The 57671-nt window shown below is 29.0% G+C and carries 50 protein-coding genes (2 of these 50 cut by a window edge); 33 read left to right on the top strand and 17 right to left on the bottom strand.

The window, feature by feature from the left end:
* From flgA to XO10_RS04790, 3 genes are all read right to left on the bottom strand, one after another.
* Positions 1-51: the 5' portion of a flagellar basal body P-ring formation chaperone FlgA gene (gene flgA, locus XO10_RS04780; protein WP_014296474.1), read on the bottom strand. It extends 891 nt beyond the left edge of the window; 51 of the gene's 942 nt are visible here — the first part of the coding sequence; the start codon lies at positions 49-51; its stop codon lies beyond the left edge, outside the window.
* 112 nt (positions 52-163) lie between these two features.
* Complete coding sequence (locus XO10_RS04785) at positions 164-2641, bottom strand: ATP-dependent Clp protease ATP-binding subunit (protein ID WP_175421190.1); 2478 nt, start codon at positions 2639-2641, stop codon at positions 164-166.
* Between the two features lie 218 nt (positions 2642-2859).
* A complete protein-coding gene (locus XO10_RS04790) occupies positions 2860-4098 on the bottom strand; it encodes a hypothetical protein (RefSeq protein WP_175421191.1) in 1239 nt (412 codons plus the stop codon).
* Positions 4099-4287: 189 nt separating this feature from the next.
* On the opposite strand from XO10_RS04790, the gene recJ reads away from it, so the two are divergent.
* The 14 genes from recJ (at position 4288) to XO10_RS04860 (ending at position 17154) form a co-directional block, all read left to right on the top strand.
* Positions 4288-7416: a single-stranded-DNA-specific exonuclease RecJ gene (recJ, locus tag XO10_RS04795; protein ID WP_175418241.1), complete on the top strand. Its 3129-nt coding sequence runs from the start codon at positions 4288-4290 to the stop codon at positions 7414-7416.
* Between the two features lie 2 nt (positions 7417-7418).
* The gene (locus tag XO10_RS04800; protein ID WP_014296470.1) at positions 7419-7664 is read left to right on the top strand and encodes a hypothetical protein; all 246 of its coding nucleotides are present in this window, start codon (positions 7419-7421) and stop codon (positions 7662-7664) included.
* Positions 7661-8299: a Holliday junction resolvase RuvX gene (gene ruvX, locus XO10_RS04805; protein ID WP_075780451.1), complete on the top strand. Its 639-nt coding sequence runs from the start codon at positions 7661-7663 to the stop codon at positions 8297-8299. The genes XO10_RS04800 and ruvX overlap by 4 nt, the downstream gene beginning before the upstream one ends.
* Positions 8299-9279, top strand: a complete 981-nt coding sequence (locus tag XO10_RS04810) for an AI-2E family transporter (RefSeq protein WP_175418240.1) — start codon at positions 8299-8301, stop codon at positions 9277-9279. The genes ruvX and XO10_RS04810 overlap by 1 nt, the downstream gene beginning before the upstream one ends.
* A gap of 185 nt (positions 9280-9464) precedes the next feature.
* Entirely contained in the window at positions 9465-10274 is an 810-nt protein-coding gene (gene rsmA, locus XO10_RS04815; RefSeq protein WP_014296467.1) for a 16S rRNA (adenine(1518)-N(6)/adenine(1519)-N(6))-dimethyltransferase RsmA, read from the top strand.
* Positions 10275-10424: 150 nt separating this feature from the next.
* The gene (locus XO10_RS04820) at positions 10425-11678 is read left to right on the top strand and encodes an adenylosuccinate synthase (RefSeq protein WP_175421192.1); all 1254 of its coding nucleotides are present in this window, start codon (positions 10425-10427) and stop codon (positions 11676-11678) included.
* A gap of 192 nt (positions 11679-11870) precedes the next feature.
* Entirely contained in the window at positions 11871-12149 is a 279-nt protein-coding gene (locus XO10_RS04825; protein WP_014296465.1) for a DUF5320 family protein, read from the top strand.
* Complete coding sequence (locus XO10_RS04830; protein ID WP_014296464.1) at positions 12146-12409, top strand: hypothetical protein; 264 nt, start codon at positions 12146-12148, stop codon at positions 12407-12409. Before XO10_RS04825 ends, XO10_RS04830 begins: the two co-directional genes overlap by 4 nt.
* A 121-nt stretch (positions 12410-12530) precedes the next feature.
* A complete protein-coding gene (locus XO10_RS04835) occupies positions 12531-13379 on the top strand; it encodes an ATP-binding protein (protein WP_014296463.1) in 849 nt (282 codons plus the stop codon).
* Positions 13376-14248: an ATP-binding protein gene (locus XO10_RS04840; RefSeq protein ID WP_014296462.1), complete on the top strand. Its 873-nt coding sequence runs from the start codon at positions 13376-13378 to the stop codon at positions 14246-14248. Before XO10_RS04835 ends, XO10_RS04840 begins: the two co-directional genes overlap by 4 nt.
* Before the next feature lie 15 nt (positions 14249-14263).
* Positions 14264-14608 (top strand): NifB/NifX family molybdenum-iron cluster-binding protein, encoded by a 345-nt coding sequence (locus XO10_RS04845; RefSeq protein WP_014296461.1) that lies wholly within the window; start codon positions 14264-14266, stop codon positions 14606-14608.
* Between the two features lie 14 nt (positions 14609-14622).
* A complete protein-coding gene (locus XO10_RS04850; RefSeq protein WP_050899158.1) occupies positions 14623-14958 on the top strand; it encodes a NifB/NifX family molybdenum-iron cluster-binding protein in 336 nt (111 codons plus the stop codon).
* 15 nt (positions 14959-14973) lie between these two features.
* Entirely contained in the window at positions 14974-15264 is a 291-nt protein-coding gene (locus tag XO10_RS04855) for a 4Fe-4S binding protein (RefSeq protein ID WP_014296459.1), read from the top strand.
* 12 nt (positions 15265-15276) lie between these two features.
* A complete protein-coding gene (locus XO10_RS04860; RefSeq protein ID WP_368494258.1) occupies positions 15277-17154 on the top strand; it encodes an FAD-dependent oxidoreductase in 1878 nt (625 codons plus the stop codon).
* A gap of 24 nt (positions 17155-17178) precedes the next feature.
* On the opposite strand, the gene XO10_RS04865 is transcribed toward XO10_RS04860, so the two are convergent.
* Positions 17179-18765 (bottom strand): NFACT family protein, encoded by a 1587-nt coding sequence (locus tag XO10_RS04865; RefSeq protein ID WP_014296457.1) that lies wholly within the window; start codon positions 18763-18765, stop codon positions 17179-17181.
* Positions 18766-18894: 129 nt separating this feature from the next.
* On the opposite strand from XO10_RS04865, the gene XO10_RS04870 reads away from it, so the two are divergent.
* The 5 genes from XO10_RS04870 (at position 18895) to XO10_RS04890 (ending at position 24399) form a co-directional block, all read left to right on the top strand.
* A complete protein-coding gene (locus XO10_RS04870) occupies positions 18895-19926 on the top strand; it encodes an Rpn family recombination-promoting nuclease/putative transposase (protein ID WP_175421193.1) in 1032 nt (343 codons plus the stop codon).
* A 19-nt stretch (positions 19927-19945) separates the two neighbouring features.
* Positions 19946-22246 (top strand): DNA polymerase III subunit alpha, encoded by a 2301-nt coding sequence (dnaE, locus tag XO10_RS04875; protein ID WP_175421194.1) that lies wholly within the window; start codon positions 19946-19948, stop codon positions 22244-22246.
* 114 nt (positions 22247-22360) lie between these two features.
* The gene (rimP, locus tag XO10_RS04880; RefSeq protein ID WP_175421195.1) at positions 22361-22825 is read left to right on the top strand and encodes a ribosome maturation factor RimP; all 465 of its coding nucleotides are present in this window, start codon (positions 22361-22363) and stop codon (positions 22823-22825) included.
* Positions 22826-22840: 15 nt separating this feature from the next.
* Positions 22841-23866: a transcription termination factor NusA gene (gene nusA / locus XO10_RS04885; protein ID WP_014296453.1), complete on the top strand. Its 1026-nt coding sequence runs from the start codon at positions 22841-22843 to the stop codon at positions 23864-23866.
* Positions 23867-23970: 104 nt separating this feature from the next.
* Positions 23971-24399, top strand: a complete 429-nt coding sequence (locus XO10_RS04890) for a Fur family transcriptional regulator (protein ID WP_014296452.1) — start codon at positions 23971-23973, stop codon at positions 24397-24399.
* Positions 24400-24444: 45 nt separating this feature from the next.
* On the opposite strand, the gene XO10_RS04895 is transcribed toward XO10_RS04890, so the two are convergent.
* The 4 genes from XO10_RS04895 to XO10_RS04910 form a co-directional block, all read right to left on the bottom strand.
* Positions 24445-25140 carry a permease gene (locus tag XO10_RS04895; RefSeq protein ID WP_014296451.1) on the bottom strand — a complete coding sequence of 232 codons (696 nt, stop codon included), beginning with the start codon at positions 25138-25140 and terminating at the stop codon, positions 24445-24447.
* Positions 25137-25613, bottom strand: coding sequence for a permease (locus XO10_RS04900; RefSeq protein ID WP_014296450.1), 477 nt, complete (start codon positions 25611-25613; stop codon positions 25137-25139). The genes XO10_RS04895 and XO10_RS04900 overlap by 4 nt, the downstream gene beginning before the upstream one ends.
* A gap of 88 nt (positions 25614-25701) precedes the next feature.
* On the bottom strand, positions 25702-26334 hold the full coding sequence (locus XO10_RS10775) for a Crp/Fnr family transcriptional regulator (RefSeq protein ID WP_014296449.1): 633 nt from the start codon (positions 26332-26334) through the stop codon (positions 25702-25704).
* Positions 26335-26357: 23 nt separating this feature from the next.
* Positions 26358-26939 (bottom strand): hypothetical protein, encoded by a 582-nt coding sequence (locus XO10_RS04910; protein WP_014296448.1) that lies wholly within the window; start codon positions 26937-26939, stop codon positions 26358-26360.
* A gap of 159 nt (positions 26940-27098) precedes the next feature.
* On the opposite strand from XO10_RS04910, the gene XO10_RS04915 reads away from it, so the two are divergent.
* Positions 27099-28484: a pyruvate carboxylase subunit B gene (locus tag XO10_RS04915; RefSeq protein WP_014296447.1), complete on the top strand. Its 1386-nt coding sequence runs from the start codon at positions 27099-27101 to the stop codon at positions 28482-28484.
* 35 nt (positions 28485-28519) lie between these two features.
* Here the strand turns inward: XO10_RS04915 and XO10_RS04920 are convergent, their stop codons facing one another.
* From XO10_RS04920 to XO10_RS04930, 3 genes are all read right to left on the bottom strand, one after another.
* Positions 28520-30811, bottom strand: coding sequence for a hypothetical protein (locus XO10_RS04920; RefSeq protein ID WP_175421196.1), 2292 nt, complete (start codon positions 30809-30811; stop codon positions 28520-28522).
* Positions 30812-30832: 21 nt separating this feature from the next.
* Positions 30833-32563: a hypothetical protein gene (locus XO10_RS04925; protein WP_175418235.1), complete on the bottom strand. Its 1731-nt coding sequence runs from the start codon at positions 32561-32563 to the stop codon at positions 30833-30835.
* Between the two features lie 234 nt (positions 32564-32797).
* Positions 32798-33643 carry a GNAT family N-acetyltransferase gene (locus XO10_RS04930; protein ID WP_175421197.1) on the bottom strand — a complete coding sequence of 282 codons (846 nt, stop codon included), beginning with the start codon at positions 33641-33643 and terminating at the stop codon, positions 32798-32800.
* A gap of 146 nt (positions 33644-33789) precedes the next feature.
* On the opposite strand from XO10_RS04930, the gene XO10_RS04935 reads away from it, so the two are divergent.
* The 4 genes from XO10_RS04935 to XO10_RS04950 all read left to right on the top strand — a co-directional run bounded on the left by XO10_RS04935 (position 33790) and on the right by XO10_RS04950 (position 40832).
* The gene (locus tag XO10_RS04935) at positions 33790-35514 is read left to right on the top strand and encodes a CehA/McbA family metallohydrolase (RefSeq protein ID WP_175421198.1); all 1725 of its coding nucleotides are present in this window, start codon (positions 33790-33792) and stop codon (positions 35512-35514) included.
* A gap of 275 nt (positions 35515-35789) precedes the next feature.
* Entirely contained in the window at positions 35790-38045 is a 2256-nt protein-coding gene (locus XO10_RS04940) for a xanthine dehydrogenase family protein molybdopterin-binding subunit (RefSeq protein ID WP_075780445.1), read from the top strand.
* A gap of 19 nt (positions 38046-38064) precedes the next feature.
* Positions 38065-39480, top strand: coding sequence for a pyridoxal-phosphate dependent enzyme (locus XO10_RS04945; protein ID WP_014296443.1), 1416 nt, complete (start codon positions 38065-38067; stop codon positions 39478-39480).
* Positions 39477-40832 (top strand): 8-oxoguanine deaminase, encoded by a 1356-nt coding sequence (locus tag XO10_RS04950; RefSeq protein WP_014296442.1) that lies wholly within the window; start codon positions 39477-39479, stop codon positions 40830-40832. Before XO10_RS04945 ends, XO10_RS04950 begins: the two co-directional genes overlap by 4 nt.
* Positions 40833-40862: 30 nt before the next feature.
* On the opposite strand, the gene XO10_RS04955 is transcribed toward XO10_RS04950, so the two are convergent.
* The 4 genes from XO10_RS04955 to XO10_RS04970 form a co-directional block, all read right to left on the bottom strand.
* Entirely contained in the window at positions 40863-42314 is a 1452-nt protein-coding gene (locus XO10_RS04955; protein WP_075780444.1) for an aminoacyl-histidine dipeptidase, read from the bottom strand.
* Between the two features lie 16 nt (positions 42315-42330).
* Complete coding sequence (locus tag XO10_RS04960; protein ID WP_175421199.1) at positions 42331-43554, bottom strand: M20 family metallo-hydrolase; 1224 nt, start codon at positions 43552-43554, stop codon at positions 42331-42333.
* A gap of 79 nt (positions 43555-43633) precedes the next feature.
* Positions 43634-43996 carry an HsmA family protein gene (locus XO10_RS04965; protein WP_075780443.1) on the bottom strand — a complete coding sequence of 121 codons (363 nt, stop codon included), beginning with the start codon at positions 43994-43996 and terminating at the stop codon, positions 43634-43636.
* Between the two features lie 2 nt (positions 43997-43998).
* The gene (locus tag XO10_RS04970) at positions 43999-44487 is read right to left on the bottom strand and encodes a TetR/AcrR family transcriptional regulator (protein WP_075780442.1); all 489 of its coding nucleotides are present in this window, start codon (positions 44485-44487) and stop codon (positions 43999-44001) included.
* Between the two features lie 376 nt (positions 44488-44863).
* On the opposite strand from XO10_RS04970, the gene XO10_RS04975 reads away from it, so the two are divergent.
* Positions 44864-46075 (top strand): GGDEF domain-containing protein, encoded by a 1212-nt coding sequence (locus XO10_RS04975; protein WP_050899157.1) that lies wholly within the window; start codon positions 44864-44866, stop codon positions 46073-46075.
* On the opposite strand, the gene ispG is transcribed toward XO10_RS04975, so the two are convergent.
* The gene (ispG, locus tag XO10_RS04980; protein WP_014296438.1) at positions 46072-47118 is read right to left on the bottom strand and encodes a flavodoxin-dependent (E)-4-hydroxy-3-methylbut-2-enyl-diphosphate synthase; all 1047 of its coding nucleotides are present in this window, start codon (positions 47116-47118) and stop codon (positions 46072-46074) included. The genes XO10_RS04975 and ispG overlap by 4 nt on opposite strands.
* A gap of 72 nt (positions 47119-47190) precedes the next feature.
* Positions 47191-48708, bottom strand: coding sequence for a site-2 protease family protein (locus tag XO10_RS04985; RefSeq protein ID WP_175421200.1), 1518 nt, complete (start codon positions 48706-48708; stop codon positions 47191-47193).
* A gap of 182 nt (positions 48709-48890) precedes the next feature.
* On the opposite strand from XO10_RS04985, the gene ruvB reads away from it, so the two are divergent.
* The 8 genes in view from ruvB to XO10_RS05025 are tightly spaced (at most 16 nt apart) and all read left to right on the top strand, a layout consistent with a single transcriptional unit that may run on beyond the window.
* Entirely contained in the window at positions 48891-49913 is a 1023-nt protein-coding gene (gene ruvB, locus XO10_RS04990; protein WP_014296436.1) for a Holliday junction branch migration DNA helicase RuvB, read from the top strand.
* Position 49914: 1 nt separating this feature from the next.
* Entirely contained in the window at positions 49915-50613 is a 699-nt protein-coding gene (locus XO10_RS04995; RefSeq protein WP_175418230.1) for a YggS family pyridoxal phosphate-dependent enzyme, read from the top strand.
* A gap of 4 nt (positions 50614-50617) precedes the next feature.
* Entirely contained in the window at positions 50618-50923 is a 306-nt protein-coding gene (locus tag XO10_RS05000) for a YggT family protein (protein ID WP_014296434.1), read from the top strand.
* A gap of 5 nt (positions 50924-50928) precedes the next feature.
* On the top strand, positions 50929-51756 hold the full coding sequence (locus XO10_RS05005; RefSeq protein ID WP_014296433.1) for an NAD(+)/NADH kinase: 828 nt from the start codon (positions 50929-50931) through the stop codon (positions 51754-51756).
* Positions 51753-52472: a DUF47 family protein gene (locus tag XO10_RS05010; RefSeq protein ID WP_014296432.1), complete on the top strand. Its 720-nt coding sequence runs from the start codon at positions 51753-51755 to the stop codon at positions 52470-52472. Before XO10_RS05005 ends, XO10_RS05010 begins: the two co-directional genes overlap by 4 nt.
* A gap of 4 nt (positions 52473-52476) precedes the next feature.
* On the top strand, positions 52477-55941 hold the full coding sequence (locus XO10_RS05015) for an LptF/LptG family permease (RefSeq protein ID WP_175421201.1): 3465 nt from the start codon (positions 52477-52479) through the stop codon (positions 55939-55941).
* Positions 55942-55957: 16 nt separating this feature from the next.
* Positions 55958-56626, top strand: a complete 669-nt coding sequence (locus tag XO10_RS05020) for a uracil-DNA glycosylase family protein (protein ID WP_175418229.1) — start codon at positions 55958-55960, stop codon at positions 56624-56626.
* A gap of 4 nt (positions 56627-56630) precedes the next feature.
* Positions 56631-57671, top strand: partial view of a class I SAM-dependent methyltransferase gene (locus XO10_RS05025; RefSeq protein WP_175418228.1) — the 5' portion only. The gene runs 474 nt beyond the window's last position; the window shows 1041 of its 1515 coding nt (coding positions 1-1041); it begins with the start codon at positions 56631-56633; the stop codon falls past the right edge of the window.

Below are 57671 nucleotides of genomic sequence, written 5' to 3' on the forward strand. Positions count from 1 at the left end.
AGTAGATAAATATATTAAAAATACTATTGAAAGAAATTTTAGATGTTTCATCCAATCACCACGCTTTTTAATCTAATTAATTTTTCAATAGACGGATAGGAAAATCCTTAAAGAATAAATAATAAAAAGGCAGGTTTTGCACCTGCCTTTAAATATGAATTATTTAATTTTTCTTTTCTTCTTTTGGTTTTATTTCACCGTTGCTGGTTCTGATTAATAATTTATCATCTTTTAAGTCAATAATTACTTTACTTTTTGGAGGAATTTCGCCAGCAATTATTTTATTTGCCAATTCCATTTCGATTTCTCTTTCTATAACTCTTCTTAATGGACGAGCACCAAAGATTCTATCATAACCTTTTTTAGCAATATATTCTTTTGCGTCTTCTGTAATCATTAATTCTATATCTTTTTCTTTTAATCTTTCTTCTGTGCGTTTTAATAATATTCCAACAATTTCTTTTACTTCTTCTATGGTTAATGGTTTAAATACCACTATTTCATCTAAACGGTTAAGGAATTCCGGTCTAAAGAATTTCTTTAATTCTTCTTTTATCAATTTTTCCAGTTCTTCTTCTGTAGAAGCCTTTTCTTCTTCGCTTACAAATCCAAGGTGCCCTTTGTGTTCTAATGTTTTTAAAATCCCTTCAGAACCGATGTTGCTTGTCATTATAATAATGGTATTTCTGAAGTCTACGGTATTACCTTTTCCGTCGGTTAATCTTCCGTCGTCTAATACCTGTAATAATACATTGAATACATCTGGATGTGCTTTTTCTACTTCATCGATTAGTATTACTGAATACGGTTTTCTTCTAACAGCTTCTGTTAATTGACCTCCTCTTTCATATCCTACATATCCTGGAGGTGAACCAATTAATCTTGAAACTGCATGCTTTTCCATGTATTCAGACATGTCAATTCTGATTAGTGCGTCTTCTGTATCAAATAATACTTCAGCTAATGCTTTTGCTAATTCTGTTTTACCAACTCCAGTTGGACCAAGGAATAAGAATGAACCTATAGGTCTTGTTGGATCTTTTAAACCAGCCCTTGCTTTTCTTATATGTTGAGCAACTTTAACAATAGCATCTTCCTGCCCTACAACTCTTTTGTGTATTTCTTTTTCAAGGTTAAGTAATTTTTCTCTTTCTTCTTCGAGCATTTTTTTAGCTGGAATTCCTGTCCATTTTTCAATAATTTCTGCAATTTTGTCTTCATCTACAATTACTTCTTCCTCTTCTTTGTTTTTTTCCTTTTCGTATTCTTCTTTTAGTCTCTCAATTTCTTTTTCCAATTCAAATAATTTTTGTTTCTTTAAAGCAGCTTCTTCATATTTTCCTTTTACTGTTAAGTCGTTAATTTCTTCTTCTAATTCCTTTGCTTCGTATTCCAATTTCTTAATATTGGATAATTTAGAGCTCTTTTCAAGTCTTGCTTTTGCTGCAGCTTCGTCGATTAAATCTATAGCTTTATCTGGTAAGAATCTATCTGTTATATATCTATGTGATAACTTCACTGCTGCAACTACTGCTTCATCTGAAATTTTAACATTGTGATGTTTTTCAAATGTTTCTTTTATACCTCTCAAGATTTCTATTGCGTCTTCTAATGAAGGTTCATCAACCTGAACAGGTTGGAATCTTCTTGCAAGAGCTTTATCTTTTTCAATATACTGTCTATATTCATCAAGTGTTGTTGCACCTATAACTCTTAATTCTCCTCGTGCAAGATCAGGTTTTAACATATTTGCAGCATCCATCGAATTTCCTTCTGCTTTTCCTGCGCCGATAATTGTATGCAATTCATCAATGAATAATATAATTTTATCACCCTGTTTTTTTACTTCATCGATTACATTTTTTAGACGTTCTTCAAATTCTCCTCTGAATTTTGCGCCTGCCAGTAATCTACCCATATCTAGCTGTAAAATTCTTTTGTCTATTAATGCATCTGGAACAGCACCTTTTACTATTCTCTGTGCTAATCCTTCTACTATAGCTGTTTTACCTACACCTGGATCACCAACGAGAACAGGATTGTTTTTTGTTTTTCTGCTTAATATCTCAATAGTTCTTTGGATTTCAATATCTCTTCCAATAACAGGCATTAATTTCTTTTCTTCTGCCATTTTTGTCAAATCAATGGTAAACTGTTCTAAAACATCTCCAACTTTTTCTTCTGTTCCTTCTTTGGTTACTTTTATGTTTTTTAATTCTTCATAAACTTCTGTGGTTGTTAATCCGTATTTTGAGAATAATTTTGCTGAATAAGATGTTCCATCGAGCATTATTCCAAGTAATAAATGCAATGTTGTAATAAGTTTATGTTTGGTTTTTCTTGCTTCTGTTTTTGCAATTTCAAAGATTCTTTCTAATGTGCTGGAAATATATACCCTATTATCAGTAAGGTTTCCGTATGAATATTGTGCGTTTTCTGCCAATTCACTTTCTATATTATCCTTTATAGCGTCTACGTTTATTGTTTCAAATAATTTTTTTACATGTTCATCATCGCTATCAAGAATGGCAAGTGTAATATGTTCAGGTGTTAACACATTGGTGCCATATCCATTGGCAATTGTTCTGGCGTTTTCTATTATTTCCAGCGATTTTTCTGTAAAGTTTTTTGGGTTTAGCATACCCATCACCTCCTGAGACATCTATTTTTAATTTTTATTTTTAGCAATCGTAATAATTATTTGCTAATAATATTTCAAAAAATAAAGGATAGATTTGCTATCCGACATATTAGACTGTTTTTTGAATAGAATGTTCAAAAAAATAATTTCTTTTTGGTAACATAATAATTAAAATTAAATAAACCCGGGATTTTATTGCATCCCGGGTTTGAATTAATTTAGAATATTAAATCAATCCCAGCTTTTATATAAGGTGCATTGTTAGCTGGATAATTACCACCTATTGAGCTTTCAAAAGTATAACCGCTTTCTATGATAATTCCAAAATTCTTATGTGGTTTTAGTTCTAATCCTATTATAGGAGTTATACCAATACCAACATCAGCAATATAGTCTTCATTGTAATCAATTTCGGTATTGTAATAACTTGAGATATACAAATCGGCCCCCAGATTTAAATTTCCAAATGTATATTCAGGTGTGTATCTTATATTTAATCCTGTAGAAGTGTAAAATGTATTTATATCATCTGAAAATTCTACAAAAACACCATATGTGAAGTTTTTATAATTGTCAATAAGAAAATCCATTCTTAATGAATAAATATCCGGGAGTTTTGTTGTCATTGATAAAGAAAAATGTGCTCTAAATGGAGAAATATCCGGATTTTCTATTACACTGACTGTATTATCTAGAGCGAATTCAGGTTCTTCTAAAATCTCTAAGATTGCGGAATTGGAGGAAACTTCTTTTGTGACTAATTTTCCGCTTGTTTTTCTATATACATCACCATTTATTTCGTAATTTTTTGCGAATGAGAACATCATTCCTTTATATACTCCATTATTTCTTCCAATATTTACTAAAACACGTAAATTTCCTTCAATACCTATAATTTTACCGCTAATTAAAAATAATTTATTCATTCTATATACAAGGGTATTTACCAGACTTGATATCGCTTCCTCTCTTGCCATTTCTTTTGCTTCGTATTCTGAAACATATTGTGAAACGTAATGAGTTCCAACAGCATCTATAGTTTTTATTTCCAGAATCTGACTTGTTTCAATATCTATTAATCTATATGCCCCTTCAATGTGGTATTCATACCAGATATTATCATATTCATCGGTTTTTCTATATGATTCTGCATCTATAACTTCTATATAAACAATATAATCTGCTGCTAATTGATTTAAATTAAAATTATCTTTTGATGTGAGACCGTGTAAGATTCTTTCTATTTCATTCATTACGTTTATATCTCTTTCTACAAGTCTATACTTTCCCTGGTTAATTAATGCTTCTTTAAGTTTGTGTTCTACTTTTGTTGATAAAAATGAATAACCTCTTGAATAAATTAAAAGGGTTTTTCTTGAATCTTTGTTGTTTACAGCGAAAATAGAAATAAATAAAGAAAACATTAATAAAATTAATAGAATCTTTTTATTATTCATATAAATTCACCTCCAATAAGATTTCTTTTTTATTATATCACAATATACAAAATTTGAAATAAATATGAAATAAGAAATGAATTAACGTTAAATTAAAATTAATGGAATATATCTCTAATGATTTTGGTACTATAAATTTTGTATAATTATAACAAAATAAAAAAAATAAATAAGAGAGGAGAGAATATTTTGAAAAAGAATTGGAGGGTCTTTTGGGACTCGGCTAATCCTTTATTTGAGGAGAATTTAAAGCTTGCAAGGCATATCTCCTCAGAATTAGGATTATCCGAATTTCTGGTTAAACTGCTTATTGCACGTGGAATTACCGATATAGAGCAGATAAAAGAATTTTTATATCCCGATGAATCAACGGTTATAGATCCATATCTTTTGAAGGATATGGATAAAACTGTTGATATTTTATTTGATATAAGGGATAAAGGAGAAAAATTAGTTGTATATGGAGATTATGATGCAGATGGGGTTACAGCGGCTGCTGTAATTTACCAGGGATTTAAAGCATTGGGATGGGATATAGAAGCATATATTCCAAATAGAATAGATGAAGGATATAGTTTAAATATTGAAGCTATAGATGAGCTATATAATAAGGGATATAAAAATATTATTACTGTAGATTGTGGAACAACGTCACTTAAAGAAATAGCTCATGCAAAAGAAAAAGGAATGAGAATTATAATTACTGATCATCATGAAATGCAGGAGGTTTTACCGGAAGCAGATGCTATTGTAAACCCTAAAAGGCATGATGATGAATATCCGTTTAAAGGATTATCGGGAGTAGGTGTTGCTTTTAAGGTATTACTTGCAGTTTATGAGAAAATAAATGATATAAAATTTGATCCGTTTTCTCTTGTGGATCTTGTTGCTCTTGGAACTATTGCTGATATAGTTCCTTTAAGATCCGAGAATAGGTATTTTGTAAAGAGAGGGCTTGAAAAGTTAAGAACTGATCCCAGTCCTGCATTAAGGCATTTGATGAGGGAAATTGGTGTGATGCCAGAAGATGTAAAATCTTATGTTATAGCATATAAAATTGCACCTAAAATAAATGCAGCTGGAAGAATGGCTGATGCCATGAAAGCATTTGAGTTATTGCTTACGGAAGAAGAAAAAAATATAGAAAAGAAAGTTAAACAATTATTAGACTTAAATACCGAAAGGCAAAAACATGAAAGGCGTATATATAAATCAGCATTAAGTTTAATGGATATTAATCCGGATTTTCATGATAAAAAGGTTCTTGTTTTAAGCGGCCAGGATTGGCATCTAGGGGTTCTTGGAATTGTGGCTTCTAAGCTTTCAAATAAATTTAACAAGCCTGTTCTTCTTGTCTCAACTACTTCTGAAGATAATCTTGGAAAAGGGTCTGCCCGAAGTCCGCAGGGAGTTAGTCTTATTGAATTAATGAAAAATATTACTAAAGAAAATGAAGATTTCTTTAAGGAATATGGTGGTCATGAATTGGCTGCAGGATTTACAATTGATTCTGAAAAGATAGAAATGCTTAGAGAAAAGATTAATGAAGTATATTCAAATATTTATGGCGATAAAGAACCGGAATCTGAAATAGAAATAGACATGGAAATTGAGAATTTATGGGGTAATTTTTTTGACGATATAGCTCTTTTAGAACCATTTGGTTATCAAAATCCAGAGCCGACATTTTTAATAAAGGATGTAGTACTTGAAAAAGTAAAACTTTTTGGTGCTGAAGAAGAGAATATAGCAGCAATAGCAAAAACACCTAAGGGTATGATATTTGAAATTGTTGGTTATGGTGTATTAGCAAATAAAAGGGAAAATATTACGGGGAATATAAAATGTAATATAGTTGGTAATTTCAGAGTTGAGAGAACATTTTATAACAATCAAAAGGTATTGAAATTTTATGTAAAAGATATAGAATTTGTCGGTGATTCTTTAACTGAAAAAGAAAATCATGGAAATTTATTAATATCATTACATGCTAAAGATAATGTTCATCATCTTACAAATTATAAGTATAAAATATTGCTCGATATTATAGAACAAAATAGAACTGCAATATTTGCACCTCTTAAGATAAAAAATACATTATTAATTGAAAAGATTAAAAATACTGTATCAAAGGGAGAAAAACTCATTATCATAGGTGCATCGCACTTGTTGCTTGAATATACTTATAAAATTATTAATCAATATATTTCTTCCGATAAAATTTATTATAATAAAAAATCTCATATAGAAAATAGTGTATTAAAAAGTAAAAGAGTTATTCTTTTAACAGTACCGGCGTATATGCAAAATATACACAAGCTCAATGAGTTTTCTAAAAACCTTTTAATTGATGAACCAATCTATTCATTCTCGCATCAGGCTATAGCAAATATTCCAGAGTATATTCAGTTTAGAAAAGTAGTTAGAACTAAAATATATAATATAAACATTTTAGGGACATTTTATGATGAAACCATAAAAGAATTTTTGAAACTTAGTGGATATAGAGTTGCAAATGTTAACTCCAATGTTCCTTCTTTTGAAGTTGTAAAGGAAATAAATTCCAACAAGCTAAAACTTATAAAGGATTATTTATATAATTCCAAAAATCTCAATATTATAGTTGATAATGTCACACCATATAAAAATTTAAAGAATTATATTTCTCAAACATATGAATATTCCGAAGATTATATATTGTATTATTCGCACATGCATACATTTTTTGAAAAAATAAATATTAGAGAGATTAATAAAAAAGGACCTTCGAGAATATTAATTTCAGAATTTGCAAATGATGGGTTAGCTTTAGAACAGAAGGATAGAAATTCTATAATTATGTTATATGATGTTCCTAAGACGCGTATTGAATTATTGGATCTTGTATCATCATGGCCACATAATAAAAAAGAAAATATAATATTTGTTATGGCATATAATACAGATTTTTCAACAAAATTAATGTATGATTTTTCAAGAAATTATCCTTCACCAGAAGTATTAAAGAAAGTATATGAAATGATAGAAGAAAATACAAACATTACCATAAATGCATTATCGGAAAAATACTTTAATAATGACACAGAACTTGTAAAGACTATAACAGACGAACTGATAAATTCCGGTATAGTTGTAAATACATCAAATGGACTTAAAGCAGTAGACGACTTTAAGCTTGATTTAATACATAAAAATGTAAAAGCTAAAGAAAGTATTCTTGATAAATGGTTATTAAAGAGTTCTATAAATTTCTTTATGAATTTCAAATCAAGACAGTTTATTTCTCTGTTAAATAACCAATTTGCGGAGGTTAAGTAAAAATGTTCAAAACTACAAGGGATTTAAATATGTATATAAAATTAGAGCAAAAACATATAATACATATTTTAGATAAATTAAGAGAAAATAATGTTTTTTCAAAATTATTTGCACTTGGTGCTAATCCTGTAATTGCATTTTCCGAAGAAGATAAGGAAAAAGTTGTAAAGATATTGAAAAATGAAGAAATTGAATATAATATTATAAAAACTCAAAAGGATATTATAGAGGAGATGTTAACGTTTTGAAATTTATAGCGCTTGACTATGGATTAAAAAAAACAGGTATAGCTACTGCAGAGGCTGCTTTGAAAATTCCAACAATAAAAAACAGTGTTGGAAGCGATAAATTATTAAAGGTGCTTGAAAATGAAATTTTTAAAGATGGAGATATATTTATAGTAGGTCTTCCAATATCAATGTCCGGGAGATATTCCACACAAACATTTAAAACAATAGATTTTGCAATAAAACTAAAAAATAAATTTAATTCTGAAGTGTATTTGGTAGATGAAAGACTTACAACACAAAATAGCTATTTAATGACAAAGGATTTTTTAAATTCTAAAAAGGCAAAAAAGAAAAAAGATGAAAATAGTGCATTGATTATATTACAACGTTATCTGGCTAATCCAGCTAATTCTATAAAATTAGCATCTCAAAAAGAATATAAAATAGAATATGATGAATCATATAATGATAAAAAAATATTAATAGATAATGTAATAATAAAAAATTCAAAGATATATTCGATAGCAGATGTCTATGCAACAGACCCATATATCTTCTGGTGGTATTTTAAAAGAAATGTTCATTCCACAACTCTGGAATCAGATCTTGAACCTCCATATGATATAATATTTAATTCTAAGGAGGTAGAATAATGAAAAAAAGCTTTTGGTTTATAATGATGTATTTAATAGTGTTTATGATATCATTAAAAATTTTCTCTACAATAGTTGGAAGTTTAGTAATAGCCATGTTCTTTACTATTTTAATAGATGTAATTGCATCATATCTTGAAAAAATAAAAATACCGAGAAAACTTACTGTTCCTATAGCTTCATTGATATTTTATGGAGCAATAGTATATGCTTTTTATAGTATAATTCCTATTACAATAGAAGAGAGTAAAAAGGTTTTTGATTCAATAGCTGAATTTGATTTCCAGGGGATTCCCGGGACAACTGGTGAAGTTGTAAATACATTATTGGATACTGCAGGAGATTATTTAAGAAATATGATAGTTCAATTTGCAAGTTATTTAGCTTCTAATATATCCAATTTTCTAACTATTGCATTATTATTAATAGTGGCATCAGGATATATGGCAATAGCAAGTAAAAGAATGTGGAATCTTATTGATATGTTTTTTCCAAATTCCGAAATAGATAGCACAAAGGATTTTTTAATAAAAACATATAGTGATTTGAGAAAATTTGTTTCAGGGCAGATAATAACAGCATTATCAGTTGGTGTGATAACCTGGATAATGGCATTGATATTTGGTTTTCCTTATGCTTTATTTTTAGGAATACTTGCAGGTATTACAGATTTTATACCATATTTAGGAATATTTATTACAGCAATTCCAATATTACTATTAGGATTTACTAACTTTGGTTTAATGGGATTATTAAAGGGAGTAATAATAATAACCTTTGCCAATCAACTTGAAATGTGGGTGCTTGCACCAAGAATTTCAGGAGGTCAGGTAAATATAAACTGGTTTTTAATATTAACTTCAATGTTGATTTTTGCCCAATTATACGGTGTAGTTGGTGTATTAATAACAATTCCTTTGCTGATAATATTTAAAAATATCTGGAAAATGTATGTTGTTGATTATTTAAAGAAAATATAATGTATAAAAAAAAGCAGCCCGATTTTCGGGCTGCTAAAGAGTTAAACAGGGGGAATTACTACAAGTTGTTTAACTTTGATATTGGCATTTATTTGGGTTTATTGGCAGTTATTTTCTTTTTTTGATATTATACAACAAAAACTATACTTTGTCAAGTATATATATTTACATGCGAGGCGAGAAGAATGAAGACATCAGACTGGTTAAAAAAATATAATATACAACTAAAAAAAAGTCTTGGACAGAATTTTTTGTCTACATCTGAATATGCTAAAAAAATAGTAAAAAAAGGTTCTGTAACAGAGGAGGATACAGTTATAGAAATAGGACCTGGTGCAGGCACACTAACAGAGGAAATTGCTAAAACCGGGGCAAAACTATATGCATTTGAAATAGATGAACGACTTAAACCATTATTATTAGAACGATTTAAAGAATATCAAAATGTAGAAATTCAATTTATAGATTTTTTAAAAGCGAATATATCAGAAATTCAGAAACCAAAGTATATCGCCAATATTCCGTATTATATAACCTCACCAATACTAGAAAAGATTTTTTTTGAGACGCCAGATTTTCAATTAGCGTTATTAATGGTTCAAAAAGAATATGGCGAAAGAATGATGGCAAAAAGCGGGAAAAATTATAGCCCTTTGAGTATATTTGTCCAATTTTTTTGTAAGGTGGAAAAAGTATTAAATGTTCCACCTCATGCATTTATTCCAAATCCAAAAGTTGATTCTGTTGTATTAAAATTAACTCCAAAAGAAGATATTCCTGATATTAACAAAAAAGGATTTTTCAAATTTGTTCATGTTGCGTTTTCGCAGAGGAGAAAAACAATACGGAATAATTTAAAGGGATTAATAAAGGATAGGCTTGATGAATTACTTGAAAAATCAGATATAGATCCAAAAACAAGGCCGGAAAATATTTCTATAGAAAAATTTATAATCTTATACAATAATTATATGAAATTAAAAAATGATTATTGAAATCACAGGATAATTATGATATAATACATGTGTATTTTTGTATGGAGGAAAAGAAAATGCGGAAATATACAATATTACAATTACATAAAAATACTAAAAGAAGCCCTTTATAGGGCTTCTTTTACTTTATTGGAAGGAGGAAGCAAAAGTATGGAAAGAGTTGCTATTGTTGGTGCTCAATGGGGTGATGAAGGAAAAGGAAAGGTGGTAAATTATTTTTCTGGAAATTACGAATGGATAGTAAGGTTTTCTGGTGGTGCCAATGCCGGTCATACAATATACTATAAAGGGAAAAAATATGTAAATCATTTGCTTCCGTCTATAATTCCTGAGGGGGATTCAAAGGCATTTTTAGGTGCTGGAATGGTTATAGATATTGAACAATTAATAAAAGAACTGGAAATATTAGAAGCAGATTTTCCAGGAGTTTCATCAAAAATATACATAGATTTAGAAGCCTTTCTTGTTCTTCCGTATCATAAAGAAGAGGATGGAATCCTTGAAGAATTAAGAAAAAATCCAATAGGTACAACAAGAAAAGGAATAGGTCCAGCATATACAGATAAAGTATCAAGAGAAGGATTTAAAATATATCATTTATTTGATGAAAAACTTTTAAGAGAACGATTAGAAGAAGTAATGTATTTAAAGAAAAATATATACAAAGAAAGATTTAATTTTACATCTGAAGAAATTTTTAATTATTTAATGGAACAAAAAAGAAAGCTTGAAAAATTAAATGTCAAATTCACATCAGCAATAGATATGGCGCAGGTATTCAGAAATACTTCTGTTCTCTTTGAAGGTGCTCAGGGTGTATTGCTTGACCTTGATTTTGGGACATATCCATTTGTAACCTCTGGTGCAACAATGGCTCATGGTGTATCTTCTGTAGGGTTTTCAACATTTGAATTAGATGAGGTATTGGGAGTATTGAAAGCGTATACCACAAGGGTTGGTGAAGGGCCATTTCCAACAGAGGAATTTAGTGAAATTGGAGAAAAAATAAGAAAATTTGGGAATGAGTTTGGTGCAACAACTGGAAGACCGAGGAGGGTTGGCTGGCTTGATTTACCAGCTTTAAGATATGCAAAATTGAGATCAGGTTTGACAAAATTTGTTATTACGAAAGCCGATGTTTTAAATGGTTTTGATGAAATTAAAGTGTGTGTTGCATATGATGTAAATGGTGAAATAAAAGAAATTCCATCTTCTTCATATGATTTTTTTGTTGGAAAACCTGTATATGAGACATTAAAAGGCTGGCCAGATACAAATCATGTTAATTTCTTAAAGTATATGGCGTTTATTGAAGAAAAAACAGGAATAGAAATATCTCATATTTCATATGGCCCTAAAACAGAGGAAATGTGCACAAAAAATGATTTAATAAAAAATATTTAATTAAATGAAATAACCGATCACCGTCTGAAGTAATGCTATTCAGACGGTGATATTTTTTATATGTTTATTGAGGAATTTTCATTGATGTGCAAAAATTTTTTTACAATGTTTACTTGACATATATATGTATTAGGTATATAATAAAAATGGATATATGCAAAAAACATATATAATTTATCCGGAGGTGAGGATATGAGATACGGAAATGGTGGATATGGTTTTGGAAGAGGCATGGGTAGAGGATATGGAAGAGGATTCGGTAGAGGAGCAGGATTTGGACGTGGTTATGGAAGAGGTTTTGGTGGATACGGAAGATATTACGATGAACCATATGATGATTACTATGGATATTCAGTAGAAGAAGAAAAAGCTATGCTTTTGGATTATAAAAGATATCTTGAAGAGGAGTTGCATTTTGTAGAAGAAAGATTAAGAGAACTCGATAGATATAATCAGGGAGGTGAAAGATGATGCCAGGATTTGATGGTACAGGCCCAATGGGTACAGGTCCAATAGGTTTAAGAAGGGGACCATGCAGCAATCCAGGGTATTATACAACACCAGTAAGGAGAGGTTGGTTTGGAGGATTTGCAGGATTCTTTGGATATGGTAGAGGATACGGAAGAGGATTCGGTAGGGGATATGGTTACGGTAGAGGAACATACGGAGCAGGTTATGGATATGGAAGAGGATTTGGCAGAGGCCGTGGGTTTGGTAGAGGCTGGTGGTAAAAAATAATTGTTTAAAAAGGGGGTTGCCATAATGACAACCCTCTTTGAAATTTAAAAATAAAGTGGTATGATATATATGAATTGTATATATAGTCCTAATATATAGAATGGAGGTTATGAAATGAGAATAACCGTTTTAAGTGGTAAAGGTGGAACAGGAAAAACTACAGTTTCAACAAATTTAGCTTATGCATTATCAAAAAAATATAAAATTCAATTATTAGATGTTGATGTTGAAGAACCAAATGATCATCTTTTTTTCAATATAGACTTTTATAAAGAAGAAAGTGTAGATATGTTATTACCAGTAGTTGATAATAATGCATGTATTAGATGTGGTGAATGTGCAAAAGCCTGTCAATTCGGAGCAATTTCAGTATTTCCAACGGGAACGTTGGTTTTTGAAAGTTTATGTCATGGTTGTGGGGCATGTGCAATGGTATGTCCTGTTGATGCAATTACAGAGAAACCAAAAAGCCTCGGTAAAATCAAGTTAGGTAAAATCAATGAAAATCTCGAATTTGGAATGGGATTATTAAATATTGGAGAACCTTCAGGAGTAAGGATTATAAGGGAATTAAAAAAACATATAGATGATAATGCCGATGTTGTTTTAATAGATTCACAACCAGGAACTTCTTGTCCTGTTGTTGAAAGTTTGAGAAATGCAGATTTTGCTATTCTTGTAACTGAACCAACTACATTTGGATTGCATGATTTAAGCCTTGCTGTAGATCTGGTGAAAGAAATGGGAATCCCGTCAGGTATTATTGTAAATAGAGATAGTGATGATACAACAATTATAGATGATTATGCCAGAGAAGCAAATGTACCAATATTATTGAAGATACCTTTTGATAGAGAAATTGCTAAATTATATTCAGAAGGAAAAATCTTTTCTGAGTATTTACCAGAATGGGAAGAAAAATTCTTAAATGTGTTTGATGAAATAAAGGGGTTGGTTAAATGAGACAACTTGCAATAGTTAGTGGAAAAGGTGGAACAGGAAAAACCACATTGAGTTCATCATTTGGTGCTTTGTTGAAAAATGCAGTATTAGCAGATTGTGATGTTGATGCAGCAAATTTAAACTTAATGTTTAATGGTGATTTAAAAGAAAAATATGAATATTATGGTGGAAAAAAGGCTATAATAGATCAAAATAAATGCGATAAATGCGGTATTTGTAAAAATGTTTGTAGATTTGAAGCTATTACATTTGAAAATGGAATATATGATGTTGATCCATATGCATGTGAAGGATGTAATGCCTGTGTTATTGCATGTCCTCAAAATGCAATAAGATTAGAAACAGCTTTATCGGGAGAATATTATTATTCTGTAGTATCTGATGGAAAAGAAATTGTTCATGCTAATCTAAATCCTGGTGAAGAAACATCAGGAGGTTTAGTAGCAGAAGTTAGAAAACTCGCTTTGAAAAAGGCAGAAGAAAATAACAAAGATATTGTTTTAATTGATGGAGCACCTGGTATAGGTTGTCCTGCAACATCTTCAATTACAGCAACAGATTATGTTGTAATTGTAACAGAACCAACCTCATCAGGACTTCATGATTTAAAGAGAATAGTAGAAACAGTAAGATACTTTAAAAGAGATTTTGGTGTAGTTATTAATAAATACGACTTAAATCCAGATGTAAGTAAAGAAATAATCAATTATTGTATAAGCGATGGCATAGAAGTATTGGGAGAAATACCTTTTGATGAAACAGTATTAAAAGCAGTATTAGAAATTAATCCTGTAGTGAATTATGAAAACAGTAAAGCGGCAGAAGCAATAAAAGAAATCTTTGAAAAAGTAATGGAAAAATTAAAATAAACGGAGGTGTTAGTGATGAAATTAGCTATACCATCACAGGGAAGAGACTTAGAATCATTAAGTAATGACAGATTTGCGAGGGCAGAGTTATTTGTAATTTATGACCTCGATAATGATGAAATTGTAGAAGTTGTTGAAAATAATGCAAGCGAAGCACATGGAATGGGACCAAAGGTTTCACAAATGCTTGCTGAAAAAGGCGTTAATGTATTAATACTTGAAAGTGTTGGTAAAAATGCATTTGAAGTGTTAAATGCTGCAGGTATTGAAGTATATTTAACAAAAAAGGATAAACTTTCAAATATCATAGAAAATTATAAGAATGGAAAATTAGAAAAAGTAGAACACGCTACACATTAATTAGGGGTGAAATGATGAAAATAGCATTTGGTACAAAAGACGGAGTACACTTGAACGATGAACATTTTGGTCACTCAGAATTATATGTAGTATATGAATATGATGGAGAAAATTTTAAAAAAGTAGAAGAGATAAAAAATCCATATGCAGAAACGCATATGCACGCAAAAGTTGAAGAAATATTGGAGTTTTTGGGTCACTGTAAGGTATGGGTAGGATTAAGCATGGGAAAAGGTTCAATGATAAAACTTGATAAACTTGGTTATAAACCTATTATAGTGGAAAGTGAAACAGTTGAAGACGCTATGGAAGAATTGAGATTTATTCTTGCAGGAGAAGTGGAAGAGTAAAGGAGGGGATATTATATGCCCTGGGTAAAAGAAAGCGAATGTATAAAATGTAAGATATGTGTAAATGTATGTCCTGTGGAAGGCGCAATTGAATTAAAAGATGATGGATATCCATATATACATAATGATATATGTACAAGATGTGGTATTTGTATGGAAAAATGTCCTAAAGATGCTATAAGACCAAATTCTGAAAATCCAGCAATGAGAGGTATGGGTAGAGGTGCTGGAATGGGAAGAGGAATGGGTCGCGGCATGGGACATGGAATGGGAAGAGGTGCAGGATTAGGTAGAAGGGGATATTAAAATATAAAAGGGGTGATTTCTTTGAAATTCAGGGATTTTGAAGCAAAAAACCATATTTTTATGTCACCTGTAAAAACAGCATTAGCTACACCAAAGACAGGTTTTATTACAGAAGAATTGATTAAATATTATGAAAGAAAAGCAAAAGGTGGAGTCGGAGCAATTATTCTTGAGCCTATATCAGTGTTAAAATCAGGAAAAGAACATCCAAAACAGGTAATGTTGGATACTGATGAACACATTGAAGGATTAAAGAAACTTGTTGACACATTACACAAATACGACACCAAATTAATTGTACATCTTAATCATGCTGGAAGGGCAGCAAATCCAAAAGCATCTGAAGTTGTAAAATCATCTTCTGCTGTAAAATGCCCATCTACAGGAGTAACTCCTGAAGAATTAACTCTTGATGAAATAAAGGAATTAATACAGGCATTTAAAGAAAATGCTGAAAGAGCACAAAAAGCAGGTGCTGATGGAATAGAAATCCAGTTTGGTCATGGTTATATTGTTCATCAATTCTATTCTGAAAGATTGAATAAAAGAGATGACGAATATGGAAAAGATAAATTTAAATTTGCCAGGGAAGTTTTATCAGCTGTAAAGGAAGTTACAAATATACCTTTAATTTTAAGAATCTCAGGAAGCGAATTTGTTGAAGGTGGAATTACAGATGAACATTTAACAAAGATATTTGCTTTAGCAGAAGAGTTTGGTGTATCAATTATTCACGTTGGTTGGGGTAACGCATGTGATTCAGCACCATGGTATTATAATCACATGTCATTACCAACAGATATAATGGATAATAGATTGAAAGAAATTAGAAAATTAACAAAAATTCCTATTATTGCAGTAGGAAGAATGCAAATTGATGAAAGATATAAGAAACTTGTAGATGACGGAACAATTGATGGAGTTGTATTTGGAAGACAATTAATAATAGATCCAGATTTTCCTAATAAAATTTTATCTAACTCAGATGATTTTGTAAGATGTGGAGGTTGTTTGCAGGGCTGTCTTGCAAATGTTAAAGCAGGAAAACCAATTAATTGTATTGCGAATCCAGAAGTTCATAGTGAATTTGTTGTTGAAAAGATTCCTGAAAAGAAAAAGGTTGCTATTATTGGTGCAGGACCTGCAGGTTTATTTGCAGGAACATATTTATCTAAGAAAGGTTATGAAGTAACTATTTACGAAAAGAATGATTATGCTGGTGGTCAATGGGTATTAGCTTACAGAGCTCCAGGAAAGATTTATATGAAAGATACACTTGAAGATATTATAAGAAAAACAGAAAAATCAGTTGAAATAAAATATAATACAGAAGTAACGCCAGAAATGCTCAAAAAAGAAAATTATGATATTATAATCGTTGCTACTGGTGCAAAGCCATTTGTTCCACCAATTCCTGGTTTAACAGATTACATTACAGGATTTGACTTCTTTGACGGTAAAAAGGTTGAAGGTAAAAATGTATTGGTAATTGGCGGTGGATTAATTGGGTTAGAAGCAGCAGAAGCACTTGTTAATGAAGGTAAAAATGTAACTGTTGTTGAATTAATGGAAGAAGTTGGAAGAGGAATGGAAGTAGTTGCAAGTAAATTGTTCCAGAAAAATTATGCTCCAAAGATAAATATTTATACTAAAACAATGGTAAAAGAAATAAAAGGTAAAGAAGTTATTGTTGAAAAAATAGGAGAAGGAATAACTTCTTTAGGCGAATTTGATGATATTGTAGTTACAGCAGGAACAAAACCTGTAAATGAATTATATGAAAAACTCAAAGAAGAATTTAATAATGTATATGTAATAGGTGATGCAAACAAAGTTGGCCAAATAGTAGATGCAATATCTTCAGCGAAAGAACTTGCAGAACAATTGTAATTTTTAAACAATCCCCATCCTGATTCAGGATGGGGATTTTGGTTCTATGTATATGGTTTTGAAGTTTTTATATAAGACCATTCCTGGTTTTGCCCCTTTTGGTTTCCATACATGCTTTTTTTGAGTATAATCTACAGAAACCTTTGAAGACATTCGCCCTTTTGAATAATATGCAGCAAGAGATGCAGCATATTCAATAACTTCTTGTGGAATATCTTTTTTTCTTTCTGTTTTTATAATTACATGAGCTCCGGGAATCCCCTGTACATGAAGCCATATGTCTTCCTTATCAGCTTCTCTTGTAATCTGGTCATTTTGAATATTATTTTTTCCAACGAGAATTTTAAAGCCGTTATAATTAAATTCAAGTGGTTTTGAAATGATTTTTTTTCTTTTCTTCTTTTTATTATTTTCATTAATAAATCTTTCTTGAATCATTTCTTCCCTGATTTCCATTAATGTTTCAATATCTTCTGCCATTTCTATGCTCTGCCATAGTTGATACAAATAGTCAATCATTTCAGATGTGATTTTTAGTCTTTCTTTTAAGTGAATTTCCTTTGATTTAAGTTTATGAACCTTTTTAAATATGGTTTGTAAATTTTCATTTGGTGTTTTTAATGGATTAAGCTTGATTCTCATTTTTTCACCAGTTTCCCAATCTTCTACTTCAACAAAATCAGTTTTCTGATTAAACATATACAGATAAGCCTGCAATAATCGTCCCTGTTTTTCAAGTTCGGGAATTTTTTGTATTTCTTTTTCTTCTAATTTTAGCTTTTTATGAAGTTTTTCATATTTTTCGATTTCTTTTATTACTATCTTTTCCAATCTTCTCTTCAATTCAGAAAACCTTGAATTTATACTTTGCTTTTCAAAGAAATTTAATAAGCCTTCTGAAGGCGATTTAAATTCATTATATTCATAATTTACAGGTCTAAAAGCGAGGATCTCCTTTTTATTTTCATAATCAAAGGTATAAACATTTAAATTATCCATGAATTCAGAAACAAAGGATATATAATCATATTTTTCAATATACTCAAAAAAGAATTTTTTGCTTAACTTTGAAAAACCCATTAATTGCCTGTCTATATCAAAATCAATTTTATCGTGTTTTAATATGTTGATATATTCTTCTTTATAAAATGGAATATATTCTGCGCCAGGCATTATACTTCTTGAAGGTGTAATCCCTTTTTTTAATGCATCTAAGATTTTATTATTTTCATCTACCAATAATATATTTGAATTTCTTCCCATTAATTCAAAATACAATTTGTAATTTCTCATTTCAAAGGTTTCATCTATTACTGAAAGTTCAATATATCCAACTCTATCAAGTCCAAGTTGCTCTATTTTCATAATTTTAGCATTCTTAATTCTTTTTCTTAGGAACATTGAAAAATTTTGTGGTGTATCAGGCATATTTGGTTTTGTTTCAAGTGAGATTATATACGAGGGATTCTTTAATACAAACAACAAAAAACCGTTTTGAAGTTGCAAAAGCACTTCATCATTTACCGGTTGATATATATTTCGGATTTTTTGACCTTCAAATTTTTTGGCTTCCCTTATTAATTTATTTAACAAAAGTCCATCTATGGGCATATTAACATTCCTCCATTGTTATGTAGAAATTTTCTAAACCAATTATATCATAGTTTTAAAGAGATTGATGATGTGAAAATAAAAATTATGATATAATAAAATATGAAAAAGTTAACAAGGGGTGAAACAATGGGGATATATGATCAACTATTTAAAGAGATATTATCCGATAAGGAAATGATCGTTGAGTTTATAGATATCTTTATTCCTAAATTAAAAAGTTATGGGATTTCAGCAGAAGATATAACAATAGAACATACAAAATTTACAGATATAAAATATGGAGATAAGGAAAGTGACTTACTATTTAAAGTAAAATATTTTGAAAATGAGGTATATCTATATTTATTGATAGAACATCAATCAACTGTAGATTATTTAATGCAATTTAGAATACTCGAATATATGGTGCGAATATGGAAAAATTATATAAATGAACATAAAAAAGAATCGAGAACAAAAGGATTTAAATTAATACCAATAATGCCAATAGTGTTTTATACAGGAAAAAGAAAATGGACGGCTGAAAATTGGTTTATGAAAAAAGTAGAAAATTGGGAAATGTTTGATGAATATACACCAAAGTTCAAATATAAGGTGATTGATTTAACTCAAATACCTGAAGAACAATTAATAAAAATAAAAAAGGCATTAGGGTTATTACTGGCATTAAATAAGGCAGAAAACAAAACAGTAACCAGAATAATAGAGGAAATAAAAATAGAATTAGAAAAATTACCTGAAAAAGAAAAGGAAAAATTTGGAAATTACGTGAACGGAGTGATAAAAACTCTCGTCAAAAGAAATAGAGATTTGAATTTAGATGAAGAGATATTTGAAGAGGAGGAGGTGGAAGAAATGTTTGAAAATTTTGTAAAAGCTGTAAATGGTGCATATAAAGATGCTATAGAGCAAGGAATGAAACAAGGGATAGAGCAGGGAATAGAACAGGGAATAGAACAGGGATTTAAAAGTGGAATGTTAGCTGGAGAAAGAAAACTAACGCGTTCATTATTAAGAAAAAAATTTGGTGAAAAAATAGAACCATATATTGATGCTCTTGATTATATGACTTTAAAAGAATTAACTGAAATTGCTGAAAATATATTAGATCTTTCTTTTGAAGAAACGATAGAGTTGTTAAAAAAGGTATCCAATTAATATAATGAGGTGAAGCTATTTGAAAAAATTTTTAGGACCTGTAGTCACATCAAAAAGTATAGGTAAATCTCTAATACAAATAAATGACCTTTTTCCTATGGCCAAGAGATTTGGATATGATTCAATTATTTTATGCGAATCACATCCGAAATCCTGGCCAACATTTATTAATTTAGCTAAAAAATATAAAATAGTACCATATATTTTATTTGAAATGAAGGGAAAAATTTATTTTCCTGTAAATTCAAAAGAGTTGTTGGAAATTATACAATTTTACAACGGAAAAAAAGAAAATATAAATGTAAGATATTTTGAAAAAAATGAGATAAAAGAGAAGATACTTTTCCCCACACAGACGGTTAAAGAATTATTGGATTCTGAAAATATTTCTGGTGGATGTTTAAAAGGAAATCTTAAAATAGAAGATTATTTGGGAAGTAATATATTAAAATATATAAACTCAACAACTCCCTCTTATAATGTAAAAGATTTTTATGTAAATTTGCCTCAAATGGGAGGATTTAAAAGATTATATGAATCGCTATTGCCCTATATGGCAAAATTGCCAGATGAATATATGCAAAGATTAAAAAAAGAATTATTGGTTATAAAGGATATGGAAGTTTCAGATTATATATTAACTGTAAAAAAAATAGTTGAAACAGCTAGAAATACAGGGGCATATGTTGGTCCAGGAAGAGGTTCTGCTGTTGGTTCGCTAATAGTTTATATGTTGGGAATAACGCTAATAGACCCTATAAAATATAATTTATATTTTGAAAGATTTCTTAATCCGTCTAGAAAAGAATTGCCAGATATAGATCTGGATATAGATTCTGAAAATAGAGATAATGTCATAAAAAAATTAAATGAAATTTTTAGTATTGCTCAGGTTAGAACATATGTAAGAATGAAAGAAAAAAGCGCTGTAAAAAAAGCAAAAGAAATTTTAGGATATGATATGTCTCAAAAGTTAAAATTTCCAATTAGGTCTTTAGAAAATATGAAAAGATATCCTAATATGGATGAAAAATTAAAAAAGTTTTATACTCTTGCATTTTATTTTGAAGGATTGGAAATAGCTGAATCTGTACATGCGGCTGGTGTGATATTATCAAAAGAAGATATGGGATTAAAAATCCCTCTTGATTATAGGCAAAACAATATTCCAATTACATTATGGGAAATGGATGAATTAAAGCTTTCAGGTATAGAAAAATTTGATATATTGTCTTTAGATACACTTGCCCTGTTAAAACGTTTTAATTTTAAATATGCTAAAGATAAATTTGTAAATTTAGAAGATAAAGAAGTATATAAGTTAATTTCTGCTGGTTTAACAGAAGGGATATTCCAGCTTGAATCCAGATTGGGTAAAAAACTATCCAGAAAATTAGCGCCTAAAAATTTTATGGAGTTAACAATTTTACTTGCAATGAATAGACCGGGACCTTTGAATTCTGGAATGTTTGATGAGTATCTTGAGGGTAGTTCCAGGGAATATCTAAAAAAACTCTTGCCTGAGACTAAGGGAGTTATTATTTTTCAGGAACAGGTGATGTATATTGCACAAAAATTGGGAGGATTATCCCCAGAAGAGTCAGACGATTTTAGAAAAGCAATGTCAAAAAAGGATATAGAAAAATTAAAAAAGTTGAAAGAAAAGTTTATTTTTAATGCAGCTAAAAAGATTGGAAATAAAGAATCACAGGAGCTCTACTCTAAAATAGAAAAATTTGCAGAATATGCGTTTAATAAATCACATAGTGTTGCATATGCTCATCTTAGTTATTGGCTGGCTGAAATAAAAACAAGAGAAAGATGTAAATTCTTTTTGGAATATATAAAGTTTAAAGGGTTGTCAGAAACTCTTTTTGAAGAAAGTAAGTATATGAATATTCAAATTAAAAATGCAAGTATTCTTTATCCACAAGGTATGTGCAAAGATAATGCATTATATTTACCTTTAAGGGTTATAAAAGGAGTAGGTATATTTGCAGAAGAGGTTTTAGCTAAAGATATAAAAGAAAAAGGGAATTATAAGGATTTTGAAGATTTTATAAAGCGAACAAAGGAAAAACGCATAACAAGAAATATAATTGAACAGATGATAAAAGGTGGAGTTTTTGATATTTTTACAAAAAATCGAAGACAATTATTGAGAATGATTTCTGAAATTGAACATAATACAAGTAGAAAAGCAAAAAAAATATTAAGTGATGTTTTTGGAGAAAATATATCAACTGACAAAGAGGTTATTACAGATAAAGAAGATATAATTAAATTTGAAAAAGAAGTATACGGATTTAAAATCAACTAATTTAAACTACTTGATTTTACCTATATTTTATGGTATAATCAATTGCAGATATAGAAATAATCGTTCGAGGGCAGTAGCCCTCGAATTCTGTTTTATTATAAAAGGAGGTGCAAAATGAAAGATTTAAAAGACCTGATTTTAAAAGAATCGCAAGAAATTGCCAGGAATATGGATTTAGAAATTTTCGACGTATCGATTAAAAAAATTAGAAAAAAAGTAAAGCTTGAAATTATTATTGATAAAGAAGATGGATATGTTGGAATTGATGATTGTGAAAGATTTTCAAGAACAATAGAATCATATCTTGACGAAAAAGATCTTATAGATACATCATATGATTTAATAGTAAGTTCTCCGGGATTAGATAGACCTTTAAGAAGTTTAAAGGATTTTATTAGATTTAAAGGGAAGTTAGTAAAAGTAATTCTAAAAGAAAGGGTACAAAACAGAACAGCTATAAAGGGATATATTGAAGATATAAATGACAAAACTATTTATATAAAAGAAAAAGATGGTGGTAAAATAATAGAATTCCCGTATGATATAGTATTAAAAGCAAACTTAGAAATAGATTTGTAAATGGAGGTGATTATAATGAATCTTGCATTAAGAGAAGCATTAACAGAATTAGAAAGAGAAAAGGGAATAAAAAAAGAAGTATTACTTGAAATAATTGAAAAGGCTATAGAAAAGGCATATAAAAACAATTATGAAATGGAAAACGTGGAGGTTATTGTTGATAAAAATCATGGGGAAATCACAATATATCAGCTGTTGAAGGTTGTTGAAGAAGTAGAAAATGAAGGAGAAGAAATTACATTAGAAGAAGCTAAAAAGATATCTTCTAAAGCCCAAATTGGAGATATTATCAAGAAAAAAATAAACCCTAAAAAAGAATTTAAAAGAATAGCTGCACAAACCGCTAAACAGGTAATTAAACAAAGTATAAGGGAAATAGAAAAAGAAAAGTTATATCAGACATATTCTACATTAGAGGGAAAAATAACAACAGCTGAGGTGTTAAAAGTAACTCCAGAATATGCAGATATTAGAATAGGAAAACTTGAAACAAAGTTACCAGCAAAAGAATGGATTCCGGGAGAAAAAATGTACAATGGAGACATAATAAAAGTTTATATAAAAAGTGTTCAAAAAACAACTAAAGGTCCAAAAATTCTTGTTTCAAGAAGTGTTCCTGAATTTGTAGAAGAGTTATTTAAAATGAATATCCCAGAGATAGAAGATGGAATAGTAAAAATAAAAAAAATATATAGAGAACCAGGAGTTAGAAGTAAGGTTGCAGTATATTCAGAAGATCCTAAAGTTGATGCTATTGGGGCATGTATTGGAGAAAATGGCATGAGAATTGCGCAAATATTGGAAGATTTAAAAAATCTTGAAAAAATAGACGTAATAAAATGGTCTGATGATATTGAAGAACTAATAAGAAATGCACTTGCACCAGCTCAGGTAGTAGAAATAAAATTAGACAAAAAAGAAAAATTTGCATTAGTGCATGTTCCGGAAAATCAATTATCTCTTGCTATAGGTAAGGGTGGGCAAAATGCTCGTGCTGCCGCTAAAATAACAGGCTGGAAAATAGATATACATACTGTATAATTTAATTAAAAATGCACACAATTTTAATAGTGTTTAAATGAAATATTTTTCTTTCTGATGTAAAATTTAGTCGAACTAAAGAATGAGGAGGCGGATTTAATACTATGTCCCAACAAATGCTTAAAAAAGTTCTCAGAGAAAAAAAACAAAGAATGACAGCCCAAAGGGAATTAATTCTTAAGGTTTTTCTCGAATCCAATGGAAAATTAATGAGTCTTGATGATGTGTATATGCAAATTAGAAGAAGAAAAAATCACAAAACCAGTAAAATGACTATAAAACGTGGAATAGAACTTTTGGAAGAACTTGGAATAATAAGAAAAATAGATTTTGATGATGGTGTTGTTAGGTATGAATTAATTGATGATGTAACAGATGAAGTAAATGCAATTTTCATATGTGAAAATTGTGGGAAAGCAGTAAAAATGGAAGTAAGTAAAGAAGCAATAAAAAATCTTTTACCTAAAAAAGATATTGAAATCAAAGATTTTGAATTAAAGATTTATGGTATTTGTACAGAATGTCAGGTATAAAATAAAAGGAGGCCCGCGAAGGGCCTTTTATTTTTATGTTATTAATTAAGCGGATTTACGCATTTTTGCTCTAATTACACAATCATCTATTGTAACTTCGCCTTTTATAACTCCCTCTGCAAATAACTTACAATTTGCATAACCACAAGCACCACAATTCATATTTGGTAAATCATTTAATACTTCTTTTTCATTCCTATATACAATTTCTGTATTTTCAATTTCATTTAATATATCTTCACGTTTTACAAGTTTTTCCATTATATATCCCATAATAAATATTGCAGGAATTGTTAAAGCATATCTTGTTAAAGCGAAAGGCAATCCAAGGAAGCTTGATTCAACCATGAACATAACAACCTTAACTACTGCCCATGAACTAATAATTATAACTAAATTAGCAATACTTGCTCCTTTTAAGAATAAAGCCTGTGCAACTGGAAATGCTGCATATATAGGACCGGCTGAAATTGCACCTGTAAACATTGATAACAACTTTCCTTTAAATCCAGATTCTTCACCGAAATGTCTCATTATAACTTCTGATGGTACCCATACAGTAATCAATGAGGAGATTATAAGAATAGGTGGCATAACCTCAACCATTTCAATTAGAAATCCTTTTGTCATTTCTAACCCTTTAAAGAAAATTTCTGGTTTTACAAAAAATGCAATTCCATACAAAACGATACTTACAAAGATTAATTTATTATTTTTAATTAAATCCAATATCTTCTTCATAATATCACCGCCATTCCTGTAGCAATTAATATAGCAGCAACAAAACTAAGCCATAATCTATGCAATGTAAATTTCTTTCCAAAATATTTAATTTCAATTGGCATAGTAGCGAATCCAACCATAGTTAATGTTGTGATAAATGCTGCAATTGCTGTTAAATTTGCTCCACTTTGGTAGAGAGATTTAGAAAGCGGGAATGCAATAAATGCTGGTATTATAGTTAAAGCACCTATAACTGCACCGTATATTGTGCTTAAAAACTCGTTTGAATTTCCCAATAACTGTTTAATTAATTCCGGTGGCAATATAGCCAATACTAAACCTACTAAAGCCATAACTCCAATAATTTCAATAAAAGTTTTTACCAACAAATTTTTTGATAATACTAAACTTTCCTTTGTTTTATCTTTACTCTTAAAAATAGACCAACCTAAAAATGAAACGGCTATTCCATATAATACAATGGTATTCACTGTATCAACCTCCTACTTCTTTGTTTTTTTTATTCATACCCTATTATAGACAATATAAAAAAATAAAACCGTGATTTTAAACACGGTTTTATTTTAGAGATTTAATATTCAACAACTTGACATGATTTCTATCAATAATTTTAATATAACCTTCATTTTCTAATTCTTTTATCTTTTTTGATACCACTTCACGAACACTGCCGATATCATTTGCTATTTGCTGCTTTGATTTAAAATAAATAATATCAGATTTTTGCTGTTTATGTAATAATAGGAAATATCGAATTAAACGCTCCTTTATTGATTTTATAATTAGAATATCCACAATATTAGAAAGATTTAATAATTTCTTGGAGATTTCATTTAAATACAATATAAGAAAAGTCTCATTTTCTTTAAATAACTTCAAAACACCTTCTTTTGATATTTCAAAGACTTCAGAATCCTTTTCCGCAACAATATATGAAGGATAATTTTCATCAGAAAAAATTAGTCCCTCACCAAAACTTTCATTCTCTTTCAAGTATTTTAAAACCTGTTCATTACCGTCTGGAGCATATTTTACAACTTTCAATTTACCGGATAATATAATACTAATTTGTTCTAATTTTTCATTTGGTGAATGTAAAACGTGATTTTTTTTGATTTTAAGAGTACGACCGTACTTTTTTAATATCTCACTGTTTTCACCAAAAACATTTTGAAAAAATTCACTTCTCACTTTTTTCCTCCTATATAAAAATTTTATGCTTTAGAATCAAGAATTTTTCCCCAGGTTACACCACCTGTATAAACCAGATGTCCATTTGGATCATATGAAGTAAAATAGCGAACATACACCTGAGCCATCTTTCCTTTAAACATAGCTTCCTTAATAATTTCTCGTGCATGTTCTGATTCATGAGATTTTATAAATAAAAAAGAAGCATTTTCACTAACCGGTGTTGGATATTGAAATGAAACAGCTGAATCAGGCGAATCATCCTGAAGATAAACAACAGATTCCGAAGTTTCTGGAAAATTATTTTTTGATATTTTATTATTAATATTCCTATTAACAACATGCTCATTTGAATTGGAAATACCCTTTTTATTTTTTTGAGATTTTATACCCTGCTCATTGATATTTCTGTCTATGCGTTCCAATTCTTTTTCGGCTTCTGAAATATTACCTATTTTTATCATTGAACTGATTTTTCCAAGTTTAAACAACAAAGCATTATCCTTATTGTTTATAGCTTCAATAAGGATTTTTCTTAACTTACTCTCAAGATATTTCTCTTTAAATTCAGTAGGAGAATAATAATTATTAACATTAATACGCATAAAATCACCTACATATTCATTATACACCTTTTTAAATTATTGAAAATTCTATCATTATATTTTTCCATTAGAATAATAATTTTCCTACCAAACTAAATTCTTATATTCTTAACCCTTTTTTAAAAAAATAATGTTTTAATTTATAGTGGAGGTGAAACTATGACAAAATTTGTTGATACCACATTACGTGACGGCCAGCAATCAATAATTGCGACTCGAATGAAAACCTCTGAATTTGAGCCTGTTTTAAAAGATTTTGATACAGTAGGTTTTCATTCAATGGAGGTATGGGGCGGTGCAACATACGACTCATGTATAAGATATCTAAACGAAGATCCATGGGAAAGACTAAAAACAATAAGAAAAAAGTTAAAAAACACGCAAATACAGATGTTATTAAGAGGACAAAATATTGTTGGATATAGAAATTATGCTGATGATGTAGTTGAATTATTTATAAACAAAGTAGCGGATTATGGTATGGACATAATAAGAGTATTTGATGCTTTAAATGATATAAGAAACTTAAAAAAGAGTATAGAAGTTGCTAAAAAGAGGAATATACATGTTCAGGGTGCAATATCTTATACAATAAGTCCTGTTCATAATCTTGAATTTTATTTAAACTATGCAAAAGAATTAATAGATCACGGTGTTGATTCAATAGTTATAAAAGATATGGCTGGATTATTAACTCCTAAAATGGCGTATGATTTAGTAAAAGAATTAAAGAGAAAATACAATGTACCAATAGAATTGCATTCTCATAATACGGCAGGTATGGCTTCTATTGCATATCAAGCAGCAATTGATGCTGGTGTTGATTTAATAGATACAGCATTAAGCCCATTTGCAAATGCAAGTTCTCAACCGGCAGTTGAACCATTTAACTTTGCATTAGGAGAACCGCTTGATTCCGATAAACTTTATGATCTCGCGCATTATTTCTGGAAAGTAAGGGAAAATCATATAGAAGACGATATGCGAATGGTATCAATTGACTCAAGAATATTAAAGGCACAAATTCCAGGCGGAATGTTTTCAAACCTTGTATCCCAATTAAAAGCTCAAAAAATGTTGCATTTATTAGATGAAGTATTAGAAGAAGTTCCAAGAGTGCGAAAAGATCTTGGATATCCACCACTTGTAACTCCTACAAGTCAAATAGTTGGTGTTCAGGCAGTTTTAAATGTTATGTATAAAGAACGATATAAGTCAATTACAAAAGAGGTTAAAAATTACCTAAAAGGAATGTATGGAAGACCACCTGCACCAGTAGATGAAGAACTTTTAAAGAAAGCACTTGGAAACGAAAAACCAATAGACTGCAGACCAGCAGATTTATTAAAACCTGAAATAGAAAAAGCAAGAAATGAAATATGTGTTTTAGCTGAAACAGATGAAGATTTATTGACATATATCCTATTTGGTGAAGTAGGGAAAAAATATCTAAAAGACAAATATGAAAAAGAAATACAGGTTGATTTCGAACTTGTTGAAGAAACAGAAGATTTTGTTGAAGATGAAAGTATATATCCTGTATGATATAATAAACTCCCGGATTTTTCCGGGAGTTTTGTTTAATTTACAGTAATACCTAAAGCTTCTATTTCTTCCTTTGGCATAGGATATATATCTTTTATTCTAATTTTTATAAATTTTCCTGATTTGGTTTTATATAAAATTACATCTCCTATTTCTAGATTATTATAATGGTATTCAGACATATTTTGTATAGCTTTATCATAGTTTATAATAGATTCAAAGTCATAATATGAAGCAATATAAACTTCACTAACATCATTATTATTAGGATATATTTGATAATAGAGATTATTTCGTAAACTAATTCCTGCATAAAATCTCAGTTCTCTGGTGTTATTCATATCAAAATCAATTTCATTTATATCTATTAAATATGGATTATTATATTTTAATTTTTCTTTTAATGTTTGATCAGATATTGAATAAGAATAAATAGTATTTACTTTTAATTCCTTAATATCATTAGTGAAAATACCATTATCTGAAATTTCATAATCTAATTTTATTATTCTATTGATATGCATATTTACATTTAATTCAATTGTGTCTTTTGATAAATCTGTCAATAAACCATTAAATGCATCGTTTAAAGAAAAATAATTTTCATATGAATAAGCATCGATAAATAGATCTTTATGGACTTCTGGAAGTGCAGTTTCGATTTTTCCTATATTTTTTTCTGTTTCCTCAGAAGCGAATTCATGATAAGCTGTTTCATATTCAAATTCGTTATTTGAGATTTTAATATAATTTTTTACAATGGGATATATTGTACCTCCACTATAAGAGTTTGGATAAAAAAAGATTCCTCCGTAATTGGTAACCACAGATGTCTGTGTATCAATATCTATTTCGGGAATTATTTTAACCTTAAATTTTTTATATAAAATAGGTGTATTTTCCCATTGTCTTATTATTGTTTTAAATAAGTATTTTCCTGAATCTAGTTTTGTTACTTTAAAATGTTGATTTTCAAAAGGGTACCACTCGAATTTTCTTACAGACCAGAAATACCATGGATCTTTTGTACCAAATAATTGTCCGTATGTTCCATCTAATTGTTTAAATCTTAAATTATTACTATTATATAATTTTAATGAATAATAATCTTTTGGATAATATATCCATATACCAAATTTATTTACATCTGTATAAGGGCTTTTTTCTTTCTTTAATAATACATATGATTCAAATCTGTTATCTTCTTTGTTTTCCTCAGTTAAATCCATTTCCATTATTAAATATTGAATATCAGGAGGAGTAACCTTATTTAAAGTATAAATATCAAATTTTACCCAATCTCCATTAGCTGAAAAATCAGGCTCTTCATATGAATATTTAAATCCATCGGGTAAAGAAAATTCTATAAATTTATCTATAACATTTATTTTATACAATCCACTTTCTTTATTATCGTATATAGCATTAATATAATAAATAGGCATTTCTTTTGAAGGATTATTATCAACAAAAATTTTTTGAGTTGTTTTTCCAATGAATTTAAGGTTTTTTCCATCACCACTTTTGTAAATTTTATATATAGCATTTTTTGAGAATTCCCAGTACAAAGTGATTATATTTTTTTCTTCGTCATAACGAGCTGTAATATTGGAAATTTTTTCTAAATATGGTTTATCAAATAAAGAATTTATTTCTATTATTAATCCTAATTCAGATTTTTTTATAATAAACGTTATATCTTTTTCTGTTGAAGGTAATATTTCTAAACCAAAGGATCTTTTAATATTTTTAAGTTCTTGACCATTTGTTAATGTAGCATCAACAGTGATATCCCATACTCCAGGATACAACTCTTTTTCAATATGCTCAAAGTTTTCAAGATTCATAACAAAATTATTTATTGGTGAAGAATCTAAAGTTCCTGAAATTTCAATATTTTTTAAGATAAATTCGTCTGCAACGTCATTTTCGAAATTTATACTTAATTTACCCATTGCAAATTTTGTATTAATAACTATTTGATTTTCTCCATATTTTAAGAATATATTTTTTTCTCCATAAAAAATTATTTGTTCATTATCATAAGCTGTAATTTTTAAAGTGTAATTATCAGATTTTAGTTGTAAATTTTCAATTTTTATATCATTACTCAAGAAGTTTCGAGTATATAAAATATTTCCATCTTTAATTATATTAAATTTGATATTTGTTATATTTATATTTTCCTCAAATCCTTTTGTTGAAAGATTTAAATTTGAATTTATATGTACATATAAATTCATTGAGTTTTCTTGCATATTTTTTACACAGGAAGAAAATAATATTATGAATCCCAAAAGAATGGCGAATAGTATTCTTTTTTTCATTTATAATCCCTCCACTCGTTTTTAATATATTTTTATTCCTAAATTTTTTATTTCATCTATAGTCATAGGATAAAAATCTTCAAATTCAATTTTTATATATTTTCCTGAATAAGTTTTATACATTATAACTAATCCTTTTTCAACTGTAATAGAACTATAATTTTCCTTATTCATAGATAATGTAGATTCTGAAAAGTTAGTAATTGAATTTATACCAATGGTTTTAGAACTATAAATTTCCTCGATATCATCACTTGATGGGTTAAATTCAACAGTGTTATATAAAGGAAAATAGTATAAATATAATTCTTCAATCTTATTTTTATCAAAATCAATTAAATTTGGTTCTAGTAAATATTCATTATATTTTAATTTTTCCCTTAAGATATCATTTCTTATCCAAACAGTATTTGCTTTTATTTCTTTTATATCATTTTTAAATATTCCATCATCCGATATTTCATATTTTAGCTTTACTATTCTATTTATATACATAGGAACATGAAATTCAATAGTATTTTTAGAAAGTGTATTGACAATATTTTCTATTGTATAGTTTTGGGTAAAAAATTGATTAGGAGAAATTTCTACAAATAAATCTTTATTTATTGAGGGTAATAAATATTCTAAATTTCCTATAGCACTTTCTGTTTCTGGAGATGCAAAATCATAATATTCTATATTGTATTCAATAATATTTTTAGTATTTTGATAATTTGAATATTTAACAGAAGGAATGTTTCCACACCAACATGCTATTGAAGAATTAGGATTATCTTGAATAAATATACCGCCGAAATTTAGATTGACATCTGTAAAGGTGTTAATATTAAGCTCAGGTTCCAAAATAATCTTTATTTTTTTGTTTTTAATTTGACTGTCTTCCCATTGCCTAATTATAGTTTTGAATTTATATTTGTTTTTGTCTAATTGAACAACATTATTAAAATAAAATGGCTTATTTTTTTCTTTCCAAATTGACCAAATCCATCCTGGATCTTTTGTTCCAAATAATTGAGCATAAATTCCATCAGCTCTTTTAATTCTAAAGTTGTTAATATTGGAATTTCTTTCTGCATAATAATTTTCAGGATAATATATCCAGGCATAATATAAAGTTACGTCATCAAAGTTATCATATCCTTTTTTTAAAACAATAGCAGATTCAAATCTCGAATCGTTAGAATTTTTATTGTTTAGATCTAAGGTGAGTATTAAATAATCACTTTTTGGAGTGATCTTATTTAAAGTGTATATTTCGAATTTCAACCAAATTCCTTTATCTGGCGGTAAAGGATTGTCATATGAAATTTTAAAACCTTCAGGTAAAATGTATTTTTTCAATAAAAGCGAAGCATCAAATTTGTATAGTCCACTTTCTTTATTATCGTATATTGCATTTATATAATAATAGACATTTTCTTTAGATGGGGAATGATCTATAAAAAAATTTTTTTTTGTTTTGCCAATAAAAGTAAGATTAGAATCTGTAGAACCTTTATAAATTTTAAAAATTGCATTGTCTGGAAAATCCCATGTAAGAATTAAGGTATTAGAAGTTGAATCATAAGTAGCTGATATATTTTTAATTTTTTTTAAATAAGGATTTGAATGAATGGATGCGAAAATATTAGAAGATTCAGGTTGAGAATTAACTTGAGGAGTAGTTTTTTTATTTTGATTAATACAAGAAGTGAAGAATAAAAGTAATGTTAAAAGAACTAGTAAAAATAGATACTTTTTATAAATCACCAAAATACCCCCTTTTTAAAATGTAGCATATTAATATTGTGAAAAATATCTTATTTTTTGATAACCTTTTTATATTTTATCATTGAAAAAAAATTATTTCAAGATTTGCAAAGTAAAAATATATATAATAATAAATTTTATTTATTTTAACAAAAATATAATGATAATGGTTATATAAAAAAAACCTCTCAGAATATCTGAGAGGTTAATATAATAATTTTTGAATTTTGTTAATTAATGTATTCTTTTTTCCATTTCTACCTGTTTTAAAAATACATTGAAGTTGAATTTTTTTAGTATTTTGTTTAAAGGATCATCTTCTGGAAGAGATACCATAGTTACGTCTTTGAATTTTAAATCAGCGAATCTATTTAAAAGGTCTTTTACAATATCCTCATATTTTGTTTCATCAACCAAAGGTGCAACATCTACAATAAACGCCCCTTTTGATGTCATTCCCCAAACAACATAACCAATTGAAAAGCCTTTTGAAGTGATTTTTTCCATTTGGTATCTATCATAGGAAAGATCTAAAGTTTTAGGCTCTCTTTGCCAATTTGGTTTTCTTCCAATATAATGTAAAGCTTCAACAGCTCTGTCATGAATCCATTTATGATCAACAATGGAATAGCCAAATTTAATCTCATCAGTTTTTTCTAAATAACGTATGAAGCTTTCCAAAATACGTTTTTCCTTAAAACCATGTTTAGCATAAAACTTTTTTGCGCTTGTTTCAGTATCTACAACCTCAAGTGTAACTTTAGAAATGCCTTTCCATTTCATTTTTTCAAGTGTATAGTATAAAAGCTCAGAACCGTAGCCTTTTAATCTGTATTCCTTTAAAAAACCAAAAGCATCGATTCTTCCCCTTGCTCCTCTAATTGAAACCAATGAAAATCCAATGGGTTTTTCGTCCTCAAATACTATATAAGAGTCATCAAGAGAAATTGAATTTTCTCTTATATCAAGTTCGAATGAGGTTAAGGTCCAGTTGACAGGTACTTCATAATCTGCAAAAGTTTTATTTACAAGATCGACAATTATTCCTTTTGAAACTTCACTGGCTTTTTTGAAATCCATAAAGATCCCTCCTTCCCCTACATTATAATTATAGCACAATTTTTTAATCTAAAAAAGTAAAGGTATTTTATTTTAAAAAAGGTATTTAAATTATGATATAATACAATGTTATTAAAACTAACTAATTTAAGGAAAGGGTGAGATAATTGAAAAAACTGTTTTTGTTTATTTTCATTTTAATGATAGTATCTTTGTTTTCTTTTCCACAAAAATATATATTACTTTTTGGTAATCCACATTCGCATACTGCATTTTCTGATGGTGCAGTAAACACTACACCAGCAGATGCATATAAATATGCAAGAGATATTGCCAAACTTGATTTTCATGCTGTTACAGACCATGCTTATTATTTTGAAGCATTATATAATGGTGAAGATAAATTTTTAGTAATGAAAAGAATGGCGGAAGAAAATACGACAAAAAATTTTATTGCACTTGCTGGATTTGAGTGGACTGCTGGTAGTGGGCATATTAATGTATATGGGTCAAAAGAGTGGACAAGTAGAAATATTGATACCACAATAGAAGAATTTTATAAGTGGCTAATAAATGAAAAAGCTTTGGCCCAATTTAATCACCCAATATCGATGTTTGGTACATTTAAAAATTTTGAATATTATCCTGAAGCAGATAATTATTTAAATCTTGTTGAAGTTGGAAATGGAAATTGGTCAAAAAACGATACAATTACACCTGAAATGTTTTCAAATTATATTGTAGCCTTGAAAAAAGGCTGGCATCTTGGCGCTACAATTGGACAGGACAATCATAAAGCAAATTGGGGAACTGCTAATGATTCAAGAACAGGAGTATGGGTATTATCCAGAAGTAAAGACGGTTTATTAAAAGCAATGTGGAATAGGAAAACATATGGAACTGAAGATAAGAATGCAAAAATATGGGTAGAAACAGATAATGCTGAAATGGGAGATATATATTATTATGATAAAATGCCCGGGGAAATATCCTTGAAAATTGAATATGAAGATGAAAATTCTCTTTCAGAATTAAAGGTATATACTCCAGATAAAATTTATGAGTTATCACCTAATGGAAATAAGATTAATGAAGTTGTAAAAATAAAGGTAACCTCACCATATTTCTGGCTTTTTGTATACTTTAAACAGATGGATGGTGATGAAATAGTATCATCGCCAATATGGTACGAACCAGAAAATAGAATTAGAATTTTCAATGTTCCTGATATAAAATTATATAGAAATTCGGAAAATACATTGAATCTTTATTTTTATAATACAGGAAATAATGTAGAAAATTCTCCGGTAAAAATAAAAATTAATGATAATATAGTTTTTGAAAAAGATTTAATTTTGAAACCATATGAAAAATCTTTGATTCCATTGTCTTTTAAAACACCTGATATATCAAATGCAAAAATGGAGATCTATATAAATAATTTATTATGGTACAGCAAGGAGGTAAATTTATTAAATCAAGATACAATTTCTGTAATAAATGTCGAGATAAGTAAGTTAGAAAATTCATATAAAGTAATAAACGAGATTAACGATTCATCAAAAGCAATAATTATAAATGCCAAAAGCATAAATAATGAAGAAATATTAAAAAGATTGTTAGAAATCGCTAAAAAGAAACGAATAGGTATTATTCTTGATGAAAAGAATAAATATGTTCTTTCATTAATTCCATCTCGTTTTACTGTAACTGATGAAAAAATAGAAAATATAAAAGTTAATAATATTTATTATAATGAAGCATGGAGAATTTTATATAAAAATAAAGAAAGAGGTTTTGTATTAAATAAAAATTTTGTGATATTTCCTGGTAATCCATTTTTAAATGATGAAAATCTAACTTTTGTAAAAAAGCTATTGAGAATCCAATAAAGAAAAACAACCCCGTTGTAAGGGGTTGTTTTTCTTTTATAATCGATATTTTAGAAACTTTTATATTATAATATTTTTATCCTGGACAAATCAATATAATAAAAAGAATATTTTTCTATATTCTCGAATAAAACGGATTTAACGACGTTATGTTTATTTAAGTTTAAAAAAGAAACTTTTTCTTTTTAAAACGAGTTATTAAAATAAGCCTAAAATAAGGTAAAATTTAATCTAGAGTTAAAAAATAATTCAATAGTATTTCGGGGGGATAATATATGAAAATAGTTGGAAAGGTTGCGAAAAGAATAGAAGCTCATGAAAAAGCATATGGCGAAGCCAAATATACACCTGATTTATATTTAGATAGAATGATTTATGCAGGTGTTGTTTATTCAAATGTTCCTCATGGTATCTTAAAAAGTATTGATATATCTGAGGCTGAAAACGTTTCCGGGATAATAAAAGTGGCAACATATAAAGATGTACCGGGAACAAACAAATTTGGAGTTTTAATAAAGGATATGTGGTTTTTGGTTCCTGTTGGGGAGAAAATACGTTTTGAACATGATGCTATTGCATTAATTGCAGGTGAGACAAAAGAAGCTGTAGAAGAAGCTATTAAAAAAGTAAAGTTTGAAATTGAAGAATTACAGCCGGTACTTACTATAGAAGAATCCATAAAAGATGAAATAAAAGTACATGATCCTGAATCCAATATAGCATTTCATAAGAAAATAAGACGTGGAGAAATAGATAAAGCATTTGAAAATGCTGATCTTGTAATTGAAAGAGAATTCAGAACAGATTATCAGGAACAGGCATATCTTGAAACACAGGGAGCGGTAGCATATTATGATGGTGAAATAATGAAAATATATGCCTCGATGCAATGTCCTTTCTATGTTCAGGAAGACGTTTCTGAAATACTCGACATTCCATTTAATAAAGTAGATGTAATTCAAATGGAAACTGGCGGCGGTTTTGGTGGAAAAGAAGATGTTCCATCATATATTGCTTCGAAGGCAGCTTTGCTTTCATATTTAACAAAAAGGCCTGTGAAGTTAATATATTCCAGAGAACACGATATAAAAGAAACAAGTAAAAGACATCCATCAAAATCTCATTATAAAGTAGCGTTTAAGAAAGATGGAACTTTACTTGGAGTAAAGGTTGAATCTTATCTTGATATGGGAGCATATTCAACATTATCGCCAATAGTAATGTATCGAACGCTTACACATGCAGCTGGAGCATACAAAGTTCCAAATGTACATGTAGATGTTTATGGTGTATATACAAATAAAGTTCCATGTGGTGCATTTAGAGGATTTGGTTCACCACAGGTATTATTTGCTATAGAAAGAGTAATGGATGAAGCAGCGGAAAAATTAAATATAGATCCGTGGGAAATACGTTATAAAAATGCTCTTGAAGTTGGTGCGGAAACATCAACAGGTCATAAATTAGAATTTTCTGTTGGAGCTAAAAAAACACTGGAAAATATTAAAAAACTATCAAATTATGAAGAGCTAAAAAAGGAAGTTGAAGAATTTAATAAAACAAATAAAATAAAAAAACGTGGGTTGGGATGGTCTCATATTATATACGGGGTTAGTCTTGGTGCTGGCGGGCAACATCTTGATGCATCAAATTCAGAAGTTCATGTATTTCCAGACGGAACAATAAACATAATGTTTGGGGGTACTGAAATTGGTCAGGGTTCTAAAACGGCAATATCAATGATTGTTTCTGAGATATTAGGGCAAAAACTTGAAAAAATAAAAGTATTGCAGACAGATACATTTATTGTTCAGGATAGTGGTCCAACAGTTGCTTCAAGAACAACAATATTTAGTGGTAATGCAGCAAAAGATGCTGCAGAAAAGATTAAAAACAACATACTTGAGTTTTTATCTGATAAATTTGATGTTGAAAAATCTGATATAGAAATTAATCTTGGGTATTATAAAATAAAGGATAAAAACTTTACCTTTGATGAAATTGCTAAAATGGCCAATGATGCCAATGTAAAGCTCAATGAATCGGGCTGGTTTAAGTCACCTAAACTTCATTTTGATATGGAAAATGGAGTTGGCGAGGCATATGTTACTTATACGTATTCTACACAATTATCCCTTGTTGAAGTTGATACATTAACAGGAAAGATTGATGTAAAAAAGATGTGGATTTCCCACGATATAGGAAAAGCAATAAATTATGACGGAGTAATTGGACAGATTCAAGGCGGAGCTGTTCAGGGTATGGGGCATGCTATTATGGAAGAAATAAAGCAAAAAGAAGGAAAAATTATAACAGATAACTTTAATAATTATATAATTCCAACAATAAAGGATATACCTGAAATTGTTGCTGATGTTGTAGAAGAAGAATTTCCATATGGGCCGTTTGGGGCTAAAGGTATAGGAGAGCCTTCATTGATGACAGCACCACCTTCAATAGCAAATGCGGTTGCGCATGCAACAGGTAAAAAAATAACAAAAATTCCAATATCTATGGAAGATATAATATAAAACTCAGGGGGGTAATAGTATGAAAAAAGTGCCTATAGTAGGACCTACATATGAAGAAATGCTACATCCAGAAAAAATCGATCCAGAGATTAGACAGAGAGCTATTGAAATGAAAGAAAAGGATCCGCTTCATCCAATTAATCTTTTTAATATATCCTGGAAGGATGAAAACAATGAAATTAGATATTTTGTTATGCCAAAAGAATTAACAGGTGTTGAAGCAAATATTATAGTGCTATATGCAAAAGATTTTCCATCAGGAAGTCATAAGGTTGGAGCAACATATTCTGTATTGATGGAAAAAACAATTACACATGAAGTTGATCCATCAATACATAAATTGGTATGGCCATCAACAGGAAATTATGGAATAGGTGGAGCATTTGTAAGTTCAAGAATGAACTATGATTCTCTTGTATTATTGCCTGAAGAAATGAGTCAGGAAAGATTTGATATTATTAGAAAGTATGGTTCAGACGTTATTCCAACACCAGGTTGTGAATCAAACGTTAAAGAGATATATGATAAATCCAAAGAACTATACGAACAGGATCCAGAACATATTAGAATATTGAACCAGTTTGAAGCATTTGGGAACTACAGATTTCATTACTATGTAACAGGTAATACAATGATAGAAACAGTTAGAAGATATCATATAGGTAATGAAAGAATTGCAGCAATTGTATTGGGAGTAGGTTCTGCGGGAACAATTGCCAGTGGAGATAGAGTAAAACAGGAATTTCCTGAAGTTAAGGTTGTAGCTATGGAGCCAGTACAATGTCCAACAATTTCATTAAATGGATACGGCGGGCATGATATTCAGGGAATTGGGGATAAACACGTTACATGGATTCATAATGTAATGAATAATGATGCGGTAGTACTTGTTGACGATATAGATAGTAAAAAAATGCTTCAGGTATTAACAGATGAAGAAGGTAAAAAATTCCTTAAGGAATTTGTAGATCCAGAAATGGTTGAATATATTTCAGATAAATTTGGTATATCAGGTGTTGCTAATGTTATCGGTGCAATAAAAATGGCTAAATTCTATAATTTAAAATCAGATGATAATATCTTTGTTGTTGCAACAGATAATATAGATAGATATCATTCAGTTATGGAACAGATGACAAAAACATATGGAAAATTGGATAGAGCTGAAGCAAAATCAAGAGTGGAAAGAATATTCCTTTATCAGGAAACATCAGGTATCTTCGAAGGAGACAAGTATAACAGAGAAAGATGGCATAATCTAAAATACTATACATGGATAGAACAACAGGGAAAAACGCTTGAAGAATTAAATGCACAAAAGGAACAGGCATATTGGGAAGAACATCAGAGAAAAGTAAAAGAAATGGATAAAATGCTTGAACAATATAGGGAAGAACATAAAGCAACTTTAAGAAAGGTGTGGCTTGACGAATGAGAAAGTTATTCAAAAATATTTCATATCTTGCCACTTTTGATAATAAAGATACTGAAATTGAAAACGCCTATATTCTTGTTGAAGATAATGTGATAAAAGATATAGGTAGCGGGAACTTCGATGAGGAAGTTGATGAAATTATTGATTGTAAAGACATGCTTATAATGCCAGGTTTTGTAAATACACATCATCACTTATATCAAACATTAACAAGAAATGTAAAAGGAGCACAAAATGCAAAACTTTTTGACTGGCTTGTATTTTTATATGAACGCTGGAAAAATATAGATAGAGAAGGATTCTACATCAGCTCAATAATTGGTAATTATGAAATGATGAAAACAGGTGTAACAACCACTACAGACCATTTATATCTTTATCCATACGGATTAAATGAGGCATTTGACGCTGAAGTAGAAGGAGCTATAAAAACTGGTATTAGGTTCCATCCTACAAGAGGAAGTATGTCAATGAGTAAAAAAGATGGAGGATTACCACCAGATAGCGTTGTTCAAACAGAAAAAGAAATCATAAAAGAAAGCATTAGGGTAATAGAAAAATATCATGATTCATCAAAATACTCAATGTTACGAGTAGCACTTGCTCCATGTTCTCCATTTTCAGTAACAGCAGATTTAATGAGAGAAACAGTAAAAATTGCCGATGAATATGACGTATTAATCCATACACATGTTGCAGAAACACTTGATGAAGAGAATTATTGTATAGAACGTTTTGGTAAAAGACCAGTAGATTACATGGAAGAACTTGGATGGTTAAATCCAAGAGCATGGTTTGCACATCTTGTATGGTTAAACGAAAGCGATATAGATAAATTGGCAAAAAATGATGTTGGAATGGCTCATTGTCCATCATCAAATATGAGATTGGGCTCAGGTATTGCACCAGTTACAGAAATGAAAGATAAAATACGCATAGGGATTGCAGTAGACGGGAGCGCAAGTAATGATACAAATAATATGATAGCAGAGGTTAGAAATGCATTGTTGCTTCAAAGAGTAAAATATGGTGCGGATGCTTTAACAGTAAGAGAAGCGTTAAAGATGGGAACAATGGGCGGAGCAAGAGTGTTAAGAATGGATGATTATATAGGAAGTCTTGAAATTGGAAAAGCTGCAGACTTTATAGGTTTTAACCTTAATAGACTTGAGTTTGCAGGAGGCCTTGATGATCCACTTGGTGCAGTGTTAATGTGCGATGGAAAACAGGTAGATCTTTCAGTAATCAATGGTAAAATTAGAATAAAAGATGGAGAAATATTAGATGAAGAACTTCCGAAAATTATAGAAAAACATAACGAAATATCTAAAAGAGTTATAAATAGTCTTTGATAAAGAAAACCCCCGTTAGACGGGGGTTTTTCAATAATTTTTCATTTCTTTTAATACGTTAAGAAGAAATTCCCATACCCTTTGTGTTGAAGAAATACTCAATTTTTCTTCAGGTGTATGAGCACCATAAATATTTGGTCCAAATGAAATCATGTCCACATCTTTCATTTTTCCGGATAAAATACCACATTCAAGTCCAGCATGAATAGCTGTTATTTCCGGTTCTTTTCCGTACATATCTTTATAAACCTTTTTCATTAATTCTCTAATTTTAGAATCTTTTTTATATTCCCATGCAGGATATGGAGCATTTGTTGTAATTTTAGCGCCATTTAACTTTGCTATAATTTCAGCTTTATTATGAATAAGATCTCTTAATGTCTCAACAGAACTTCTTGTGGCGCTTGTAAATTCAATTCTATTATCGAAAGTTTTAACAACGCCAAGATTACTTGAGCTTTCTACAAGACCTTCTATTGCTTTACTCATTGTTTGAATTCCGTCATGAACAAGCATTAAAATATTTATAGCTTTCTCAAACGAATCTTTTGTCATAACTTTATTATAATGCTCAATTTCATTTACAGATAATTCAACATCAGGATCTGTAATAGAAAATTCATTTTTAAATACATTTTTCCAATAATCTATAATTTCAATTAATTTTGTTTTATCTTTTGCAAGAATTTTTGCAGTAGCTTCCCTTGGGATGGCATTGCTCTTATCTCCACCATCAATTGAAATACCATAAACTTCTATTTTTTTATTTAAATCATATAAAACTCTTCCAAGAAGTTTATTTGCATTTCCTCTTTGTTTTATTATTTCCATTCCTGAATGGCCACCCTGAAGACCAAAAACTTTTATTTCATATGATTTAAAACCTGATGGTGCATCCATAAATTCAATAGGTAATGTAATTATATCCCTTAAACCACCAGCACAGCTTACGTAAAAGATTCCTTCTTCTTCAGAATCGATATTTAATAATACCTTTCCTTTTAATAATTCTGGATCTAAAGCATTAGCTCCGCCCATTCCTGTTTCTTCTTCAGTTGTCATCAACACTTCAATATACGGATGTTCAATGTCGTCAGAATCAAGTATTGCAAGCGCATAAGCTACAGCAATTCCATTATCAGCACCTAAAGTGGTATTTGTAGCTTTTATGAAATCACCATCTATTTGAAGTTTTAAAGGATCCTTTGAGAAATCATGATTACTATCAGAAGTTTTTTCACATACCATATCTATATGTCCCTGTATAATAACTCCGGGAACATTTTCATAGCCAGGGGTTGCAGGTTTTTTAATAATTACATTTAATGCATCATCCTGAATATATTCAAGATTTCTTTCTTTTGCAAATTTAACAAGATAATCGCTAATGGCTTTTTCATTACCAGAACATCTTGGAATCATACTTATTTCTTCAAAAAATTTAAAAACTTTTTCAGGTTTTAATCCGTCTAAAACGCCCATTGTAATTCCCTCCTGTTTAAAGATTTGCCATTAAATATGCATAGATTTTTGTATCTGCAATTAGATGTTCTATCTTTATATATTCATTTGGTTGATGTGCAGTGTGATCCATGGTTCCCCATACAAGAGCAGGTAATCCTGCTTCTCTTAAAATGGCAGCACATGTTCCGCCACCGATTCCGCCAACTGTTGCATCAATATTTCTTAATTCTTTAATAGCTTCTTTTAATTTCAATACAGATGGATGATCCGCTGGAGTTGGATCAGGAGCCTTTTCCATTTGTGGTGTTTCAATATGAATCTTTACACCGAATTTTTCTTCGTATTTTTTCTTTATATTTTCCACATCTGCAAGTATTTCATTTAAATCGTATTGAGGTAAAATTCTGCAATCAAAATACATTATATCTGTTCCTGGAATAGTATTTATATTATCCACATTATGTTCTTTTTTGGTAGGTTCAAATGTTGAAAACGGAATATTAAATAAAGGATCTTTTGCGACATATTTTTCATGTAAAAATTCATCTAATTCTTTTGCAAAGTATATTGCAGCTCTATGAGCGTTTTTAGCAACAGTTGGTGCAGAAGCATGAGCCTGTTTTCCTTCTGTAACTATTTTTAACCATAATATGGATTTTTCTGCAATTTCTATAAAAGAACCTTCAGGATTACCTGAATCGGGTACGTAATACCAGTCATTTTTATCAAAAATTCCCTGTTTGACAAGATATTTTATACCATAATCGCTACCTGTTTCTTCATCTGAAACAAAAACAAGAGCAATATTGTTTTTAGGTCTAATATTTAAATCCATTAATGTTTTTAAACCGTGAAGAGTTGCAACAAGTGAGCTTCCGTTATCTTCTGCACCTCTTCCGTATATTTTTCCATCTTTAATTACTGGATCAAATGGATCATGATCCCACAATGAAAGATCCCCTTCAGGCACTTTATCCATATGTGTAATAAACCATATAGTTCTTTCTGGTGAAGTTCCCTTATAAATAGCTACAATATTAGGTCTGAAACCATATTCCACAATATCATCTGGTGCGTCATAACGTTTTATTTCATCAAATTTCATTGTTTTTAAATATGATTCAAGCCATTCAGCAACTTCTTTTTCCCCGGGGCCACCTGCACGGGGATTTACGGAATTTATAGATATAAAACGTTTTGAAGTTTCAATAATTTCATCTTTATTTTTTTCTACATGTTCAAGAATTTTCTCTTTCATAATGCTAACCTCCTTTAAGGATATATATGATAATTAAATTATATCATAAAAAATCAGGAAGTTAGCACACCGAATTTTATTATCTACTTGCACCAAAAAACATTCCACTTAAAAAGGGGATTAACCATATTAACCACACAAATAAGCTAAATTTATGAAAGTTTTTAATCCATTTTTCGTCCTTTTTAAAATAAACAAGACTTCCCCAAAGTGCATGTATTAACATTAAAATTATTGCAGCCATTCCTGTTATTTTATGAAATGGTTGAGGATTTGTTGAAATCATTGACATTAATGTTGTTCCAGTTGTATCAAAGACAAAACCTATCCAGAAAAGAGATAAAAATTTTCCTGTTAATTTACCTTTTATTTTTTCACCAAATACTCCCCATGTATAAAAAACAAATGCCAATACAATAGTAATAATAGCACCTAATAACATTTTTATCCCATCCTTTCTAATAGTATTTTTTTAACTTCTTCATATTTTATAAAATCCCAAACAGCTGTTGCCATAAGATTTTGAATTATAAATTCAGGATTGTCCAGTGTGCTTTTTTCTAAAATTATCTTTTTTAATTCGTTTATCATATGAAATCTTTTTTGAGGAATTTTTAGTAATTCATGGTTTTTCCAGAAATCTTTGAAAAGAAATTGATATTTATAAATCTTTGAATATAATATGTCTAAAAAATCCTCATTATTGTTGAAATTTCGATTTTTTAAATCGGTGATAGCTTTTTTCCAGTAAATTTCTATACAACGTAAAATTATTTCATCTTTATTTTTAAAATAATTATATGTTGTTCCTAAACCTATTCCAGCAATTTTTGAGATGTATCTAATATTTAGTTTCTCAATACCTTCATTTTCAATAACTCTCATAGATGCATCTAAAATTTTTCTTTCAACATCTTTTAAAATTTTTGGCATAAAGGTCACCTCCTTATATGAACAATGTTCATATAATGTTATACTATTTTTGTTAAAATAATATTACATAATTAATATGATTACTGGATTTAGAAAATTATTCGGATTTTGGAATGTGTTTTTATTATATTGTCATTTATAAAAGTAATATTTATGTTATAATTCTTAGTGAGCTCATAATTAAGGAGGGAAAAATATAAACAAAGAATTACTTGGTGGATTATTTGAAAAATTTTTAAATAAAAGTGATGTTGGAATTGCAATTTTAAAAGATAAAAAGTACATATATGTAAATGAAAAAATGACGGAATTAGCAAAAAGATTCCAGGTAGATTTGCAGCAAATCCCTCCCATTTGCTCTCAAAATGCGTTTGATATGTTTATAGAAAAATTTCCTAATTTCAAAAAATTTATGCCGATTTTTCAGGTTTTAACATATTTTAAGGATAATAAGAACGAAATGGATTTTTCATATCTTGAAGAGATAGAGAATACTTTATATGAAATAGGTTTTCGTGGAATTATATATAATAATGAGGCCTATTCTGTTATATATGTTGCTGATATTACACGTGATATCATTTTGTATAATAAAAAATATCTTGAAGTTGCTGAGAAATTAAGACGAGAAACTTTATCGCTTTTTTCTCCACAAAGTTTTGATAGTATGAAATTATACAATAAGATTTTTGAAACATTAAGAGAAGAAGGAATTATTGATTCTCTTGTAATTGCAACATTAAAAGATAATAAAATATATATTGATTTTGGTTATATTGAAAATATTGAATATAGCAATAAAATATTTCCACGAGATAATAAGAGTTTGACTAATTTTGTAATTGATAAAGCCCAGAAGATATACATACCAAATTCTGTGAAATTTAAACTTCCTGAAGGATATGAAATTTATCATGTAACAGACCCAAAGGTATATAGCGTATATGGGGTTCCATTAAAAAAAGAAAATAAGGTTTTTGGAGCTATATTGTATGAAAAAGTGGGTGAAGATTCATTTACAAAAAATGAAATTCGTTTAATGGATGAAATAACTAATATAATAGATGCTATTATAATCTTTAAAGATTTATACAATCAATTAAATGAAGAGAGAAAAAAATATTATGAGGCATCTATCAGGGATTACTTAACAGGAGCATATAATAGAGCATTTTTTGAAGGGTATTTTAAAAAACTTTGTGAAAAATCAAAAAGATATAATGAAATATTTTCTATAGCATTTATTGATATAAATGATTTTAAATTGATTAATGATAGATATGGGCATAATGTTGGAGATTTAATATTAAAAGAATTTGCCAGAATTGTTCATGAAACCATTAGAGGATCTGATATTTTTGCAAGATATGGTGGTGATGAATTTGTAATAATATTTCCAAATACAAATAAAAAAGATGCCACTTTAATTATGAAAAGAATCGAAATGAAAACGTTAAAAATAAAAGAAAATATAAGTTTTTCGTATGGAATAATTGAAGTATCACATGAATTAAGTCCTGAGGAAAATTTGAAGCTGGTTGATGATTTAATGTATAAAATGAAAAGAAATAAAAAATCCTGCGATTAATTCGCAGGATTCATTTTTTCAATATATCTTTTGAATGTTTCTTCTAATTTTTCATGTGAAACACTTTCGACAATTTCACCGTTCACAAAAATTGCTCCACCTGTTTTTGTTCCGGCAATTCCAATATCAGCGTGTTTAGCTTCTCCCGGGCCATTTACTACACACCCCATTACAGCTATATTTATTTCTTTGTCTATATCTTTGGTCCATTCTTTAACTTTCAAAGCAAGTTCTTCAACGTTGATTTCTGTTCTTGCACATGTTGGACATGCAATTACTCTTGGTCCTTTTTTAAATCCCAATAATGTTAATAATTTTCTTGCAACACCGACTTCTTTTTCCGGATCGCCTGCAATTGAAATTCTTATTGTATCGCCAATATAATTTAATAACAAAGCACCAAGTCCAGCTGAAGAAAGAATTACAGCATCCTCATAAATTCCAGCTTCTGTAATACCTATATGAATAGGATATTGAACCTTTTCAGCAAGACATTTATTTGCTAAGAAATTTTCTTTTGCATCAGTAGATTTGATGGAAATAACAATATCATCAAAACCTATTTTTTCCAGTATTCTTACTTCTTCAAGAGCACTTTCTGCTAATGCCCTATATCTTGGGACAAGGTTTTCATATTTTTTCTTTATAGAACCTGAATTTGCACCAACTCTTATAGGAATTCCATATTCTTTTGCAACTTTTGCAACCTCTTTTACTTTCCATTCTGCGCCAATATTACCCGGGTTAATCCTTACTTTTGAAGCACCAGCTTTTATAGCTTCAATTGCTACTTTGTAATCGAAGTGAATATCTGCTACCAGAGGTACATTGGAATTTTCGCATAATTTTTTAAATGAAGGTATATCATCAAGTGTTCTTACAGAAACTCTTACTATTTCAGCTCCTGCATTTGATAATCTAATTATTTGTCTTAATGTGGATTCGAAATCTAAAGTGTCTGTATTTGTCATTGATTGTATAACAATGGGATTATCTCCACCTATTTTAACATTTCCAACAGTTACTACTTTTTTTGAAAACATAAAAACACCTCTCGTATTCAAAAGATTCTTGTTTAATTTCACCATATTATGGCTAAAAATTAATTTATAAGTTTATTTGAAAAATCTTGATATGTCATTAAAAGTAATAAAAATAAATAATATCATTAAGAGTATAAAACCAATAGTGTGAATTGTAGCTTCCACCTTTGGATTTGTTCTTTTTCCGGTAATCATTTCATATATAGAAAATACTATCCTTCCGCCATCTAAGGCAGGTATAGGCAATAAATTAACAATACCAAGGTTCAAGGTGATTAATGCAATTAGAGAAATCAAAGCTTCAGGACCGGCTTTGGCAGCTTGACCAACAACTCCAGCTATTCCGACAGGCCCCATAACTTCACTGGTTTTAACCTTGCCAGTAAATAATTGTCCAATCATATCAACCATAGCCTTTAACAATGTATTTGCCCATTGAATTGAAGTAGTAATAACCTCAAAACCTTTTGGCCTCCATTTATCAAAATCAAATTTTAAAACCATTGGCTCCTGTAAAATCTGTATAAATGCATCTTTAGAAATTTTTATATTTGTTTTTTGATTGTTTCTTAATACAGTTATATTCAGGTCTTTATTTTCTTTTCCTGTGTAATTTTCTACTATTTTCCCATTTTTTATTCTGATTAATTCAGTTCCAGGTTCAAGAGTTATTTTAGAAAGTGCATCTATAAGATTAATACCATTTTTTATTTCAATGCCGTTTATACTTGTAATTCTATCTCCTGCTCTAAAAGGTTCAATATCTTTATTTATTTCATTTGAAAATGAGGCAAAGTATACACCTATAGCATATCTTTCAGGAATAATAGAATAAGTTACTATTTTTCCTTCTATAGTATTTCCATCATCTAATTTCAAAATTAAACGGTCATTTTTTTCCAGATTAGGCAAAATGTCCTTTATTTCATTTGCAGAATGTGTATTGAATTCCAGAATTTTTTTATTAGTTAATTCGATATTGTTTGTATCAGGTTTAAATGCGATAACATATTCAGGTATTGTTTTTTCAGGTTTTACAGTAATTTCTACAGGTGTATTATTTCTCAAAACTTCAAGTTTTACAGGTTTTCCTTCTTTTATGGTAAAGCTTAAAATAGAACTGTCAAAAACAAGATTTCCATTTACTTTATGAATTACATCACCAGCTTCAAGACCGCTATAAAATGCCGGAGAATCAGGTATTACTTCTGCAATTTTAACCTCGTTAAATCCATATATCATTCCAGAAAAGGCTAAGATTATATATCCAAGTAATATTGAAAATGCCGGGCCAGCAAAAGCAATGAGAAATTTCTGCCATGGTTTTTTATTATAAAATAAAGATGGATCGTCAGAAATTTTATCAGTATCTTCCATTTCTTCACCGGCAATTTTTACATATCCGCCAAGAGGAATTAGATTAAATTTAAATTCCGTTTCTTTACCTTTTATACTAAATAACTTTGGTCCCATTCCTATTGCAAATTCTTCTACTTTGGTTTTGAACAATTTTGCAAATAAAAAATGTCCTAATTCATGAAAAAAGACTACAATTGTTATTACCACTAAAAACCAGAAAATAGTTGCCATTGAAACACCTCCGTCAATAAATCCTTTTATAAATATTTTACCATATGTATGTGTTAAATTATGAAGGTATATTGTTTCTAATATGTTATATTGTTTTTTTATAATTTTTGTCAATAATTATATATTTTTTGTATATCATAATATGATATAATAATAAAAGCGAAGTTTTTTGGAGGGAATATATGGACGAAAGAATTTTTGACCCACAGGAAAAGCCAGAAGAAAGTACAATAATAAATTTAAGACCACAATTTTTAAATGAATATATTGGTCAGGAAAAAGTAAAAGAAAAATTAAAAATAACCATTGATGCGGCTAAAGAAAGAAAAGAGCCGTTAGATCATATTTTACTTGCAGGGCCACCTGGTCTTGGTAAAACAACTCTTGCAAATGTAATAGCAAATGAAATGGGAGCTAATATACAGATAACAAGTGGTCCTGTTCTTGAACGCGCTGGCGATTTAGCAGCTATTTTAACCAATTTACAAAATGGAGATGTGTTATTTATAGATGAAATTCATAGAATAAACAGATCAGTTGAAGAAATCTTATATTCTGCTATGGAAGATTTTCAGCTTGATATTGTTATAGGCAAAGGACCAGGTGCCAGGTCAATAAGAATAGATTTAAATCATTTCACACTTATTGGTGCAACAACTCGAACAGGATTAATTGCTGCGCCATTAAGAAGTAGATTTGGAATAATTATGGAAATGAATTTTTATCCACCGCATGAATTAAAGGAAATAATCATAAGAAGTGCGAATTTATTAAATGTAAAGATTACCGATGATGCCGCCTTATTAATTGCGGAACGTTCGAGAGGAACACCAAGGATTGCAAATAGATTATTAAAGCGTGTTAGAGATTATGCTCAAATTAATAATGGTGGATTAATAGATGTCGATACTGCAGAAAAAACAATGACACTTCTTGAAATTGACAAAGAAGGTCTTGACGAAATGGATAGAAAGATATTAAATACCATTATTGATTTTTATAATGGTGGTCCGGTTGGATTGAAGGCGCTTGCAGCCTCGTTAGGAATAGAAGCTGATAGTATCAGTGAGGTATATGAGCCATATTTATTACAAAAAGGATTTTTGGTAAGAACACATAGAGGCAGGATGATAACAGAAAAAGCTTTAAAACATTTAGGAATTGAAAAGTCAAATAAAAATTTATATTCGTTATGGGGGAATTAATATGGAATTTATAAAATCAAATCTTGATTTTGTAAATGAAAAGATAAAAGAATCAGCTGAAAGATCAAATAGACAATTTGACGAAATTAGATTGGTGGCAGTTTCTAAAACATTTCCAGTTGATTATATTAAAGCAGCATATGAATATGGAATAAAGAATTTTGGAGAAAACAAAGCTCAGGAATTAAGAGCAAAACATCAGGAATTAGAGGGTTATGATATAACATGGCATTTTATAGGAAGAATTCAAACAAATAAAGTTAAATATATAGTTCCAATTGCTGAATATATACATTCTGTGTATCGTGAGAAGGAATTAAAGGAAATTGATAAAATAGCTAAAAAACACAATAAAATTCAAAAGATATTGATAGAGGTAAACGTTTCTGGAGAAGAAACAAAAGGTGGTATTGTTCCAGAAGAAGTTGAAGAATTTATAAAAATGGCGATGCATTATGAAAATTTAGAAGTTGTGGGTTTAATGACAATGGCACCATATACAGATGATAAAGGGCTCATAAAAAATATCTTCGATAAATTGAGAGAATTAAGAGATAAATTAAATGTAAAATATGAAAAAATTACTGAATTATCAATGGGTATGAGCAATGATTATGAAATTGCTGTAGAAAGTGGCACAACAATGGTGAGAATTGGATCTCTTATATTTGGAAAACGAAATTATACAACAGGAGGTTGATAAAATGTTCATATTAGGGAATCTTTTTTATGGTATAGCAAATGTTTTAAGAATAGTAATAAACTTTTTTGAAATATCTATAGTTATATCTTCTATTTTTTCATTTATATCCTTTAATTATCATAATCCTATTAGAAATTTTTTCGATCAGGTTTCTGAACTTATAAATAGACCTGTAAGAAGGTTATTTGGTGGGAGATTGGTTGTTGGAATGTTTGATTTTACACCATTTGTGTCAATATTAATTTTAATATTACTCGATAGCTTTTTGGTTAATACGCTTTTTGACCTTGCTCGAGTTTTGAGGTGATAATCTTGAAAGGAATTTTATTTTTTAATCCTATAAAAGCAAAAAAACAGGAAATAATAGACAATTATCTTCATGTTTTTGAAGAAAATGATATTGAAATTTTAAAGGTAATGCCAGCAGGTTCTGCACTTCCTGATAATACTCTTTATCAGGAATCTGATGTTTTTATTGTCTTGGGAGGAGATGGAACTGTTTTAAGAGTTGCAGAATTATCTGCTGAATATTCTGTACCTATAGTTGGGATAAATCTTGGAACATTGGGATTTTTAACTGCATATGATAGCACAGAAATGGAACAGGCTGCTAAAGACATAGCTTCTAACAATTTGCATTATTCAGATAGATTTTTGCTTGAATGCTATGTTGGAGGAAAGAAAATATTATCTTTAAACGATATAACCATTCAGAAAAGTCAGCCTATTGGAACAGTTGATCTTGAAATATTAATAAAAGGAGAAAGCGTTTTAAATTATTCTGGAGATGGAGTTATTATTTCAACTCCAACAGGTTCTACGGGTTATGCTTTGTCCATGGGCGGACCGGTAATTGAGCACTCATTAAATCTTATAACTATAAATCCTTTAGCTTCACATTCTTTAAATATAAGACCGTTGGTAATTTCTCCTGATAATTATGTTGAAATAATGATTCATCATATTGATGCGGGTAATGCATATGTAACTGTTGATGGCGATATAGTTCATAGAATTGAAAGTGGAATGGCTGTATTAGTTTCATCATCTGATAAGAAAGTAACTCTTGCACAGAAAAATGATTATTCATTTTTTAAAGTATTAATAAATAAATTAGGCTTTGGTAGGAGATTGATATGATAGATTTATTACCAGAAGAAACAAAGAATATAATAATTTCATATCATAACGAAATTTTAAAAATGGGCAGAATTGTCCAGGGAATGTTTTTAAAGTTCAAAGATGCTTTTTTTGAAAAAAATATGAAGTTATCAAAAGAAATTATAGAACAGGATGCGCGTGTTGATTTTGTAGAAGCACGCCTTGAATATAAGGCTATGGAGATTATAGCAACCAATAATCTTTATGGAAAATCATTAAAAATTGTTTTTTTAGGCAATAAAATAATAGGAATCCTTGAAAGCATGGCAGATATGTGTGAAACAATGGCTAAAAATAATGTGGATCTTTTAAAATTACCGAATTCTATAAATCCATATCAATTTGAAGATCTCTTTGAAATTTCTCAGGGAATGTTAGGTGATGCGTTAAAATTATTTTCAAATGTTATAGAAGACGGGAATGTTCTTGGAGAGTCATTTGAACTTGCTAAAGAAATTTGTAATACCGATAATGAAATAGATAGTTTGTATGAAGCGTTTAAAAGAAATTTAATGTTGAAAGTTTCAAAAGATAATTTTAGATCTATTATGGCACATATTGAAATACTTTCAAATATAGAAAAGTTTTCTGATTTAAGTGCTAACATTGCAGAGTATACAATATTTATATTGACCGGGGATAGATATAAATGTACAAAAGAAGGATTTGATATATTTTATTCAATGGGGGAATAGATAAATGACAAAATTGCTGAAATACATATCCAAAGAGTTTATATCCCCTTTTTTAATGGGACTTGTTGGATTTATCGTATTTGTAAGTGTTGAATTATTGTATCAATTATCAGATATAATTGTAAGAAATAAAGTTGGAATTGATAAATTGTTTATATTAATCTCTTTCCATATTCCATATTTTCTTGTGATGGGTATTCCCGTGGGAATACTTTTTTCTATATTCTGGGTTTTATCAAGGTTATCTAATGATAATGAAATTATAGCTTTACAGTCCTTGGGTATCCCATCAAAAAAGATAATATTACCTTTTCTGGTGTTATCGTTTATTCTTTCAATTTTTACTTTTGCGTTATACGATACAATAGTTCCAAAATCAAATATGAAAGCAAAAGAAGCTATTTCAAAGTATGTGTATAAAAGTGCTCAAGCAAACATAGAGATGAATAAATTCGTTGAGGTTGAAAGAAATAAAAAGTATTTATACGTAAGGAAAATAGATAAAGATAAGGGTATTTTGTATGGAATATTATTATATGAGGTGGATTATTCTAAAACAACGGTTTTTCATGCAGAAAAGGCATTTAAGGATAAAGATACCTGGTATATGGAAAATGGAAGAATTTTTAGATTAACAGATGATGGACTTTTAAAACTTGATATTACATTTAAAAAATTAAAATTGGATATATCAAAGGATGTTGAAGAATATCTGAGATTTTCAAAAAGTCCAAATGATATGACAACAAAAGAATTAAAGCACAAAATTGAAATAACCCAAAGACTTGGTGGAGATCCATCAGCTTTAATTGTTGGTTATCAGGAAAAATTTTCTAATTCAGTTGCGCCAATGGTTATAGCGCTTCTTGGAGTAGCGCTTTCATTATTTATAAACCTGAAAAGTAAATCGTGGAGTGTTATTTCAACATTTATACTTGTTGTATTATATCAGGGGTCTGGTGCATGGTTAAGTGCTTTGGGAAAGGAGAAGATTATAAATCCATATCTTGCACCGTGGCTGCCTAATATATTTTTTGGTATAGTTGGAATTGTATTATTTATATTACTTGATACAAGAGCAGCATATAAATTAATTGAACCTTTAAAAAGAATAATTGGTGTTGGTATTGTAGTGGTATTTCTTGCAAATTACGGATATTCTGAAAAGGTATTTATTGATTCCGAGAATATCACTATAGATGGAACAAAGATTACATTTGAAGGAAGTACAACTATAAAATACAAAGATTCAATTATTAAAGCTCCAAGAGGATATGGGTTTCTTAATGATAAAAATCAAATTCAAAACGCATATTTATTGGATAATGTTACATATATTCAGGGCAAAAGAACCATAGAAGCGTCTCAAATGGAAGTTAATTTTGAAAGTAAAGATGTAATTTTAAATCATACATATTCAATAGAATCATTTAAAAATGAAAAAAAAAAGAATGTAAAAATACGCGTGTGGTCTGAAATTTCAAAAAAGAAAACAGATGATGATGTTGTATTTTCCGAAAGAGTAAAGATGACAACATGTAAGGAATGTATTACATATTACTTTAAATCTTCTCATGTAACAATCTATCCTGATCAATTTCTTATTGCGCGTGACGTTACACTTGAATTTTTTGGTATTCCAGTTTTTTATTTTCCTTTCTATTTTCAAAGTTTAGCTGAAGAACAGAAAGCTCCATTTTTGGCTGCTTTTGCATTTAAAAATGATTCAATTACTATTACAGTAAAAATTAATCACACATTTCCAGACAAATCTATACTATCTTATTCACAGGAATATTCAAGAAATACAAAAGAAAATACAGTTTCACAAAAAATGAGTTATACATATTCAATTCCTATGATTCTTGGAACACTTGCGTTTTCAAATAGTATTTCAAATTCAAGCATTTCAGATTTGAAATTTTCATTAACAAAAAAATTGGAAAACCTTACTTATTCTGCACAGGTTATTCATAGTTTTTCAAACAATTCAGATGCATTTTCTCTGTCTTTAAAGGATATAAAAACAGATTTAGGTAAGTTTTCATTATATTCAGCGTATTCATGGAGAAATAGAAATTTAAGTTCTGTAACTTTTTTAAAACTTACAACACCTTCACTGGAAAAAAAATATAAAAAAAGTTATTTTAAGTTAAATTCTACTCGTCTATATATTACTGGACCTGCAACTAAATTATCGGATTCGTGGGATAAAAAGAAAATAAGTATAAATACATCTACAAATTCAAAAATATACAATGGTTCTCTAAAAAATGAAATAAAAACATCTTTTTCAGCTCTATATGAAAGAGATAATTTAAGAAGTTTGAATTTATATTTAAAAGATGCAATATACAATAAAATTACACCTATAAAATATTCAAATGATTTTTTTTATAATAATTGGTTTTCAATAGACTCATCTCTTTCTCCTGAGATGAGAATGTCATTTAAACATATATATCCTGATAGAATATACAATTATTTTACCTATGGGACAAAAGGTAACTTTAAAATTAGAGCTTTTGTTTTTCAATATGGTGTTTCAGATTATCAATATTATAGAGTTTTAGTTAATGAACCGAAATGGATTTCCACTCCCGCTACGCATACAAACAAATTAACCGATTTTGTTGGTATCGATGCATCGTGGGATATATTAGATGTAAAAAACTCTTTTGATGGAAGATATAATAGAACTTTTGATTTTATGAAAGAAAATAGAGAAGATAGATTTATTGCGCATTTTTTTACAACAAAATATAATTTAAAATATAGTATTTTAGAATTTGAAAATAATACAAAAACATCTCTGGAAAAAGAAAATTTTGAATTTATTACGACAAATTTCAATGGTTTTTTAAAGATTGCAATTTTAAAGCATAAATATGAATTTGAATACAATCACAAAGATGAAGAATTACCTATAATAAAGATAGAAAATAACGATATAATAACCTTTGGTAAAAATAAAATAGAAATATTTTATGATTATTATTTTAAAAAAGTAGATTGGAAAGAAACAATTCCTCAAATAAAATCAAAATATCTTTTTTACGATAAATATGGTGGAAAATATAAAGGGAATTTAAATTTATTTAATGATTATAACAATATTCATTACGATTTGAGCTACAAAGCCAAAGATGCGTCTAAAAGTCTTACGACTTCAATAGATTATGATATTGAAAATCAATATTTAAAAACTGGAATAGGTTATGATACAGCGACTAAATATGATTGGGCGAAGATTTCGTTTACATATGATATAAAAAATAACGAATGGACATTTTCGCAGTTTGAAATTAATAAAAAGATCATATGTTGGTCAATATACTTAAAGGGAGATTTACAATTATTGCCAGAATTTTCATTTAAACAATTTGAATTAAAGTTCTTTATTGCAGATATACCTGAGAAATCATTTGGATATACCGAAGAAAAAGGTGTAGATATAAATATGTTCTAATTCTGGAGGGAAAACAATGGGAAAAATGGAAGATATGGATATAATTAGCGAAAAAATAAAAAAATGTAAAGGGTGTTCTTTAAGTTTATCAAGAAATAATGTAGTAGTAGGTGAAGGGAGTTTAGATACACCTATAATGTTTGTTGGTGAAGGTCCTGGTGCAAATGAAGATTTACAGGGAAGACCATTTGTAGGAAGAGCAGGGAATTTACTTGATAAATTGTTAAAAGAAGTGGCAAAGATAAATAGAGAAGATTTATATATTACCAATGTGGTAAAATGTAGGCCACCTAAAAACAGAGTGCCTACAGGCGAAGAAATGGAAAAATGCAGTCATTTTCTCCTTGCGCAGGTTATGACAATAAAACCAAAAATTATAGTTGCGTTAGGTTCTACAGCATTAAATTATTTTTTGAAGCAAACAGTTCCCATTACAAAACATAGAGGAAGATTTAAAGAATGGTATGGCGATATATATATATTCCCAACATTTCACCCAAGCTATCTTCTTAGAAATAGGAGTGAAAAAGAAGGATCTCCATTGTTTTATGCAAAAATTGATATGCAGGCGATAGGTTATATGTACAAACAGTTGAAAAATAATCCAGATTTAGATACAAAAAAGCTGGTAACAACGGTTGAAAAAGGCGTAATTGCAGCAGAAAATAAAATAAACAAAGGATGATAAAATGTATAAAAAACCAATAGGTTTTGTAGAAACACCTGAATTAATAGCAGAATTAATGGTTAAATTAACCGGCAAAAATAAAAACTCCCTTACCCTGGATACTGGATGCGGAAGGGGAGTTTTTTTAAAAAAATTACAGGAGTATGGATTTAATAATGTATATGGAATAGAGATGAATAAAGAATTTTATAAATTATGCAAAGAAAAATATCCACAATATGAAATATTAGCAGAAAATTTTCTTACAAAAAACTTTAAAGAAAGATTTGATCTTATTATGGGTAATCCACCTTATGTACATTATAGTGATTTACCAAAGAGATTATCCAAACAAATAAAAAAGATTGCAAAAAATGCTGAAGCGGATATTTATTATGCATTTATTATAAAATCAATAGAGTTATTAAAAGAAGAAGGAGAACTTATATATATAGTTCCATACCATTTCTTTTTTAACACACATGCGGCATATTTAAGAAATTTTATGATAAAAAACGGATCTTTTGAGATTATAATAGATCTTGGAGAAATAAGGTTATTTTCAAAAAATCCTGAAACAATTATATTTAAGTATAAAAAAGGAATATTTGAAAAAAAAATAAAAGTATTAAATATCAAAAACCAGCAAATAAATGATATAAATAAAATTAGATCAGATATTGAAAAAGTTCTGGAAGAAAAAAAAAGCAGTGAGCTTTTTGAATATTATGAATTACCGCCATTTAAAAAAAATACTGTATGGTCAACATCAGAAATGCGAAAATGGGATATTCAAGAATATAAATTATTAAAAGATATAGCAAAAATAGGTGTAGGATTTGTATCTGGATATAAAAAAGCTTTCTATATTTCTGAAAATGAGTATCAAAAAATGGATAACTCATCAAAAGAACTCATAAAACCGTTTATAAAAGCTAAAAATTGTGATAGATATATAGTAAATGGTTTTCATAGATATATATTTATAGATAAAAGCATTGAAGAAAAAATTTTGAAAGAAAAGTATCCAGAAGTATACATAAGATTATTAAAACACAAAAAA

Source organism: Marinitoga sp. 1135, from assembly GCF_013363245.1.
In the GTDB taxonomy this organism is placed as follows: Bacteria; Thermotogota; Thermotogae; order Petrotogales; family Petrotogaceae; genus Marinitoga; species Marinitoga piezophila.

What these genes read in the sequence shown, in the direction of transcription:
- XO10_RS04785 (WP_175421190.1), bottom strand. Translation starts at nt 2,641, where the DNA reads ATGCTAAACCCAAAAAACTTTACAGAAAAATCGCTGGAAATAATAGAA.
- XO10_RS04790 (WP_175421191.1), bottom strand. Translation starts at nt 4,098, where the DNA reads ATGAATAATAAAAAGATTCTATTAATTTTATTAATGTTTTCTTTATTT.
- XO10_RS04800 (WP_014296470.1), top strand. Translation starts at nt 7,419, where the DNA reads ATGTTCAAAACTACAAGGGATTTAAATATGTATATAAAATTAGAGCAA.
- XO10_RS04810 (WP_175418240.1), top strand. Translation starts at nt 8,299, where the DNA reads ATGAAAAAAAGCTTTTGGTTTATAATGATGTATTTAATAGTGTTTATG.
- rsmA (WP_014296467.1), top strand. Translation starts at nt 9,465, where the DNA reads ATGAAGACATCAGACTGGTTAAAAAAATATAATATACAACTAAAAAAA.
- XO10_RS04820 (WP_175421192.1), top strand. Translation starts at nt 10,425, where the DNA reads ATGGAAAGAGTTGCTATTGTTGGTGCTCAATGGGGTGATGAAGGAAAA.
- XO10_RS04825 (WP_014296465.1), top strand. Translation starts at nt 11,871, where the DNA reads ATGAGATACGGAAATGGTGGATATGGTTTTGGAAGAGGCATGGGTAGA.
- XO10_RS04830 (WP_014296464.1), top strand. Translation starts at nt 12,146, where the DNA reads ATGATGCCAGGATTTGATGGTACAGGCCCAATGGGTACAGGTCCAATA.
- XO10_RS04835 (WP_014296463.1), top strand. Translation starts at nt 12,531, where the DNA reads ATGAGAATAACCGTTTTAAGTGGTAAAGGTGGAACAGGAAAAACTACA.
- XO10_RS04840 (WP_014296462.1), top strand. Translation starts at nt 13,376, where the DNA reads ATGAGACAACTTGCAATAGTTAGTGGAAAAGGTGGAACAGGAAAAACC.
- XO10_RS04845 (WP_014296461.1), top strand. Translation starts at nt 14,264, where the DNA reads ATGAAATTAGCTATACCATCACAGGGAAGAGACTTAGAATCATTAAGT.
- XO10_RS04850 (WP_050899158.1), top strand. Translation starts at nt 14,623, where the DNA reads ATGAAAATAGCATTTGGTACAAAAGACGGAGTACACTTGAACGATGAA.
- XO10_RS04855 (WP_014296459.1), top strand. Translation starts at nt 14,974, where the DNA reads ATGCCCTGGGTAAAAGAAAGCGAATGTATAAAATGTAAGATATGTGTA.
- XO10_RS04865 (WP_014296457.1), bottom strand. Translation starts at nt 18,765, where the DNA reads ATGCCCATAGATGGACTTTTGTTAAATAAATTAATAAGGGAAGCCAAA.
- XO10_RS04870 (WP_175421193.1), top strand. Translation starts at nt 18,895, where the DNA reads ATGGGGATATATGATCAACTATTTAAAGAGATATTATCCGATAAGGAA.
- rimP (WP_175421195.1), top strand. Translation starts at nt 22,361, where the DNA reads ATGAAAGATTTAAAAGACCTGATTTTAAAAGAATCGCAAGAAATTGCC.
- nusA (WP_014296453.1), top strand. Translation starts at nt 22,841, where the DNA reads ATGAATCTTGCATTAAGAGAAGCATTAACAGAATTAGAAAGAGAAAAG.
- XO10_RS04890 (WP_014296452.1), top strand. Translation starts at nt 23,971, where the DNA reads ATGTCCCAACAAATGCTTAAAAAAGTTCTCAGAGAAAAAAAACAAAGA.
- XO10_RS04895 (WP_014296451.1), bottom strand. Translation starts at nt 25,140, where the DNA reads ATGAAGAAGATATTGGATTTAATTAAAAATAATAAATTAATCTTTGTA.
- XO10_RS04910 (WP_014296448.1), bottom strand. Translation starts at nt 26,939, where the DNA reads ATGCGTATTAATGTTAATAATTATTATTCTCCTACTGAATTTAAAGAG.
- XO10_RS04915 (WP_014296447.1), top strand. Translation starts at nt 27,099, where the DNA reads ATGACAAAATTTGTTGATACCACATTACGTGACGGCCAGCAATCAATA.
- XO10_RS04920 (WP_175421196.1), bottom strand. Translation starts at nt 30,811, where the DNA reads ATGAAAAAAAGAATACTATTCGCCATTCTTTTGGGATTCATAATATTA.
- XO10_RS04930 (WP_175421197.1), bottom strand. Translation starts at nt 33,643, where the DNA reads ATGGATTTCAAAAAAGCCAGTGAAGTTTCAAAAGGAATAATTGTCGAT.
- XO10_RS04940 (WP_075780445.1), top strand. Translation starts at nt 35,790, where the DNA reads ATGAAAATAGTTGGAAAGGTTGCGAAAAGAATAGAAGCTCATGAAAAA.
- XO10_RS04945 (WP_014296443.1), top strand. Translation starts at nt 38,065, where the DNA reads ATGAAAAAAGTGCCTATAGTAGGACCTACATATGAAGAAATGCTACAT.
- XO10_RS04950 (WP_014296442.1), top strand. Translation starts at nt 39,477, where the DNA reads ATGAGAAAGTTATTCAAAAATATTTCATATCTTGCCACTTTTGATAAT.
- XO10_RS04955 (WP_075780444.1), bottom strand. Translation starts at nt 42,314, where the DNA reads ATGGGCGTTTTAGACGGATTAAAACCTGAAAAAGTTTTTAAATTTTTT.
- XO10_RS04960 (WP_175421199.1), bottom strand. Translation starts at nt 43,554, where the DNA reads ATGAAAGAGAAAATTCTTGAACATGTAGAAAAAAATAAAGATGAAATT.
- XO10_RS04965 (WP_075780443.1), bottom strand. Translation starts at nt 43,996, where the DNA reads ATGTTATTAGGTGCTATTATTACTATTGTATTGGCATTTGTTTTTTAT.
- XO10_RS04970 (WP_075780442.1), bottom strand. Translation starts at nt 44,487, where the DNA reads ATGCCAAAAATTTTAAAAGATGTTGAAAGAAAAATTTTAGATGCATCT.
- XO10_RS04975 (WP_050899157.1), top strand. Translation starts at nt 44,864, where the DNA reads ATGTTTATAGAAAAATTTCCTAATTTCAAAAAATTTATGCCGATTTTT.
- ispG (WP_014296438.1), bottom strand. Translation starts at nt 47,118, where the DNA reads ATGTTTTCAAAAAAAGTAGTAACTGTTGGAAATGTTAAAATAGGTGGA.
- XO10_RS04985 (WP_175421200.1), bottom strand. Translation starts at nt 48,708, where the DNA reads ATGGCAACTATTTTCTGGTTTTTAGTGGTAATAACAATTGTAGTCTTT.
- ruvB (WP_014296436.1), top strand. Translation starts at nt 48,891, where the DNA reads ATGGACGAAAGAATTTTTGACCCACAGGAAAAGCCAGAAGAAAGTACA.
- XO10_RS04995 (WP_175418230.1), top strand. Translation starts at nt 49,915, where the DNA reads ATGGAATTTATAAAATCAAATCTTGATTTTGTAAATGAAAAGATAAAA.
- XO10_RS05000 (WP_014296434.1), top strand. Translation starts at nt 50,618, where the DNA reads ATGTTCATATTAGGGAATCTTTTTTATGGTATAGCAAATGTTTTAAGA.
- XO10_RS05010 (WP_014296432.1), top strand. Translation starts at nt 51,753, where the DNA reads ATGATAGATTTATTACCAGAAGAAACAAAGAATATAATAATTTCATAT.
- XO10_RS05015 (WP_175421201.1), top strand. Translation starts at nt 52,477, where the DNA reads ATGACAAAATTGCTGAAATACATATCCAAAGAGTTTATATCCCCTTTT.
- XO10_RS05020 (WP_175418229.1), top strand. Translation starts at nt 55,958, where the DNA reads ATGGGAAAAATGGAAGATATGGATATAATTAGCGAAAAAATAAAAAAA.